General features: G+C 69.3%; 42 protein-coding genes and 7 pseudogenes (1 of these 49 cut by a window edge). 24 read left to right on the plus strand and 25 right to left on the minus strand.

Going from position 1 to position 55,668, the window contains the following annotated elements; translation table 11 throughout:
• Positions 1 to 1,086: the final stretch of an alpha-L-arabinofuranosidase C-terminal domain-containing protein gene (locus ACFYZQ_RS32445; protein ID WP_389155555.1), read on the plus strand. The gene continues 1,533 nt to the left of window position 1, outside the view; only the last 1,086 of its 2,619 coding nucleotides appear in the window; the start codon falls outside the window, past its left edge; the stop codon is at positions 1,084 to 1,086.
• Positions 1,087 to 1,185: 99 nt separating this feature from the next.
• Here the strand turns inward: ACFYZQ_RS32445 and ACFYZQ_RS32450 are convergent, their stop codons facing one another.
• The 5 genes from ACFYZQ_RS32450 to ACFYZQ_RS32470 form a co-directional block, all read right to left on the minus strand.
• Complete coding sequence (locus ACFYZQ_RS32450) at positions 1,186 to 1,734, minus strand: hypothetical protein (protein WP_389155557.1); 549 nt, start codon at positions 1,732 to 1,734, stop codon at positions 1,186 to 1,188.
• A 262-nt stretch (positions 1,735 to 1,996) separates the two neighbouring features.
• Entirely contained in the window at positions 1,997 to 2,188 is a 192-nt protein-coding gene (locus ACFYZQ_RS32455; RefSeq protein WP_389155560.1) for a hypothetical protein, read from the minus strand.
• Positions 2,189 to 2,279: 91 nt separating this feature from the next.
• Positions 2,280 to 3,257, minus strand: a complete 978-nt coding sequence (locus ACFYZQ_RS32460; protein WP_389155563.1) for a zinc-binding alcohol dehydrogenase family protein — start codon at positions 3,255 to 3,257, stop codon at positions 2,280 to 2,282.
• 226 nt (positions 3,258 to 3,483) lie between these two features.
• Positions 3,484 to 3,858 (minus strand): ArsR/SmtB family transcription factor, encoded by a 375-nt coding sequence (locus tag ACFYZQ_RS32465; RefSeq protein WP_389155566.1) that lies wholly within the window; start codon positions 3,856 to 3,858, stop codon positions 3,484 to 3,486.
• 175 nt (positions 3,859 to 4,033) lie between these two features.
• The gene (locus tag ACFYZQ_RS32470) at positions 4,034 to 5,056 is read right to left on the minus strand and encodes a LysR family transcriptional regulator (RefSeq protein WP_389155569.1); all 1,023 of its coding nucleotides are present in this window, start codon (positions 5,054 to 5,056) and stop codon (positions 4,034 to 4,036) included.
• 72 nt (positions 5,057 to 5,128) lie between these two features.
• Here ACFYZQ_RS32470 and ACFYZQ_RS32475 point away from each other — a divergent pair.
• Together ACFYZQ_RS32475 and ACFYZQ_RS32480 are read left to right on the plus strand one after the other, a co-directional pair.
• Positions 5,129 to 5,506 (plus strand): annotated as a pseudogene (locus tag ACFYZQ_RS32475) (RidA family protein); the annotation flags it as partial.
• 51 nt (positions 5,507 to 5,557) lie between these two features.
• Positions 5,558 to 5,899: an antibiotic biosynthesis monooxygenase family protein gene (locus ACFYZQ_RS32480; protein ID WP_389155678.1), complete on the plus strand. Its 342-nt coding sequence runs from the start codon at positions 5,558 to 5,560 to the stop codon at positions 5,897 to 5,899.
• 34 nt (positions 5,900 to 5,933) lie between these two features.
• On the opposite strand, the gene ACFYZQ_RS32485 is transcribed toward ACFYZQ_RS32480, so the two are convergent.
• The 3 genes from ACFYZQ_RS32485 to ACFYZQ_RS32495 all read right to left on the minus strand — a co-directional run bounded on the left by ACFYZQ_RS32485 (position 5,934) and on the right by ACFYZQ_RS32495 (position 9,282).
• Complete coding sequence (locus ACFYZQ_RS32485) at positions 5,934 to 6,920, minus strand: HpcH/HpaI aldolase/citrate lyase family protein (RefSeq protein ID WP_389155572.1); 987 nt, start codon at positions 6,918 to 6,920, stop codon at positions 5,934 to 5,936.
• Complete coding sequence (locus tag ACFYZQ_RS32490) at positions 6,910 to 8,127, minus strand: CaiB/BaiF CoA transferase family protein (protein WP_389155575.1); 1,218 nt, start codon at positions 8,125 to 8,127, stop codon at positions 6,910 to 6,912. The genes ACFYZQ_RS32485 and ACFYZQ_RS32490 overlap by 11 nt, the downstream gene beginning before the upstream one ends.
• Before the next feature lie 228 nt (positions 8,128 to 8,355).
• The gene (locus ACFYZQ_RS32495; RefSeq protein WP_389155578.1) at positions 8,356 to 9,282 is read right to left on the minus strand and encodes a LysR family transcriptional regulator; all 927 of its coding nucleotides are present in this window, start codon (positions 9,280 to 9,282) and stop codon (positions 8,356 to 8,358) included.
• 181 nt (positions 9,283 to 9,463) lie between these two features.
• On the opposite strand from ACFYZQ_RS32495, the gene ACFYZQ_RS32500 reads away from it, so the two are divergent.
• The 8 genes from ACFYZQ_RS32500 (at position 9,464) to ACFYZQ_RS32535 (ending at position 21,533) form a co-directional block, all read left to right on the plus strand.
• A complete protein-coding gene (locus ACFYZQ_RS32500; protein ID WP_389155581.1) occupies positions 9,464 to 10,864 on the plus strand; it encodes a CitMHS family transporter in 1,401 nt (466 codons plus the stop codon).
• Positions 10,865 to 10,980: 116 nt separating this feature from the next.
• Complete coding sequence (locus ACFYZQ_RS32505) at positions 10,981 to 12,375, plus strand: prolyl oligopeptidase family serine peptidase (RefSeq protein WP_389155584.1); 1,395 nt, start codon at positions 10,981 to 10,983, stop codon at positions 12,373 to 12,375.
• A 101-nt stretch (positions 12,376 to 12,476) separates the two neighbouring features.
• Positions 12,477 to 14,930 carry a glycoside hydrolase family 3 C-terminal domain-containing protein gene (locus tag ACFYZQ_RS32510; protein ID WP_389155587.1) on the plus strand — a complete coding sequence of 818 codons (2,454 nt, stop codon included), beginning with the start codon at positions 12,477 to 12,479 and terminating at the stop codon, positions 14,928 to 14,930.
• Positions 14,931 to 15,048: 118 nt separating this feature from the next.
• Entirely contained in the window at positions 15,049 to 16,608 is a 1,560-nt protein-coding gene (locus tag ACFYZQ_RS32515; protein WP_389155589.1) for a carboxylesterase/lipase family protein, read from the plus strand.
• Between the two features lie 319 nt (positions 16,609 to 16,927).
• Entirely contained in the window at positions 16,928 to 17,017 is a 90-nt protein-coding gene (gene kdpF / locus ACFYZQ_RS32520) for a K(+)-transporting ATPase subunit F (protein ID WP_009326374.1), read from the plus strand.
• Between the two features lie 8 nt (positions 17,018 to 17,025).
• Positions 17,026 to 18,687: a potassium-transporting ATPase subunit KdpA gene (kdpA, locus tag ACFYZQ_RS32525; protein ID WP_389155592.1), complete on the plus strand. Its 1,662-nt coding sequence runs from the start codon at positions 17,026 to 17,028 to the stop codon at positions 18,685 to 18,687.
• On the plus strand, positions 18,687 to 20,840 hold the full coding sequence (gene kdpB / locus ACFYZQ_RS32530; protein WP_389155595.1) for a potassium-transporting ATPase subunit KdpB: 2,154 nt from the start codon (positions 18,687 to 18,689) through the stop codon (positions 20,838 to 20,840). Before kdpA ends, kdpB begins: the two co-directional genes overlap by 1 nt.
• A 24-nt stretch (positions 20,841 to 20,864) precedes the next feature.
• Entirely contained in the window at positions 20,865 to 21,533 is a 669-nt protein-coding gene (locus ACFYZQ_RS32535; RefSeq protein WP_389155598.1) for a potassium-transporting ATPase subunit C, read from the plus strand.
• Positions 21,534 to 21,589: 56 nt separating this feature from the next.
• Here the strand turns inward: ACFYZQ_RS32535 and ACFYZQ_RS32540 are convergent, their stop codons facing one another.
• From ACFYZQ_RS32540 to ACFYZQ_RS32550, 3 genes are read right to left on the minus strand one after another with little or no spacing between them, the layout of a single operon-like run.
• Positions 21,590 to 21,829, minus strand: coding sequence for a non-oxidative hydroxyarylic acid decarboxylases subunit D (locus tag ACFYZQ_RS32540; protein ID WP_389155601.1), 240 nt, complete (start codon positions 21,827 to 21,829; stop codon positions 21,590 to 21,592).
• 33 nt (positions 21,830 to 21,862) lie between these two features.
• Complete coding sequence (locus ACFYZQ_RS32545) at positions 21,863 to 23,290, minus strand: non-oxidative hydroxyarylic acid decarboxylases subunit C (RefSeq protein ID WP_389155604.1); 1,428 nt, start codon at positions 23,288 to 23,290, stop codon at positions 21,863 to 21,865.
• Between the two features lie 31 nt (positions 23,291 to 23,321).
• The gene (locus ACFYZQ_RS32550) at positions 23,322 to 23,915 is read right to left on the minus strand and encodes a non-oxidative hydroxyarylic acid decarboxylases subunit B (RefSeq protein WP_389155607.1); all 594 of its coding nucleotides are present in this window, start codon (positions 23,913 to 23,915) and stop codon (positions 23,322 to 23,324) included.
• 84 nt (positions 23,916 to 23,999) lie between these two features.
• Between ACFYZQ_RS32550 and ACFYZQ_RS32555 the strand changes: the two genes are divergently transcribed.
• Positions 24,000 to 24,896, plus strand: a complete 897-nt coding sequence (locus tag ACFYZQ_RS32555) for a helix-turn-helix transcriptional regulator (protein WP_389155610.1) — start codon at positions 24,000 to 24,002, stop codon at positions 24,894 to 24,896.
• On the opposite strand, the gene ACFYZQ_RS32560 is transcribed toward ACFYZQ_RS32555, so the two are convergent.
• Positions 24,897 to 27,128, minus strand: a complete 2,232-nt coding sequence (locus ACFYZQ_RS32560) for an NEW3 domain-containing protein (protein ID WP_389155613.1) — start codon at positions 27,126 to 27,128, stop codon at positions 24,897 to 24,899. It lies immediately after the preceding gene.
• A 307-nt stretch (positions 27,129 to 27,435) separates the two neighbouring features.
• On the opposite strand from ACFYZQ_RS32560, the gene ACFYZQ_RS32565 reads away from it, so the two are divergent.
• Positions 27,436 to 28,269, plus strand: coding sequence for a PIG-L family deacetylase (locus tag ACFYZQ_RS32565; RefSeq protein ID WP_389155616.1), 834 nt, complete (start codon positions 27,436 to 27,438; stop codon positions 28,267 to 28,269).
• Between the two features lie 53 nt (positions 28,270 to 28,322).
• On the opposite strand, the gene ACFYZQ_RS32570 is transcribed toward ACFYZQ_RS32565, so the two are convergent.
• Positions 28,323 to 29,558, minus strand: coding sequence for an Ig-like domain-containing protein (locus ACFYZQ_RS32570; RefSeq protein ID WP_389155619.1), 1,236 nt, complete (start codon positions 29,556 to 29,558; stop codon positions 28,323 to 28,325).
• A 696-nt stretch (positions 29,559 to 30,254) separates the two neighbouring features.
• Here ACFYZQ_RS32570 and ACFYZQ_RS32575 point away from each other — a divergent pair.
• From ACFYZQ_RS32575 to ACFYZQ_RS32585, 3 genes are all read left to right on the plus strand, one after another.
• Positions 30,255 to 32,696 carry a glycoside hydrolase family 3 protein gene (locus tag ACFYZQ_RS32575; protein WP_389155622.1) on the plus strand — a complete coding sequence of 814 codons (2,442 nt, stop codon included), beginning with the start codon at positions 30,255 to 30,257 and terminating at the stop codon, positions 32,694 to 32,696.
• 226 nt (positions 32,697 to 32,922) lie between these two features.
• Positions 32,923 to 33,279: a hypothetical protein gene (locus tag ACFYZQ_RS32580; protein ID WP_389155625.1), complete on the plus strand. Its 357-nt coding sequence runs from the start codon at positions 32,923 to 32,925 to the stop codon at positions 33,277 to 33,279.
• A 78-nt stretch (positions 33,280 to 33,357) separates the two neighbouring features.
• Positions 33,358 to 34,467 carry a hypothetical protein gene (locus tag ACFYZQ_RS32585; protein ID WP_389155629.1) on the plus strand — a complete coding sequence of 370 codons (1,110 nt, stop codon included), beginning with the start codon at positions 33,358 to 33,360 and terminating at the stop codon, positions 34,465 to 34,467.
• 588 nt (positions 34,468 to 35,055) lie between these two features.
• Here ACFYZQ_RS32585 and ACFYZQ_RS32590 read toward each other — a convergent pair.
• Complete coding sequence (locus ACFYZQ_RS32590; protein ID WP_389155632.1) at positions 35,056 to 36,174, minus strand: serine hydrolase domain-containing protein; 1,119 nt, start codon at positions 36,172 to 36,174, stop codon at positions 35,056 to 35,058.
• Between the two features lie 185 nt (positions 36,175 to 36,359).
• Between ACFYZQ_RS32590 and ACFYZQ_RS32595 the strand changes: the two genes are divergently transcribed.
• Complete coding sequence (locus tag ACFYZQ_RS32595) at positions 36,360 to 37,019, plus strand: TetR/AcrR family transcriptional regulator (protein ID WP_389155635.1); 660 nt, start codon at positions 36,360 to 36,362, stop codon at positions 37,017 to 37,019.
• On the opposite strand, the pseudogene ACFYZQ_RS32600 reads toward ACFYZQ_RS32595, so the two are convergent.
• A pseudogene (locus tag ACFYZQ_RS32600) lies at positions 37,016 to 37,220 on the minus strand (hypothetical protein); the annotation flags it as partial. The gene ACFYZQ_RS32595 and the pseudogene ACFYZQ_RS32600 overlap by 4 nt on opposite strands.
• Positions 37,221 to 37,918: 698 nt before the next feature.
• On the opposite strand from ACFYZQ_RS32600, the gene ACFYZQ_RS32605 reads away from it, so the two are divergent.
• Positions 37,919 to 38,584: a hypothetical protein gene (locus tag ACFYZQ_RS32605; RefSeq protein ID WP_389155637.1), complete on the plus strand. Its 666-nt coding sequence runs from the start codon at positions 37,919 to 37,921 to the stop codon at positions 38,582 to 38,584.
• A 270-nt stretch (positions 38,585 to 38,854) separates the two neighbouring features.
• Here the strand turns inward: ACFYZQ_RS32605 and ACFYZQ_RS32610 are convergent, their stop codons facing one another.
• Complete coding sequence (locus tag ACFYZQ_RS32610) at positions 38,855 to 39,421, minus strand: dihydrofolate reductase family protein (protein WP_389155640.1); 567 nt, start codon at positions 39,419 to 39,421, stop codon at positions 38,855 to 38,857.
• Positions 39,422 to 39,892: 471 nt separating this feature from the next.
• Here ACFYZQ_RS32610 and ACFYZQ_RS32615 point away from each other — a divergent pair, with 471 nt between their 5' ends.
• A complete protein-coding gene (locus ACFYZQ_RS32615) occupies positions 39,893 to 40,063 on the plus strand; it encodes a hydrophobic protein (protein ID WP_190177074.1) in 171 nt (56 codons plus the stop codon).
• A 397-nt stretch (positions 40,064 to 40,460) separates the two neighbouring features.
• A pseudogene (locus ACFYZQ_RS32620) lies at positions 40,461 to 40,757 on the plus strand (MBL fold metallo-hydrolase); the annotation flags it as partial.
• Between the two features lies 1 nt (position 40,758).
• Here ACFYZQ_RS32620 and ACFYZQ_RS32625 read toward each other — a convergent pair.
• From ACFYZQ_RS32625 to ACFYZQ_RS32635, 3 genes are read right to left on the minus strand one after another with little or no spacing between them, the layout of a single operon-like run.
• Positions 40,759 to 42,246: an NUDIX domain-containing protein gene (locus ACFYZQ_RS32625; protein ID WP_389155643.1), complete on the minus strand. Its 1,488-nt coding sequence runs from the start codon at positions 42,244 to 42,246 to the stop codon at positions 40,759 to 40,761.
• A gap of 56 nt (positions 42,247 to 42,302) precedes the next feature.
• Complete coding sequence (locus ACFYZQ_RS32630) at positions 42,303 to 43,442, minus strand: NUDIX domain-containing protein (protein WP_389155646.1); 1,140 nt, start codon at positions 43,440 to 43,442, stop codon at positions 42,303 to 42,305.
• Between the two features lie 60 nt (positions 43,443 to 43,502).
• The gene (locus ACFYZQ_RS32635; protein WP_389155649.1) at positions 43,503 to 45,440 is read right to left on the minus strand and encodes an ATP-binding cassette domain-containing protein; all 1,938 of its coding nucleotides are present in this window, start codon (positions 45,438 to 45,440) and stop codon (positions 43,503 to 43,505) included.
• Between the two features lie 167 nt (positions 45,441 to 45,607).
• Between ACFYZQ_RS32635 and ACFYZQ_RS32640 the strand changes: the two are divergent.
• A pseudogene (locus ACFYZQ_RS32640) lies at positions 45,608 to 45,922 on the plus strand (hypothetical protein); the annotation flags it as partial.
• Positions 45,923 to 45,974: 52 nt separating this feature from the next.
• On the opposite strand, the gene ACFYZQ_RS32645 reads toward ACFYZQ_RS32640, so the two are convergent.
• The 3 genes and pseudogenes from ACFYZQ_RS32645 to ACFYZQ_RS32655 form a co-directional block, all read right to left on the minus strand.
• A complete protein-coding gene (locus ACFYZQ_RS32645) occupies positions 45,975 to 48,137 on the minus strand; it encodes a beta-galactosidase (RefSeq protein WP_389155652.1) in 2,163 nt (720 codons plus the stop codon).
• A gap of 87 nt (positions 48,138 to 48,224) precedes the next feature.
• Positions 48,225 to 48,419, minus strand: a pseudogene (locus ACFYZQ_RS32650) (sugar ABC transporter substrate-binding protein); the annotation flags it as partial.
• A 349-nt stretch (positions 48,420 to 48,768) separates the two neighbouring features.
• Positions 48,769 to 49,863 (minus strand): LacI family DNA-binding transcriptional regulator, encoded by a 1,095-nt coding sequence (locus ACFYZQ_RS32655; protein WP_389155655.1) that lies wholly within the window; start codon positions 49,861 to 49,863, stop codon positions 48,769 to 48,771.
• A gap of 245 nt (positions 49,864 to 50,108) precedes the next feature.
• Between ACFYZQ_RS32655 and ACFYZQ_RS32660 the strand changes: the two are divergent.
• Positions 50,109 to 50,450 (plus strand): annotated as a pseudogene (locus ACFYZQ_RS32660) (4'-phosphopantetheinyl transferase superfamily protein); the annotation flags it as partial.
• Positions 50,451 to 50,654: 204 nt separating this feature from the next.
• Positions 50,655 to 51,848 (plus strand): winged helix DNA-binding domain-containing protein, encoded by a 1,194-nt coding sequence (locus tag ACFYZQ_RS32665; RefSeq protein ID WP_389155681.1) that lies wholly within the window; start codon positions 50,655 to 50,657, stop codon positions 51,846 to 51,848.
• 422 nt (positions 51,849 to 52,270) lie between these two features.
• Here ACFYZQ_RS32665 and ACFYZQ_RS32670 read toward each other — a convergent pair.
• A pseudogene (locus tag ACFYZQ_RS32670) lies at positions 52,271 to 52,444 on the minus strand (pirin-like C-terminal cupin domain-containing protein); the annotation flags it as partial.
• Between the two features lie 112 nt (positions 52,445 to 52,556).
• On the opposite strand from ACFYZQ_RS32670, the gene ACFYZQ_RS32675 reads away from it, so the two are divergent.
• Positions 52,557 to 53,684, plus strand: coding sequence for a tyrosine-type recombinase/integrase (locus ACFYZQ_RS32675; RefSeq protein ID WP_389155658.1), 1,128 nt, complete (start codon positions 52,557 to 52,559; stop codon positions 53,682 to 53,684).
• A 315-nt stretch (positions 53,685 to 53,999) separates the two neighbouring features.
• On the opposite strand, the gene ACFYZQ_RS32680 is transcribed toward ACFYZQ_RS32675, so the two are convergent.
• Together ACFYZQ_RS32680 and ACFYZQ_RS32685 are read right to left on the minus strand one after the other, a co-directional pair.
• Positions 54,000 to 55,046 carry a tyrosine-type recombinase/integrase gene (locus tag ACFYZQ_RS32680; RefSeq protein WP_389155661.1) on the minus strand — a complete coding sequence of 349 codons (1,047 nt, stop codon included), beginning with the start codon at positions 55,044 to 55,046 and terminating at the stop codon, positions 54,000 to 54,002.
• A 193-nt stretch (positions 55,047 to 55,239) separates the two neighbouring features.
• Positions 55,240 to 55,425, minus strand: a complete 186-nt coding sequence (locus tag ACFYZQ_RS32685; RefSeq protein WP_389155664.1) for a helix-turn-helix domain-containing protein — start codon at positions 55,423 to 55,425, stop codon at positions 55,240 to 55,242.
• Between the last annotated feature and the right edge of the window lie 243 nt (positions 55,426 to 55,668).

A 55,668-nucleotide genomic window follows, 5' to 3' on the forward strand; every position in this document is an offset into this window, starting at 1 on the left:
GTCTGGGAACGCCCCGGCCACATGGACGACGCCTGGGGCTACTGGTCCACGGACGGCCTCGGACTCCTCGAATACCTGCAATGGGCCGAGGACATGCACGCCCAGCCGGTCCTGGCCGTCTACGCCGGCTACTCGCTCAAGGGTGAACACGTCACCGGCGACGCGCTCAAGCCGTTCGTCCAGGACGCACTCGACGAGATCGAGTACGTCACCGGTCCAGCCACCAGCACCTGGGGCGCACGACGCGCCGCCGACGGACACCCGGAGCCGTTCCCGCTGGAGTTCGTGGAGATCGGCAACGAGGACTGGTTCGACTCCTCGGGGTCGTACGACGAGCGGTTCGCGGCCTTCCACGACGCGATCAAGGCGAAGTACCCGCATCTGAAGCTGATCGCCACGACGTCCGTGACGAGCCGCACGCCGGACCTGATCGACGAGCACTACTACCTCGCGCCGTCCGCTGCCCAGGCCTCCACCCACAAGTACGACAACCGGGACCGCAGTTCGACGAAGGTGTTCGTCGGAGAGTGGGCCGCGCAGGAGGGCCGCCCCACACCCGACCTCAACGCCGCGCTGGGCGACGCCGCTTGGCTGGCCGGGCTGATCCGCAACTCGGACCAGGTCCTCATGGAGTGCTACGCGCCACTCTTCTCGCACGTGAAGAACAACGTCTGGGCCACCAACCTGATCGCCTACGACAACCTCACCAGCTATGTTTCGCCCAGCTACTGGGCGCAGCAGATGCTGACGAGCAGGCTCGGGAAAACGGTGCTGCCGGCCACCGCGCGTGCGCTGCCCGGCCTCGCCACCGTGGCGACCCGCTCCGGGAACCGCCTCTACCTCGCGGTCGTCAACTGCGGGACCGAGAAGCTGAACGTACCCGTCGAACTGAAGGGGCTGGCCAAGGGCGTCAAGAAACAGGCCACCGCGACGATCCTGACCGGTCCCTCACGCGCCGCCACCAACACGCTGACGGAACCCGACACGCTGGTGCCCAGGACGAGCCGCGTCACCGGCGCGGCAGCGTCCTTCACCAGCACGGTGCCGCCGCTCTCGGTCACCGTGCTGGAACTCGTCCTGACCTGATCGCCCACCGCCCGACGCCCCGCACGGGGCGTCGGGCAACGGCCGGCGTCCGGGTCGGGGCTCAGAGCCTCACGCCTCGCCGAGGGCGGGCAGGTGGGGTCAGCCGTCCTGGGCGTTCTGCGCGAGGGTGACGAACAGCGGCATCCTGTGCAGCGGCGGCGGCTCTCCCGGCAGGCCCAGTCGCTGCCAGGCAAGTCGGGCGGACAGCTTCAGCACTCGTCGTGCCCGCGCGATGAGCAGGGCGGCGAGGGGCAGTTCGACCAGCACGGCCGAGGCGACGCTCACCCACACGTCGTCCTGTCCCCAACTCAGGGATATGTCGAACCAGGCGTCGCAGACGAGGAGCGTGGCCGCCACGTACGACAGCGGGACCATGGCCTGCCGTCTCAGCCACACCGCCGCTCCCGCGGCGGCCAGTGACACGAGCAGCATCACGTCGAACCCCACCCAGACCATGGGCCAGTACCGGGCCTCGAACCGTTCCGGCAGCGACACCGCCAGGTACGCGGTCCAGGGCACGAGCGCGGCCACACACAGGCCGAGCTGCCAGAGCACCCGCCGTCGACGGCGGCGCAGCGTGGAGTGGTCCGGTGCGAACACGCCGGCCGTCGTATCGGTGGGGGCAGTGGGATCGCTTCGCTCACTCATCTCCGCCTGTTTCTGCCGGCAGCGGCCGGCGCAGCGAACCGCCGTCGACGGTGGTGAACCGCCCCTCCGGTCGCCCGCCCGGGGGCAAGCCCACTATGCATGGTACGGCGATGTCGCATGGCGACCGCGCGGGGACCATCCCCCGCCGAGGAGGGGACGCGCAGCTCGGCTCCCTCCGCCGGACGTCATTGGACAGACGCTTCGGCGGGGGCGCTCCCTGCCCGGGAGGGCCGCGTGCCGCGCGACGGTTCACTCGGCGCGCTCACTCGAGGAGGACGCATCCGAACAGGGCACCGGCGGCCGACTCCATGCTGGTCAGCACGCCGAACACCCGCGGCGGGATCCGGCGCAGCGCTTCCACGTTGAACGCGTACGGCAGTACGCTCGCCGTGACGGCCACGATCGCGGCCGCCGCCAGCACCCGGGGGTCGAGGAGCGCGCTCCCCACGGCCACGGCGATGACGAACGGGCCGAGTAACGCGATGGTGGCAGCACCCCCGCGATCAGCAAGCGGAGGAACACGACCCCCGGGGCGCCCCGCCGGCTCAGTCGGCCACTCGCAGCAGCAGCTTGCCCGTCGACGTACGCCCGCCCATCAGCCGATGGGCCTCCGCCGCGTCCGCGAGCGCGAACTCCGCGCTGACCGGAAGGGTCACGGTGCCGTCCGTGACCGTGCCGAAGGCGCGCTCGGCCAGTGAGCGCAGGGCCTCGGGTGACGACTGCGCGAGGGTCAGAATGGAGAAGCCGCCGACAGCACGGCCCTTGGCATAGAGCTCGGCCTGTCCCACATGCCAGGGCTCGGACCCGCTCGCGTTGCCGAAGGACACCAGGCGTCCGAAGACGGCCAGAACGTCGAGGCCGTGGCGAAGGGTCTCGCCGCCCACCGGGTCGAGCACCAGGTCGACGCCCCTGCCGTCGGTGGCACGGCGAACCTCGTCGGCGAAGGAGTCCGTGGTGAACACCTGGTCATAGCCGTGCTCGAGGGCGTGCCCGGCCTTGGCCGCGGTGGACACCACGCCGTACACCGCACCGGCACCGGCCGCCCGTGCCAGCTGTCCCGCCACGGTACCGATCCCTCCGGCAGCGCCGTGCACCAGCACGCTCTCCCCGGACCGAAGCCGTCCCACCTCGTGGACGAGGGCGTGCGCGGTCGGCAGCACGGTGGGAAGCGTGGCCGCCGTCCGCAGGTCCAGGCCCTCGGGCAGGGGGAACACGGTGGCGTGCTCGGCGACCACCACTTCCGCGTAGGCGCCGCCGTCGACGAGGGCGGCGACCTCCTGCCCCGGACGCAGCCCTTCGACTCCCTCGCCGACGGTCCGGATCCGGCCCGAGACCTCCAGGCCCGGACGGAAGGGCAGCGACTCCACCCGGTACCCCTCGGCGCGCGCCTTGAGATCGGCGAAGTTCACGCCGACGTAGGCCGCATCGATGGTCACCTGGCCCGGTCCGGGCTCGGGAGTTCCCACCTCCACGGCCTTCAGCACCTCGGGAGCGCCGTACTCCTGGAATTCGACTGCGCGCATGACGGAACGCACCCTTCCACGACCTGTTCAACGGAAAGCGAACACTGCGACTGTAAGGCGCCCATCGAACACTGAGCAAGTGGAGGGGGCGCTCCCTTCGCTCTCGGGGTGTGCCTTGCCTTGTCGGCCGGCCAGGCACCGGTGTTCTGATCCTTCGCATGTGGGCATGGCGCGTGGCCGACTGGACTGACCGCATGCCGTCGTCAGTCCCTGGGTGCGGGATCCCTCAGACGGCTGCCTTGTCGTCCTCTCCCGTGCACCCCGCCGAGTCGCCACTCAGCACCAGGTCCAGCAGACCGGGGAAGCGGGCGTCGAACTCCTCCCGACGCAGCCGGTTGAGCCGCTTGGGGCCCTCGTCCCGCTGCTCGACCAGGCCGGCGCCGCGCAGGACCGCGAAGTGGTGGCTCTTCGCGGCCTTGCCGACCGGTACGTCGAAGCTGCCGCAGCTGCGCGTCCAGTCCGGGGACCCTGCCAACTCCCGTATCAGCTGGATGCGCACGGGATCGGCGACCGCGGAGAGCGCGGTGAGCAGGGAGACGTCGTCGGGGTGTGTGTGGACCGGAGCCGACCGGTGACTTCCCCCCGCGGCCTGGTTCGCCATACCCCGCTCCTTGCTGTCCGTGCGTGCTGGGGCACTCCGTGAGGTCCCCTGTCGTCGGTTGAGTGTTCGATGAAGATTTTACACTCCCGGTGAAGCGGCCCGCTCGGGAAACCTGTGGTGGCGGACCTGGCCAGGGGCGGGAGGCGTCCCCGCTGTGCGGGCGCAACTTCGAGTACTACTCCGATGGACCCGCTGCTGTGCGGCGCCCTGGGGATCGCGTTCGTGCGCGGGCCGACACCTCGGTCGGACCCTGGTCACGAGACGTGGGACGAGCCGCAATCGGCGCCGGCTGGGTACTGTCCGGCAGATTTTGGCCGATGGTCGCCAGTAGGTGTGCGACAAGGGGGTTGTGGTCGTTCTCGCGCCAGGCGACGGCAACGCGTGTGCGAGCGGCGCCGGGTTCGATCCTGCGGAAGGCGACGCCTCTGAGGCGGATGCGTCGGATGCTCGCCGGGGCCAGGGAGACGCCCAGACCGGTTCCCACGAGGGCGCACACGGTTTGCCACTCCACCGCGTGCTGGACCACATGCGGTGTGAACCCTGCTGCGGTGCACAGGCCGATGATCTGGTCGTGCAGTGGCGGGCCGACGGTGCGGGGCAGCAGCACGAAGGGTGAGTCCGCCAACTGCGCTACTTGTACAATCCGTTGGGCGGCCAGAGGGCGGGTGGACGGCAGCACGGCCACGAAAGGCTCGCTGAGAATCGTCCTGAAGCCGAGCTCTGTGGTGTCGGTGGGGGGTTCGCGCAGCAGACCGATGTCGATGGTCTTGTCGTGCAGGGCGGCGATCTGTGGAGCCGTGGTCATCTCGTGGATGTCCAGGTGCACGCCAGGGAACCGGTGACGGAAGGTGCGCAGCAGGCCGGGCAGGACCGTCAGGGCGAGGGAGGCGGCGAAGCCGATCCTCAGCCGGCCGGCCCGGCCACTGCCGACGGCCCGGGCTGCGGCCAGGCCGTCGGCGAGGCCGGTGAGTGCCCGCCGGGCGGCGGGCAGCAGTTCCCGGCCGGACGGGGTCAAGGTGACACAGCCCGGGGTGCGGGTGAACAGCGCGTGGCCGACCTTGTCCTCCAGGCGGCGGATCTGTTGGCTCAGCGGTGGCTGGGCGATGCCCAGGCGGGCGGCCGCGTGGCCGAAGTGGAGTTCCTCTGCGAGCACGACGAAGGCGTGCAGCTGCGGTAGGGGAAGTTCGGGGCGCTCCATACGCCCAGGGATATCAGATCATGCATGCGGCCGTATTAGACGTATCAGTACTGGTCATTTAGCGTTCGGCGCATGACAGAGCGACGCGCGGTCCTCAGCGGCTCGGCCTTTGAGGAGCAGATCGGCTATGCCCGTGCCGTGGTCGACGGCGACTGGGTGCATGTGTCCGGGACGACCGGGTTCGACTACGCCACCATGACGATCTCCGACGACGTGGTGGAGCAGGCGGAGCAGTGCCTCCGCAACATCGAGGCCGCACTGGCCGGGGCGAAGTGCACCTTCGCCGACGTGGTGCGCGTGCGCTACCTACTGCCCGACCGTGAGGACTTCGAACCCTGCTGGCCGGTCCTGCGCTGCCACTTCGGCGACGTTCGGCCGGCCGCCACGATGCTCGTGTGCGGTCTCGCCGACCCACGTATGAAGATCGAAATAGAAGTGGACGCGCGGCGGCGCATCCCGCCTCACGGTGACGCCACGAGCCAACACTCAAAAGCGCCTGTCATGCCCGTCGAGGCCTATGAACCCCCCTACTACGTGGCCGTCTTCACTACGGTGCGGACCCAGGACCAGAGCGACTACAGCGAGACCAGCGCACACATGGAAGACCTGGTGAAGGACGTCCCCGGGTACCTGGGGATGGACCATGCGCAGACTCCTGGCGGGCTGGGCATCACCGTCGGCTACTTCCGTGACGCCGACGCTCTCACGGAGTGGCGGACCAACGCCGAGCACCGCGCGGCGCAGAAGCGCGGGCGGGCACAGTGGTACCAGACCTATACGCTGCATGTGGCGAAAGTGGAACGAAGCCATGGTTTCGTGCGCGCAGAGCCCGGGTCCCGGTAGCCCGCGAGCGCGCTGCCGCTGCGGTGTTCCGTGACTACCAGGCGGACGGCGGGAGTTCATCGGTCACCCGCATCCGCGCCCTGTGCCGTCCGAGAACAAGGCGTGCCGTAGCGGCCATGGCCTCGTCGACCATCTCGCCCTGGAAGGCCACAGCGCCTCTCCCGTCCTTCTGTGCCGCCTCGACCGCCGCTATCAGCGCTGCGCAGCGGTCCAGTTCACCGGGGCTGGGAGAGAACACCTGGTTGATCACGGGGACATGGGAAGGGTGGATGGCCATCATCCCCTCGTAGCCGAGGGAGCGGTTCTGTTCGGCGAAGGCGCGGAGCCCCGGCAGGTCGGTGACGCGCGTCCACAATCCGGTGACCGGGCACGGCACTTCGGCTGCCCTGACGTCCAGCAGAACGCGGGAGCGCAGTGCCATCGTTTCGGTTCCCTCCGGGCTCCAGCGGTAGCCGACGGCGCGTTCCACATCGCCGCCGGGTGCGGTGAGAGCGCCCAAGTAGGCGATACGCGGGGCGGCTCGGGCGATGTCGTAGGCCTCGCGCAGGGCACGGGCCGACTCCAGCAGGGGCATCAGGGCGACCCGTCCCGGAGGCAGGCCCTGTTCCTGTTCGCACCAGCCCAGCAGCCGGTCGGCGAGCTTCACTTCCTGGGCGGAGCGGACTTTGGGGAGCACGACTCCGGAGAGCCCGGGCCGTACGACCGCACGCAGTTCCTCGGCCCCCGCCCAACCGTCCAGCGGGTTGACACGGACGAACAGCGCCATCCGTCCCGCCTGTTCGCCCGGCTCGGCGGCGGCCCGCGCGATGGCATCGGCCACTTGCGCGCGCGCCGCGGGCTTGCCCGCGGCCGGCACCGCGTCCTCCAGATCGAGGATGGCCGCGTCGGCGCCCGCCGCTCGGGCCTTGGGCAGCCAGTCGGTTCTGGTGCCGGGGACGAAGAGCAGGGAGCGCAGCGGGGGCCGGCCGGCCGTGCCCGCGTCCGCCTCGGCAATCCGCACTGAAGACGCTTCAGATGACATCGCTCTTCTCCAGGTCGGCCAGCTCGCTCTCGCTGAGCCCGAGCCACTGCCCGTAGACGAGGTGGTTGTCCTGCCCGAGGGCGGGACCCGTCCGCCAGACCCGGCCGGGCCGTTGCCTGAAGTGCGGGATCACCGCCTGCATGCGCACGGGACCGAGGTCGGGGTCGTCGACGGTGATGATGTCCTCGCGTTCGGCATACACGGGGTCCGCGGCGATGTCCGCGGCGTCGAACACCCGTGAGGCCACGACTTCGGCGCGGGAGAACTCTTCGAGGCACTCGGCGGTGCCCCGCTCCGCCACCCAGTTCCGCAGGCCCTCGTCCAGTTGTCCGCGCCGGTCGTGCTGTTGCCGCGCCGTGGCGAACTCCTTCTCGGGGAGCCCCAGCAGGCCGGCGATGTTGCGGACCGAGCGCAGTGTCGCGGAGGTCACCGTGATCCACTCGCCGTCGCGGGAGCGGTAGGTGTTGATCACGGCCGCGGGGGCGACCGCCAGTTGGTTGCCGGCGCGCTCGGGCACTCGTCCCAACTGGTCGTGGACGATGACCTGCCACTCGACCAGACGGAACAGGGACTCGAAGAGAGCGAGGTCGATCCACTCACCGTCGAACCCGGGATCGTGGTCACGCCGGTGCAGGGCGGCGAGGACGGCGTAGGCGCCCATCAGACCGGTCACGGCGTCGCCGTGCGAGAAGCCGGTGTGGACGGGCGGACCGTCGGGAAAGCCGGTCAGGTGGACGACTCCGCTGCGCGCCTCACCCATCTTGCCGAAGCCCGGGGCGTCCGCCTGTGAGGAGGTGGCGCCGAAGCCGGAGATCTGCAGCAGTACGGCCCTGGGGTTGATCCGGTGCACGGAGTCCCAGTCGAGTCCCCAGCTGCGCAGGCGCCCGGCGCGCAGGGTGACGATGACGACGTCGGCCCAGGCGACGAGCCGGCGGGCGACGGCCCGGCCGGCCTCGCGGCGCAGATCGAGGGTGACCGAGCGTTTGTTACGGCCGGCGACCTTGAACCACAGGGGGACGCCGTCTCGTTGTGGCCCCATGGCGCGGGCCGCGTCCCCGGTGCCGGGCGGTTCCACGTGTACGACGTCGGCCCCTTGGTCGGCGAGCATCGAGCCCGCCAGCGGTCCGGCCACCACATGGGCGAACTCGACCACTTTCAGCCCGTGCAACTGCCCGCGTGCGGTGGTGTTCCGCTCGTCGTCCGACACCGATGTGCTCCCTCGCCCCTGCGGTTCACCTTGGTTCCCGACCACGTCGTCGGCAGTGGCGCAACACGTCGTCGCGGTCCGGGTCTTCAGACTGCAGGAGCAGAGAAATGCATGTCGAGCAACAGAAGGCCATCAATCAATGCGAAGAACGCATGGATCGGGAAGCGGTGGGTGCCCCGTGCGACCCGGGTGGCGCGGAGCCCCGGGGCCCCGGCACCCCGGGCGGCCTCATACCCAGGAGACCCCGGGCGGAAGGGCGCGGCGCTGGCGGCGGAACTCCTCGAGCGTCTGAAGGAACCGCTCCGTCACGGTGGGGAGCGTCCGCCGGACGCGCACCGCGATGTCCAGTCGCCGGTACACCACGGGGTCCACCAGAGGACGGCAGACGACGGGTCCGGCACCCATCAGCGGGAGCACGAGGGCCGGCATCGCCGACACCCCGAGTCCGGCGGCCACCAGTCCGCCCACGGTCGCGATACTGCCCGCCTCGGCCGCCGGTACCGCGTGCGCGTCGATCTGGGCGAACGCCGCATCGGTGAGCCGGCGTACGCTCGAGTCGCGCCCGACGGCCAGGAAAGGCTGACGAGCCAGGTCGTCCCAGGCGATCTCGTGGCGATCGGCGAGCGGGTGGTCTTCCGGCAGCACCGCGACGAAGCGGTCCGTGACCAGGGGGCGGTGCTCCAACTGCTCGGGCGGGTCCCCGACGGTGGTGATCGCGAAGTCGGCGTCACCGGACAGGACCCGGTCCAGTACCAGCCGCTCCAGGCCGTCGAGGAGGCGTACCGTCACCTGGGGTCGCCGCTCGCGGAAGTCGGAGATCACTTGGGGCAGGAGTACCGCGGCAACCGAGGGGAGGGTGGCCACGGCGACCGTCCCCGACTCGCCGAGCAGGAATCGCCTGAGCTCCTTCATGCCCGCCCGGTGAGCGGTGACGATCTGCTCGGCGATACGCAGGGCCTCGACGCCCGCCGCGGTCAACTGCACGTTGCGCGTGTCCCGTTCGAGGAGCTGGGCGCCGACCAGTCGCTCCAGGTCCGCGACCGCGCGGCTGAGCGAGGACTGGGACACGTGCATCTCCGCGGCGGCCGCGGTGAAGCTCGCGGCCCGGGCGACGGCCGTGTACGCCGCCAGTTGGCGCAAGGTGGTGGCCTCCATGGCGCACGAGCATAGGGCGCAACCACTTGAATTGATGCGCTTGTCGCATGAACAGATCTCGGTTTGATGCTGGACACCGATCCGTCGGTGCTTCGAAACTCTCGCGTAACACCTCGGTCCGTCCCCGCCCAGCCTCCGCCCACCGCCGCCGAGGGCCGTCCCCGAGAAAGCGAGCGCCGTCATGCTGGCAGCCCTGGGCTTCGCCACGATCGCCGCCATACTGCTGCTCACCATGACCAAGCGCGCCTCGGTGCTGGTCGCCCTGATCCTGCTTCCGGTGCTGGCGGCACTCGTCGGCGGCTTCGCGGGCGATCTGGGCGAGCTGATTCTCGGCGGGCTGTCCAAGGTGGCCCCGACCGGCATCATGATCGCCTTCGCGGTCCTGTACTTCAGCCTGATGGTGGATGCCGGGCTCTTCGATCCCCTGATCCGCGGCCTGTTGCGTGTGGCGCGTGGCGACCCGTTGCGCATCACCGTCGCCACGGCCGTCCTGACGCTGTGCGTGGCCCTGGACGGTGACGGCGCCTCCACCTTCCTCATCACCGTTTCCGCGCTGCTGCCGGTCTACAAGAGACTCGGTATGAATCCCCTGGTGCTGTCCGGAGTGGTCTGCCTCGGCGCGGGCGTGATGAACATGATCCCCTGGGGCGGCCCGACCGTACGCGCCATGGCGGCGCTGAAACTGGACAGTTCCGAGGTCTTCAACCCCGTGCTGCCCGCGATGGGCTTCGGCATCGCCTGGGTGCTGGTGGCCTCCTACCTGCTCGGCCGCAAGGAGCGCAACCGTCTCGGCGCGCTGCCCCCGCGGGGGCCGGCCACGGACGACCGCGAGGACGGGGGCGATCGCGACGACCATGAACCCGCCGCCTCGACAACTGCCACGACGGCCGACGGGCAGGAGCGGCAGGTCCTCCGGTCTCCCGGGGACGGGCCCGGCACCGTCCGGGTCCCGCCGCTGCCGCGTACCTGGCTGAACATCTTCAACCTGCTGCTCACGATCGCCCTCGTGGTCTGTCTGATCCAGGAAGTGCTCCCGCTTCCGGTGCTGTTCGTCCTCGGGTTCGCGATCGCGGCGCTTGCCAACCACCCCACCTGGGAACAGCAACAGGCGCTGCTCGACAAGCACGCCAAGAGCGTGGTGCTGGTCACCACGATGATCTTCGCGGCCGGTGCCCTCACCGGCATCCTCAGCGGCACCAAGATGCTCGACGAGATGGCCGAGGCGCTCGTCTCCGTCGTCCCCGACTCATTCGGGTCGCACCTGCCCGTCGCGGTGGCGGTCACCGGCATGCCGTTGAGCCTGCTCTTCACCCCGGACGCCTACTACTTCGGGGTGCTGCCGGTACTCGCCGAGACCGCGCACGGGTTCGGCACGGACCCGGCCGAGGTCGCCCGGGCCGCCGTCCTCGGCCAGATGACCACGGGGTTCCCGCTCAGCCCGCTCACCGCGTCCACGTTCATCCTGGTCGGCATGAGCGGTGTGTCCCTCGGCGAACACCAGCGCTTCATCTTCCGCTGGGCCTTCGCCACCACCCTCGTCATGACCGCCGGCGCCCTGGTGACCGGCGCCTTCTCCCTGTGACCGCACACGCCGCTCAGCCCACAGCGCGCCGTCCGCTTCGGGGAGTCCGGAGCGAGGCGACCGGATCCACCCAGAGGCACCCGGTCCGGGTGCTCCGCCGACTGAGACGAGGACCCATGAGAGGGATCACCAGACGCACGGTGCTCACCGTCACGGCAGGTGCGGTCACGGCGCCGGCCGTGAGCACGGCGACCGCCGCGGCCGCCGACGCCACGACGGCCGCATCCGAAGGACCACAGGCGGCCTGGAGACCCGATCCGGTCCTGCGAACGGACCTCGTCACGCGGGTGACACCGAGGAACAACTGGCTGGTGACAGCCGTCGCCATCCAGTACGCGCACCACATCGACTTACGCGGCGGAGCGGTCCCGGCCGCCGCCTTCCAGGTGCAGGCCACCGTGGGCGGGCGGACAGCGCCTCGCACGGTGACCCGGGTCTACTCCAACACCACCGCCGCGGTGGACGACCGGCCCGATCCCGGGCGGCCGGGGGACCACCTGATCGTCGAGCTCGACCCGAACGACTCCGATGCGCGGGCCGCCGGCACCGATCCCTTCCCGCTCGACCGCGCCTACTCCGTCAGACAGGTCGCGGACGTGCGCGCCCCGGGAGGTGGACCGGTGCTCAGGAGTGGTCCCTTCGCGAGCCGGAACAACGGCATCATCACTCCCGTGGTCGACGACTTCGCCGCCGGTTCCTTCACCGACTCCGCGGGTTTCGACCTGAACTTCCGGCTGTACCAGCCGGAGGGATTCGTACGCGATTCCCGAACCCGCGCCCGGTACCCGCTCGTCCTCACCCTCCACGGCGGTGGCGAAGTCGCGGACAACAACATGACCCAGCTCACCGCCAACCGGATCGCGGTCACCTTCGCCAAACCCGAACGACAGCGTCGCAACCCCGCGTTCGTCCTCTCTCCGCAGATCCCCCTGCCGCGCCCCATGGACGGACCCGACGGCACCGACTGGACCGACGCCAAGGTCCAGTCCGCACTGATCGAACTCGTCGACACCTTCGTGAGCGAGCACTCCCGCAACGTGGACACGGACCGGCTCTACGTCGTCGGCCTCTCCTCGGGCGGGCGCGGCATCTACAGCCTGCTGGCGAAGCGACCCGAGATGTTCGCGGCTGCCCTGCCCACGGCCGGCTGGGGCGACGTGGCCGCCATGGAGAGGATCACGCACATTCCGATGTGGGCCGACCACTCCGTCGACGACCCGGTCGTCCCTTACCGGGAGGGCCGGTTCGGCAAACCCGGCACCTGGACACTGATGAGCGCGCTGGAGAGCGCCGGTGCACGGGTCAGCCGCGGAGAGTGGGGCAACGATCTGCCGAAGGCGCAGTTCGAGGCCCGGTCGCGAGAGCTCCTACGGCAGGCCCGGGCCGCGCGCAGTCATGTCCTGTTCACGAGCTACACGCCCGGAACGACACCGGTGAGCCCGCACTTCGCATGGGCCCAGACGTACGAGAACGACGTGGTCATCGACTGGCTCTTCGAACAGTCCCGGTAGCCGGGGCATGGTGCGGAGTCCGGCGAGGAAAAGTTCCGTCCAGCAGAGACATGGATCGTCCAGGCACAAGTCGTCGAATGCTTTCGTTGTGAGGAGCCCGCATGGAGCTCGATCGGACATCGGTACGACGTCACAGGAGAGGCCGGCCCTGCCGCACGGCCCTGATCGCGGCAGCGAGCGCGCTGCTCCTTGCCGCGGGCACGGCCGTGGCCCCCGGCGCCTCGGGCGCGGACGGCACCCGGCTCACCGTCAGCGTGTCCCCCCGCGTCGCTGCTCTCATCGCCCGGATGTCGCTGGACGAGAAGTTGTCCTTCGTCCACGGCGGCACCGATCCCCGTAAGCTCGGCCAGGCCGGATACATCCCCGGGGTGCCCCGCCTCGGCATTCCCGAACTGCGGCTCACCGACGGCCCGGCGGGCGTCCGGGTCAACGCGCACGCCACCGCGATGCCGGCGCCGGTCGCGCTCGCCTCGTCCTTCGACGACCGACTGGCCCGTACGTACGGCCGGACCATCGGACGCGACGGCCGTGCGCTCGGCCAGGACGTCCTGCTCTCACCGATGACGAACATCATCCGGGTGCCGTACGCGGGACGGAACTTCGAGACCTTCAGCGAGGACCCGCTGCTCAGCTCCCGCATGGTGTCCGGCGAGATCGGGGGCATCCAGAGCCAGGGCCTGATCGCCACCGTCAAGCACTACGCGGAGAACAACCAGGAGGACAACCGCATGGGGGTGAACGTCAACGTCGACGAGCAGACCCTGCGTCAGATCGAACTGCCCGCCTTCAAGGCCGCCGTCAAAGCCGGTGCCGGCGCGGTGATGTGCTCGTACAACTCGGTGAACGGCAGTCACGGCTGCGGCAGCGAAGAACTGCTCGACTCGATCCTCAAGGAGCAGTGGGGGTTCCAGGGCTGGGTCATGTCGGACTGGGGCGCGGCCCACGCGACGACCGACATCGTGGCCGGCCTCGACCAGGAGATGCCGAGCGGAGTCTTCATGGGCGACGAACTGAAGACCGCGATAACGAACGGCACCATCCCGGTCTCGGAGCTGAACGACTCGGTAGCCCGCATCCTGGGCCAGATGCAGAGATTCGGTCTCCTCGACGGCGCCGCGGGCCGGCGGCCCACCCGGGACCCGAAGGGCGGCGCCCAGATCGCGCAGAAGGTCGCCGAGTCCGGCTCGGTCCTGCTGAAGAACACCGGCAGGGCGCTTCCGTTGACCGGCAAGAACACCAGCATCGGACTCATCGGCCCGACGGCGAGGACGCCGAAGGTCACCGGCGGTGGCAGCTCCTACGTCGTACCGGACTCCGCGGCCTCGCCGCTGGCCACCATCACGCGCCGGGCCGGCCGGAACGCCACGGTGCGCTACGCGACCGGCGTCGACAACACCGGCGCCGCCATTCCCGCGACGGCCCTCAGCCCCGCCCTGCCGGCCGGCCCGGACGGCACGATCACCGTCACACCGGACGCCGGCTTCGACTACAGCGGCACCCTCACGGTGCCGGCCGCCGGCGACTACTCCTTCGTCTACGACCTTCCCGCGGCGTACGGCACGCTGAAGATCGACGGCAAGAGCGTCATCACCGGCTTCCTGGGCTCCAGCAGCGCCACGGTGCGCCTCACGGCGGGAACGCACAGCTTCACGGCCGGCGCCCTCGCGATCCAGAGCGCACCGACCAGGGTCCGGCTCAACTGGGTCACCCCGCAGGCCGCGCAGGCCGCCCGGAAGCAGGCCGTGTCCCTGGCCCGCCAGGTGAAGACCCCCATCGTCTTCGCCTACGACGACGGCACCGAGGGCTTCGACCGGAAGAACCTCTCCTTGCCGGCCGGCCAGAACGGGCTCATCTCCGCCGTCGCCGACGCCAACCCGAACACGATCGTCGTCCTCAACACGGGATCGTCGATCACCATGCCGTGGCTGCCCAAGGTCAAGGCGGTGCTCGACACGTACTACCCCGGGGAGAACGGGGCCGAGGCCACCGCCCGACTGCTCTACGGCGACGTGAACCCGTCGGGCAAGACCACCCAGACGTTCCCGGCGAGCGAGTCCGTCACACCGGTCGCCGGCGACCCGCTCAGGTACCCGGGAGCGGACAACCAGGAGAACTACTCCGAGGGCGTCTACGTGGGCTACCGCTGGTACGACAAGGAGAAGGCCGCCCCGCTCTTCCCCTTCGGCCACGGCCTGTCGTACACCTCCTTCGACTACCGCGACCTCAGGGTTCGGCAGAGCCACGGCGGGCTGACCGTCTCGTTCACCCTGAAGAACACCGGCACCCGCGACGGCGACGAGGTCGCCCAGGTCTACGTCGGTGCGAGCCCGAAGACCACCGCGCCCCAGGCGGTGCGCTCGCTCGGCGGCTATCAGAAGGTACGTCTGCGCGCCGGTCAGTCGAAGAGCGTACACATCCGCATCGACGCGCAGCAGTTGAAGTACTGGAACACCTCCGCCCACGCCTGGGTGCTCGGCACCGGGCACCGCGAGGTGTGGGTCGGCTCCTCGTCGCGCACGCTCCCCCTGCACGGCGGCGTCGACGTCACCCGCTGACCGCCTTGCTCCCACCAACGAGGGTGCCGACCGCACCACCGTGTCCGGCACCCGGCCAGAGAGGTTTCCATCCATGACCGTCAGCAGAATCCGTAGTGTCCTGGGCGGCGCGTTAGCCATGTCCCTCGCCGTCGTCGGGCTGCTGCCCGCGACGGCGTCAGCGAATACGCCGTCCGTGGTGTCCACCGACCGGGGCGCCGTGCGCGGCGCCACCTCGAAGGGCGTCGAGAGGTTCCTCGGCATCCCCTACGCGGCGGCGCCCACCGGCTCCCTGCGCTGGAAACCACCGCGGCCCGCTGCGCCGTGGACCGGCGTCAGGGAAGCGGCCGACTTCGGGCATCCTTGCCCCGTACTGCCCAGCGGCAACGGACCACGCAGCGAGACCGAGGACTGCCTCGACGTCAACGTGTGGCGGCCGTCGGGCGTGCGGGCCGGCGCCCGCCTACCTGTGCACGTCTTCATCCACGGCGGTGGCCTGACCAACGGCAGCGGCTCGCAGAACGACGAGTCCGAGCTCGTCAAGGAGACGGGTGTCATCGGCGTCTCGCTCAACTACCGGCTCGGCGTGTTCGGCTTCCTCGGCCTGCCCGTCCTCACCGCGGAGGGCGGCGAGTCCGGCAACTACGGCTTCATGGACCAGCAGGCCGCGCTGCGCTGGGTGCAACGCAACATCGCCGCCTTCGGCGGGAACCCCCGTGAGGTCACCATCGACGGCGAGTCCGCGGGCGGCTGGTCCGTCTGTGGACATCTGGTGTCACCCGGCTCGCGCGGGCTGTTCGCCCGCGCCATGATCCAGAGTGGCTCCTGCCCCAGCGGGCCACAGACGCGGGCGGAGGCCGCCGGGACGGCGTTCGCCCGGCAGGCGGGCTGCGACGGCACTGACCAGACGGCCGTCCTCGGCTGTCTGCGGTCGGCTCCGGTGGGTACGCTTCTCGACGCGAGCCGGACCTTCTCGGCCGGCTTCGTGGACGGGACCCCGACGTTCCCGACCAACGCAGGCGAGGCGCTGGACAGCGGGAAGTTCGCCCGCGTGCCCGTGGTCGTCGGTGCCAACCGCGACGAGGGCCGCACCTTCGCCGCGGGCTACATAGGCGCCGGCAAGGAGGCCTACCTCGCCTTCGTCCAGGGCGTCGCCGGCGCCCGCGCCGACGAGGTCCTCGCCCGTTACCCCTGGCCCGACACGTCCGACCGGTACACCGCGGCCTACCTCGTCGGCGCGATCATGACCGACTCGGGGATGATCTCGGGGATCGGCGGGTGCGGGCTCCGCTCACTCGCCCGGACCCTGGAGCGGTACACCCCCACCTATGCCTACGAGTTCGACCACCGGACCGGCCCCGGCCTCACGCAGATCCCCGGCTACGTCTGGGGGGCCGGCCACGCCGCGGAACTCGCCTACATCTGGCCCAGCTTCGACAACGGCACCCCCATCGCCCCGCTGTTCAACGCCGGCGAGCGCCGGCTCGCCCACGAGATGACGCGGTACTGGGGAGCGTTCACGAAGACCGGCCGGCCGGCCGTCGCCCGGCAGACGGCCTGGCCCCGCTATCACCGGGGCAAGGGCCTGACGCTGTCGCTGCGGGCGAGGGGCAGGAGTGCCCTGATCGACGACCACCGGTACTCGGCGGAACACCAGTGCGCGTTCTGGGACACGATGCCGGGCACACGGCACTCCTGAGGAGGCCGGGGGCCGGCAACGGGCATCAGCCACCGTGCCGGTCCCCGACCCTGCTCAGCGAGCGTCAGGGAGGATCGGGGACCACAGAGGGACCGGCGGCAAGACCTCAGGCGTCGTAAGAGACCCGTCAAAGGCGTAGGGGCCGCCGTAAGAGAGGCGTCAACGGACGACCGGATCCGGCCGGCAAGGGGGTTTCCTCTAATCGTCCGATGCACCGAGCCTCACTCCAGGAGTTCGCGATGGCCGATCTGGCCTTCGTCGTCATCACCCTCGCGGGATTCGCGCTGGTGGCCCTTGTCGCCAAGGGGGTGACGAAGCTGTGACCGCCGAGAACGTCGTCGGTCTGGTCGTGGCCGTCGCCCTGCTGGGCTATCTCGTCCTCGCCCTGATCTTCCCGGAGAGGTTCTGAGGGCAGACATGAGTCCCGTACTCGCCGGCGCGCTCCAACTGCTCGCGCTGATGGGCGCACTGGCGCTCGCCTACATCCCTCTCGGCACCTACATGGCCGGGGTCTACTCCTCGAAGAAGCACCTGCGGCCGGAGAAGTGGATCTACCGGGCCATCGGTGCCGACCCCGACACCGAGATGACCTGGCCGGCGTACCTGCGCGGTGTCCTCGCCTTCTCGGCCGTCAGCGTCATCTTCCTGTACCTGCTGCAGCGGCTCCAGGGCGTCCTGCCCGGCTCGATGGGCTTCTCCTCGGTGAACCCGGCGCAGTCGTTCAACACGGCCGTGTCCTTCGTGACGAACACCAACTGGCAGTCGTACTACGGCGAGCAGACCATGGGCCACATGGTGCAGACCGCCGGTCTGGCCGTGCAGAACTTCGTCTCCGCGGCCGTCGGCATCGCCGTCGCCGTGGCGCTGGTGCGCGGATTCGCGCGCTCGCGCACCGGTGAACTGGGCAACTTCTGGTCCGACCTGGTCCGCGGCACGATCCGCATCCTGGTGCCGGGCGCGGCGATCGCCGCCGTCGTGCTGGTCGCCTGCGGGGTGATCCAGAACTTCTCCGGCATCCATGAGGTCGGACAGTTCTTGGGCGGATCGCAGCAGTGGAACGGCGGCGCGGTCGCCTCCCAGGAGGCCATCAAGGAGTTCGGCACGAACGGCGGCGGCTACTTCAACGCCAACTCCGCCCACCCGTTCGAGAACCCCACCCCGTTCACCAACCTCTTCGAGATCTTCCTGATGCTGGTGATCCCGTTCTCGCTGACCCGCACCTTCGGCGTGATGGTCGGCAGCGTGCGGCAGGGTTACGCGATCCTCGCCACCATGGTCACCATCTGGCTGGGCTTCGTGGTCCTGATGATGTGGACGGAGTTCGCCCACCACGGCCCGGCGCTGCAGGCCGCGGGCGGGGCGATGGAGGGCAAGGAGGTCCGCTTCGGCGTCGGCTCCTCGTCGATCTTCGCGGTGTCCACGACCCTGACCTCGACCGGTGCGGTGGACTCCTTCCACTCCTCCTTCACCGGTCTCGGCGGCGGCATCGCCATGCTCGGCATGATGCTCGGCGAGATCGCGCCGGGCGGTACCGGTTCCGGCCTGTACGGCATGCTGATCATGGCCGTGATCGCGGTGTTCATCGCCGGTCTGATGGTCGGCCGTACGCCCGAGTACCTGGGCAAGAAGATCGGCGGCCGCGAGATGAAGCTCGCCGCCGCCTACATCCTGATCACGCCGGCGCTGGTACTGGTCTTCACGGCCGCCTCCATGGCGCTGCCGACCCCGCCGCACTCGATGCTGAACTCCGGGGCGCACGGCTTCTCCGAGGTGCTGTACGCCTTCACTTCGGCGTCGAACAACAACGGCTCGGCCTTCGCCGGCCTGAACGCGAACACCGACTGGTTCAACACCATGACCGGACTCGCGATGCTGCTCGGCCGTTTCCTGCCGATGGTGTTCGTCCTGGCGCTGGCGGGCTCGCTCGCCGAGCAGCAGCCGGTGCCGGTCACCGCGGGCACCCTGCGCACCGAGAAGCCCCTGTTCACCGGGCTGCTGGTGGGCGCGATCCTGATCATCACCGGTCTCACCTACTTCCCGGCCCTCGCGCTCGGGCCGCTCGCCGAGGGGCTGGCGTGATGACCACCCGTACAGAGAAGCAAGAGAAGTCAGGGAAGTCAGAGGACTCGATGTCCACAGTCACCCCGGCCCGGCCGCCGCACAGCGATGTTCCCGCCGGTCACCGGCCCGCCGAGGGCCGTGTCGGCGCGGGCCTGTTCGACCCCAAGCAGCTCGTCAAGTCGCTGCCGGGCGCCTTCCGCAAGCTCGATCCGCGGGTGATGGTCAAGTCGCCCGTGATGTTCGTGGTGTGGATCGGGTCCGTGCTGACCACGGTGTTCTCCCTGCAGGACCCCGGCGACTGGTTCGGCTGGACCATCAGCGTCTGGCTGTGGCTGACCGTGGTCTTCGCCAACCTTGCGGAGGCGGTCGCCGAGGGCCGCGGCAAGGCGCAGGCCGACACCCTGCGCAAGGCCAAGACCGACACGGTCGCCCGACGGGTGCTCGCGGACGGCAGGTCCGAGGAGCGTGTCCCGGGCACCGACCTGAAGATCGGTGACCGGGTGGTCTGCGAGGCCGGCGATGTCATCCCCGGTGACGGCGACGTCATCGAGGGTGTCGCGTCCGTCGACGAGTCGGCGATCACTGGCGAGTCGGCGCCCGTCATCCGCGAGTCCGGTGGTGACCGCAGCGCAGTCACGGGCGGCACCAAAGTGCTGTCCGACCAGATCGTCATCAAGATCACGACCAGGCCCGGCGAGACGTTCATCGACCGGATGATCAACCTGGTCGAGGGTGCCGCGCGGCAGAAGACGCCGAACGAGATCGCCCTGAACATCCTGCTGGCCTCGCTGACCATCGTGTTCCTGCTGGCGGTGGCGACCCTGCCGCCGTTCGCGGACTACGCGGGCACCCATCTGACGATGGTCGTGCTGGTCGCCCTGCTGGTCTGCCTGATCCCGACCACCATCGGCGCGCTGCTGTCCGCGATCGGCATCGCGGGTATGGACCGCCTGGTCCAGCGCAACGTCCTCGCCATGTCGGGGCGGGCGGTGGAGGCCGCCGGTGACGTCTCCACGCTGCTGCTCGACAAGACCGGCACCATCACCCTCGGCAACCGGCAGGCCGCCGAGTTCCTGCCGGTGCGCGGCACCACCGAGGCCGAGGTCGCCGACGCCGCCCAGCTCTCCTCACTGGCCGACGAGACCCCCGAGGGCCGCTCCGTCGTAGTCCTGGCGAAGGAGAGGTACGGGCTGCGCGAACGCCACCAGGGCGAGCCGGCCCACGCCGAGTGGATCGCCTTCACCGCCCAGACCCGCATGTCGGGAGTGGACGCCGACGGAAGGAAGATCCGCAAGGGAGCCACGGCCTCGGTGATCGCCTGGGTGGAGGAGCAGGGCGGCGACGTCGCCGCGGACGCCCAGGAACTCACCGATCGGATCTCCGAGGCGGGCGGCACTCCGCTCCTGGTCGCGATCGACGACGAGCGGGGCGCCCGGGTCCTGGGCGTCATCCACCTGAAGGACGTCGTCAAGGACGGCATGCGCGAGCGGTTCGAGGAACTGCGCCGCATGGGCATCAAGACCGTCATGATCACCGGTGACAACCCGCTCACCGCCAAGGCCATCGCCGAGGAGGCGGGCGTCGACGACTTCCTCGCCGAGGCCACCCCCGAGGACAAGATGGCCCTGATCAAGCGGGAGCAGGCGGGCGGCAAGCTGGTCGCGATGACCGGTGACGGCACCAACGACGCGCCCGCCCTGGCCCAGGCGGACGTCGGCGTGGCGATGAACACCGGGACGTCGGCCGCCAAGGAGGCCGGCAACATGGTCGACCTCGACTCCAACCCGACCAAGCTCATCGAGATCGTCGAGATCGGCAAGCAACTCCTCATCACCCGGGGCGCGTTGACGACGTTCTCCATCGCCAACGACGTCGCCAAGTACTTCGCGATCATCCCGGCGCTGTTCGCGGCGGTCTATCCGGGCCTGGACAAGCTGAACATCATGCACCTGTCCTCGCCCGACTCCGCCATCCTGTCCGCCGTCGTGTTCAACGCGCTGATCATCATCGCGCTCGTGCCGCTGTCCCTGAAGGGCGTGCGGTACCGGCCGCTGAGCGCGGACAAGATGCTGCGCCGCAACCTCGGGATCTACGGCATCGGCGGCCTGATCGCCCCGTTCATCGGCATCAAGGTCATCGACCTGCTCATCTCCCTGATCCCCGGGCTGTGACTTCCTTAAGGCGTGATGAAGGACATGAACAACTCCGCTGTGAACACTGCCCGGTTGCTCGGAGCGGGCCTGCGCGCCCTGCTCGTGCTGACCCTGGTGACCGGCGTCATCTACCCGCTGGTCGTCGCCGGCATCGCCCAGGGCCTGTTCCATGACAAGGCCAACGGCTCCGAGATCAAGTCGGACGGCAAGGTCGTCGGCTCCTCCCTGATCGGGCAGCAGTACGACCTGCCGCTGAAGAAGGGCAAGGAGACCCCGGACCCGGATCTGAAGTGGTTCCAGGGCCGCCCGGCGGGCGGGCTCGGCGCCAACAGCGTCAACACGCAGTTCAGGCTGATCCTGTCCGGCGCCACCAACCTCTCCGCCGACAACAAGAATCTGATCAAGCAGGTCGAGGACGCCAAGGCCGCTGTCGTCAAGGACGACTCGGTGCCCGGATACACGGTCAAGCCGTCCCAGGTCCCCGCCGACGCGGTCACCTCCTCCGGCTCCGGCCTGGACCCGGACATCTCCCCGGCCTACGCCGAACTCCAGGTCCACCGCGTCGCCGAGAAGAACGGTCTGCCCGCCGCCCAGGTGGAGAAGCTGGTCAAGGACCACACCGAGGGCCGGACCCTGGGCTTCGTGGGTGAGCCGCGGGTGAACGTCCTGGAACTCAACATCGCGCTCAAGGGTCTCGTGGCCAAGCGGTGAGGGCCTTGCTCGAAGCACACGGACGGCTGGCGTCGTACGACGACACACTCGCCGCGCTACTTGAGAAGTGGCGGTACCTCCGGCACCTCGATCGCGTTCGCGATGTCGGCCTGCGTCAGCCTGAAGTTCTCGGGATAGGCGTCGCGCCGGATACGACGGGCGGGCTCGGTCGTACGCCAGGTGTAGAGGCAGCGGCCGCACTGGAGCACGTCCCACACTCCGGGGACGGGTGAGGTGGCGAGCCGGGCGACTGTCTCGAAGGCGCAGCGGGGGCACTCGGCAGGCAGATTGCTCATGGGGTCGTCCTTGTCAGAGAGCGGGGAGGGCGTTCAGGCACGGTCCGCGAGCATGCGCCGCAGCCGGGCCGCCCACTGCGCGGTCTCCGGCAGGTCCTTGGCGGGCGTGGAGAAATTGCCGCGGACGTCCGGGGAGACCGGTGTCGTCGCGTCGGTGATCATCTTGCTGGTGATACCGGCGGGCTGGGCCGCCGGAGCCAGCTCCAGGACGGACAGGTTGGGGATGACGACGACGTCGTCCTTCGGGTTGACCTTGGCCGACATCGCCCACATGACCTGCGGCAGGTTGAAGGGGTCCACGTCCTCGTCGACGAGGATCACCTGGGACACGTAGCCGAGTCCGTGCGGTGTCGTCATGGCGCGCATGCCGACGGCCTTGGCGAAGCCGCCGTACCGTTTGGCCGTGGAGATGATCACCATCAGCCCGTGCGTGTACATGGCGTTGACGGCCTTCACCTCGGGGAACTCGGCGCGCAGCTGCTTGAGCAGAGGCACGCACGTGTTGGGGCCGACGAGGTAGTCGCACTCCGTCCACGGCATTCCGAGGTACAGCGATTCGAAGACCGGGTTCGTCCGGTACGACACGCGGTCGACGCGGATGACGGGCATGCGGCGCCCGCCCGAGTAGTGGCCGGTGAACTCGCCGAAGGGACCCTCGATCTGCCGCTTGCGCGACTCGATGACGCCTTCGATGACGACCTCGCTGCCCCACGGCACGTCGAAGCCGGTGAGCGGCGCGGTGGCGATCGGGGCGGGCTGCCCGCGCAGTGCGCCTGCCATCTCGTACTCGCTCTGGTCGTAGGCCATCGGCATCCCGGCGACGATCGCCATCACCGGGTCGTTGCCGAGGGTGATGGCGATGGGCAGGTCCTCGCCCTTCTCCTCGGCCTTGCGCAGGTGCTGCGCGACGTCGTGCATGGGGACCGGCTGGAAGGCGAGACGGTCGGTGCCGATCACCTGGATGCGGTACGTGCCGACGTTCTGCTTGCCGAAGTGGCCGGGATCCTCGGGGTCGCGGGAGACGACTGCGGCCTTGTCGAGGTAGAAGCCGCCGTCTCCGTCGTTGAGACGGAACAACGGGAGCACCGAGAAGAGGTCGACCTCGTCGCCCTCCCTGGTGTTCTCGCGCCAGGGCGCGTCCTCGCGGCGCTCGGGCGCGACGGGGAACGCGTCCCAGCGATGTGCGAACTCCTCCACCTGCTCCTTGACCGGGGTGTTCCTCGGCAGCCCGAGCGCGAGTGCGTGGTTGGCCCAGGAGCCGTGGACGTTCATCGCGATCCGGGCGTCGGTGAAGCCCTTGACGTTGTCGAAGTAGAGGGCGGGGGCGTTCTCGCCGATGCGGCCCGTCGCGTTTGCCGCGGCCGCGAGATCGGGTTCGGGCAGCACCTCGTCGGTGATGCGCAGCAACTGCCCCTGCTCGTCCAGGGTGTCGAGGAAGCCGCGCAGATCGTCGTAGGCCATGGGGAACTCCTTCGCTGTGGGCCGGGGGACTTCAGGCGGCGTCGCGGGAAGCGGTGCGGGCCGCGCGCATTCCGGCCCAGCGCCTGGCGGCGGGCGCGGGCAGCTCGAACTGGTCGAGAACGCGGGCCACCACGTGGTCGACGATGTCGTCGACGGTGCGCGGGTGGTTGTAGAAGGCGGGCATGGGAGGAACCAACCGCACGCCCATACGGGCGAGTTCGAGCATGTTCTGCAGATGGATCTCGCTCAGCGGGGTCTCTCGCGGGACCAGTACGAGCCTGCGCCGCTCCTTCAGAACGACATCGGCGGCGCGCGCGACCAAGCCCTCCGCGTACCCCGTCCTGATTCCGGCGAGGGTCTTCATGGAACACGGCACGATCACCATGCCGTCGGTGCGGAAGGAGCCGGAGGAGATGGTGGCGCCCTGGTCGTCGGGGCGGTGGGTGACGTCCGCGAGCGCGGACACCTCCGCCACGGACAGGCCGGTCTCCAGCTCGATCGTCGTGCGCGCCCACCGGGAGAGGACGAGATGCGTCTCCACGTCCGGCAGCTCGCGCAGGTTCTCCAGGAGCCGGACACCGAACGGAGCGCCCGTCGCCCCGGTCATTCCCACGACCAACCGCACTGGACCACTCCTCACACGTTGCTGACCTGTGCTTTCACGCTAAGAGCCGGTACGGTCGCGGCGGCGGTACCCTCGGGACTCGCGATGGGGAAAAACGGACACGATCGACAGGATCGGCATCCCGACGTCAGGGACCTGGCCTACACCCCGAACGTCGGCGCACCGGCCGGGGTCGAGGTGATGGAGCTCGCCGCCCTGTACGAGCGGGCCCGCCGCCACGGCAACGACCCGTACGCGCCGCTGCGCCCGTCCTTCCACCAGCTGATCAACGCCCGCGACCGGCCGCTGCTGATCGGAGTGGACTTCGTCGAGTACGCACTGCGGCCGGGGTCATGGCTGTGGATCCGGCCGGGGCAGGTGCAGCGGTTCGGCCCCGACCTGAGGGCGGCGGACGGGGTGATCGTGCTGTTCGAGGCGGGGTTCCTGCCGCCCGCGACCGTGGCGGCGGCGCACATGGATCCACCGTACGAGCAGCGACCGCTCACCCCCGAGGGCCCGGACGCGGAGGGCGTGCGCCGCGCCCTCGACCATCTCGCCTACGAGAACGGACAGTTGGCCTCGCTGGAGCTGGGGACACACACCGAGGTACTGCGCGCCCTGCTGTCCGTCCTGGTGATGCGGCTCGCACAGGCCCGCGGTCCGGCTCCCCGGCCCGCCGTCTCGTCCGAGGCGTTCCGCCGCTTCCACGCGGCCGTCGAGCGGGACCACGCGGTGACGCGACGCGTCGAGGACTACGCGGCGGCACTCGGCTACAGCCCGCGCACGCTGACTCGGGCCGCGTCCGCCGCGACGGGCCGCACGGCCAAGCAGTACATCGACGACCGGGTGCTGTTGGAGGCCAAGCGGCTGCTGCGGCACAGCCGCCTGACGGCGAAAGAGGTCGCGGACCGCCTCGGCTTCGTCGACGCCAGCGACTTCACCAAGTTCTTCCGGCTGCGGACGGGCGTGACGCCGGGGACGTTCCGTGGCGTCCAGAGATGATCAGTGGCCGGTGGTGGTGAAGTCGGCGAAGTCGTCCTCGCTCGGGTAGCCCGGGTTGTGGGCGGTGCCGAAGAGGCCGACGTCCTGGGCGGTCGCAGCGGAGGGGATGTTCGCGGTGCTCAGCGGCGTCCAGGCGGTGCCGTCGGTGGAGTAGTAGCCGGTGTAGGCGGTGCCGGAGCGGACCAGCCGGATCCAGCTGGGCAGCACGGGCTTGCCGACCCCGGAGCCGTTGGCGACGGTGCCGGAGTCGAGCCGGCCGTCGCCGTCGGCGTCCCACTGCATGAAGTAGCCCTTCTTCGCACTCACCCCCACGGTCACGTAGCCGGGTGAGCTGTTCGCGGCCGTGATGTCGTTGCGCACCATGATGCCGGTCTTCGCCCCGGAGTTCTGGTACTGCTGCCCGGTGACGCGAACCGTGGTGCTGGAGCCGTCCTGTTCCGCGCCGGGGAGGTAGAGCGCCCCGTACCCATTGCTCGGTCCGTAGACGTCGGCGCCGGCCGCGCGGATGCCCACAGCGGTACCGACCTGCGAGAACTGCGCGGGCTCCGGGGTGGAGGCGAAGGTGCGGAACGGGGCCCGGACCGGCGCGCCGAGCAGAACGGAGGTGTGCCCTGCGGCGGAGCCGATGCCGGGGACACGGGTGCCGGTGTTCCACCGGAAGCCGGCGGTGGCGTCGAGCCGGGCGGTCGGGAAGAGCTGGGCGATGGACGCCGGCGCGGTGACACGGTAGGTGGCGCGGACGGTCGCGCCGGGGGCCACGGAGACGAAGGAGGTGCGGGAGAGCGGGGTGGCCCGCCAGCCCTTCGGGACCGGCAGGGTCACGTGGACACCGGTCGCGGCGGTGGTGCCCCAGTTGGTGAAGTCCGCGGTCACAGTGGCCTGCTGACCGGTCTTCAGGGTGTCGGGAGCGGTGACGGTCAGACCGGTCTGCGGGCCGGCCGGGGCCGTGCCGGTGGCCCAGGGGCGGACTCGGAACAGGGCCACGCCGTGGGCGGGGACGGAGGCGGCGATGACGCTGCCGGCGGCTCGGGTGACCCGGTGCGTCCACAGGTTGTCGAGGCGGTACGAAGAGGACGCGGGCAGGCCGGCCGCCCCCGGGGCGACAGAGACGGTCTGTGCGGCGGGCCCGGTGTTGAACAGCCCGATGATCACGTCGCCGTTCGACTCCGTCTTCGCGAAGACTTGAGCGGTCGCGCTCTTGCTCACCCGGGAGGCGTCGATGGCGTCCTGGTCGACGGCGATCACGGCACGGTTCGCCAGCAGCTCGAGGTCCGGGCCGTAGAGCTTGGTGAGGTCCGTGCCGAGGAGCAGCGGGGAGGCCGCCAGCGACCACAGGCTCAGCTGGGTCCGCCGTTCGTCGGGGGTCAGCCCGCCGTCGCCGCCGTTGCCGACCTCGATCGAGTCGTAGTCGTTGAACGCGCCGGGGCCGCCGTACGGTTGCCAGTCGGCGACCTGGTCGAAGCGGGCCGACATCCGCTGCCAACTGGTCAGTGGGGTGCTGGAGCCGTTGACGCCGCAGTAGCACTCGACGTCACCGCCGGTGCGCCAGCCGTTGCTGGTGGCCTGCCAGGTGGCGGCGTCGGCGATGCTGAGCGAGTTGGACAGCTCCAGGTGCATCGGCCGGCCGGTGGCGGCGATGGCTTGATGCCATGCCTTCATGTCGGGGCGGTTGTCGGTGGGGACGAGGCCGCCGCCGGGGCCGACGAAGTCCATCTTGATGTAGTCGACGCCCCAGGAGGCGAACAGATCGGCGTAGCTCTGGACGTACTCCTGCGCCCCGGGCTTGCCGAAGTCGATGCGGTAGGAGTCGTTGTGGGTGTTGCCGGGCCGCGTCGGGTCCGCTATGTCCTGCATGTGGTACGGGGTGCCGTAGACCGGCAGGTTCTTCTGGTACGCCTCGATCGGCACACCCGGCGTGAGGTAGATGCCGAACTTGAGGCCCAGACCGTGCAGATACGCCGCCAGCGCGGGCAGGCCGTCGGGGAAGCGGGTGGTGTCCCAGGCGTCGCGTCCGTACGCGTCCAGGTGGTCGGACCATCCGGCGTCGATGTTGATGTACCGGTAGCCGTACCGCTGCAACTTGTCGTGCATGACCCGCGCCTGGGCCTTGATCCCGTCCTGGGTGAGGCTGCCGCCTTCACGCAGAGCGCTCCAACTGCTCCAGCCCATGGGCGGTGTGGACGAGAGGGAGGCGGTGCTGTCCGCCGGCGCCTCGGATGCGGGGGCGGCCACTGCGGACGACGTTCCTGTGACCAGCCCCAGGGAGAGCACTACCGGTAGCAGACGTCTGATCAATCTCGTATGCATTGAACGGCTCCTCAGGATGGTCAAGGGCAATGTGCCGTGTCCCTACCGGTCAAACCTCACACGTTCTACGTGCGATCTACCGCCGCGTCAACACATTCATCCGATGAATCTTGAAGGGTGCGCTTGGAGTCACCTCGGGTCCGTGGTGTGCCGGACACCCGATATCCGGGCGATCGCTCGCATGCCTGTTGCAGACTCGGACCGAGCCCCTTTCACACTGGAGGACAGTTACATGAACGACCGGCCCCTGACGCTCATGGCGGTGCACGCCCACCCCGACGACGAGGCCACCGGAACGGGAGGTGTCCTCGCGCGGTACGCGGCGGAGGGCATCCGCACAGTGCTGGTGACGTGTACGGACGGCAGTTGCGGTGACGGGCCGGGGGGTGTCAAGCCGGGGGAGCCCGGTCATGATCCGGCAGCCGTCGCCTTGATGCGGCGGCAGGAGCTCGAGGCGAGTTGCGAGATCCTGAAGATCAGTCATCTGGAGATGCTGGACTACGCCGACTCCGGGATGATGGGCTGGCCGAGCAACGATGCCCCCGGATCGTTCTGGCAGACCCCCGTGGAGGAGGGCGCTGCCCGACTCGCGGAGCTCCTGCGCCGCTACCAGCCCGATGTGGTCGTCACCTACGACGAGAACGGCTTCTACGGCCACCCCGACCACATCCAGGCGAACCGCATCACGATGGCGGCGCTGGCGATGACAGCGCCGACGCCGAAGGTGTACTGGACGACGGCTCCCCGCTCGATGTTCCAGAGGTTCGGGGAGGTCATGCGCGAGTTGGGTGCGGACTGGCAGGAGCCCGATCCCGCCGAGGCCGCCGCGATGGCAGAGATCGGGCTCCCCGAGGAGGAGATCACCACCTGGGTGGACACCGTCGCGTTCGGTGGTCAGAAGTTCGATGCGCTGGCCGCGCACGCCAGCCAGGGCGAGAACATCTTCTTCCTCAAGATGGGCCAGAAGAGGTTCACCGAGCTGATGGGCGTCGAGACGTTCGTACGCGTCCAGGACACCACCGGCGCGGCCGTGCCCGAGAACGACCTCTTCGCCGGACTACGCTGATCCACCCGGCTTCCGCGAGCCGCGGGAGCGGGGATCCGCTCCCGCGGTCGGCCTCAGTGGAGCGCGCTGCCGGCGACCCACTCGCTCCACGGCATGTTCCAGTCGCTGAGGCCGTTGTCCGGCGCCAACGCGGTCTTGTCCTCGGAGTTCTTGACGATCACGACGTCACCGATCAGCGAGTGTGCGAAGAACCACGCGGCGGGCTGCGTGTCGTCGCCGCCGCCCTTGACGTCCTTCAGCCCCACGCAGCCGTGACTGGTGTTGACATTGCCGAAGACCGAGTCGGCGGCCCAGTAGTTGCCGTGGATGAAGGTGCCCGAGGCGGTCAGGCGCATCGCGTGCGGTACGTCCTTGATGTCGTACGCGGGCTTGCCGTCCTTCATGAGGCCGACGGTCGAACCGTTCATGTCGATGTGCCGGTACTTCTCGGCGATGACCATCTGACCGTTGTACGTCGGGTGCTCCGGGCTGCCGGACGAGATCGGGACGGTCCTGATCGCCTTGCCGTCCCGTACGACGGTCATCGTCTTCGTCCTGGCGTCGACCGTGCTGATCTGGCTCCGGCCGATCTTGAACGTGACCGTCTTCCGGACGCCCTGGACGTCGAGTCCGACGGTGACGGTGGAGCCGGGCTTCCAATAGTTCCTGGGGCGGAAGTCCAGACGTTCGTCGTTGAACCAGTGACCGACGGCCTGCTGGCCGCCGCTGGAGCTGACCCGGATGCTCGACTCCACGGCGGCCTTGTCGCCGATCGCCCTGTCGAAGGTGACCGTCACGGGCATGCCCACGCCGACGGTCGAGCCGTCCTGGGGGGAGAGGTGCCCGATGAAGCCGCCGGCCGGAGAGGCCGTGGTGAGGGCGGCGTTCCCGGTGGCGGCGCGGCCCTTGGCGTCCTCGGCCTCCGCAGCGATCTGGTACGCGGTGCCCTCTTCCAGGGGGCCGTTCGGCTTCCAGGACGTGCCGTCCGCGGACAGGGTGCCCGGAATCTCGTCACCGGTGGCGACGGCGGTCATGGTCACCTGGGTGAGCGTGCCGTTGCTGACGGTGACCTGGACCGGGTAGTTGATCCCGACGTCGTAGGCACCTTGCCGGGGGCTGATGTCTATTCGGGCGTCGGAAACGTCCTGGGCCGCCGTCTGATTCGTGGTCGCCTGCGGCGTCGGGGGATCGCCTGCGGTGTTGCCGCCGTCGGCCGCGTGACCGGTGCCGCCGACCGTGACGGCGAGCACCCCGCCGAGTACGCCGGCCGCAGCCGCCAGTCCGGTGCGTCGTTTACGTACCGTGATCAAACGCTTCTCCCATGCCGCTGGTCTTCTGAGTCCCTGGAGCAGGCCACTGAAGTGGGTGCGACCAGCCCTTAGATCTACTTATCCATATATCGGGCGAGAAATGGACAGATTATGGTGAAGCTCACGTTCCGTTCTGTCCCGAACCGGTTCCCGGACGAGGCGGAAGCCGGTGTTGCCACTGGCGCTGTCGGGGCTGTCACCGGTGCGGGCGGCCACTCGGCAGCGGTTGCGGTAGGAGTCGTGGTCGATGATCTCCCGGCTGCTGTCCGGACACCTGCTGATCACCGTCTTCGGCATCCAGTGCCCGGGTCTTCTTCGCCGCCGTGGCCTGGGCCCTCACGGGCTTCGGCCAGAAAGTCAACACCTCGATCAAGCGGCCGGTGGTCACCGCGGTGGTCCTGCCCGGGCTCCGCGGCCAGGCCTTCGCCGTCCGGCTGTCCGTCTTCGAGACCATGGCCCGGGCACTCTTCGCCCTCGCCGCCGGACAGCCCGCCCAGAGCTTCGGCCTCCAGGAGGTCTTCCTGTGGGGCATGGTCGTCTTCATGCTCGTCGACGCCGCGTTCCTCACCGCGCTGCGCACCACCTACCCGAAGGACGCCCGGCGCGTGCGCAACGTACTCGTAACGCGCCGCGCGCCCGTTCTTCCGCCGGTTGATCCCGCCCCCCTCCTGTCCTGTTCGCAGAAAGGCAGCATCCGTGACCACCACCTCGGGCCCCGACCTCACCGAACTCCTGCACCGCCTCTCCCTCGCCGAGAAGATCCGGCTGCTGACAGGACGCGACTTCTGGTCCACCTGGCCCATGGAGAAGATCGGTCTGCGCAGCATGGTTCTCTCCGACGGTCCGTCAGGCATCCGGGGATCGTCCTGGGACGAGCGCTCACCCTCGCTGAACCTGCCCAGCGCCACCGCTCTGTCGGCCTCCTGGGATCCCGCCCTCGCCTACCGCTACGGTGCGGCCATCGCCCGGGAGGCCCGCGCCAAGGGCGTGGACGTGGCCCTCGGCCCCACCATCAATCTGCACCGCTCGCCGCTGGGCGGCCGGCACTTCGAGGCGTTCAGCGAGGACCCCCTGCTCACCGGCGACCTGGCAGCCGCATACGTGAAGGGTCTGCAGGACAACGGGGTGGCCGCCACCCCGAAGCACTACGTCGCCAACGACTACGAGACCGACCGGTTCACCGCCTCGAGCGAGGTGTCCGAGCGCGCGCTGCGCGAGGTGTACCTGCTGCCGTTCGAGAAGGCCGTGACCGAGGCACGGGCCTGGGCCGTGATGAGCGCGTACAACGCCGTCAACGGCGTCACCGCCACCGAGAACGACCTCCTCGAGACACCACTGAACTCGGAGTGGGGTTTCGACGGAGTGGTCGTCAGTGACTGGACGGCGGTCCGCTCGACGAACGCCGCCAAAGCCGCCCAGGACCTCGAGATGCCCGGCCCCGAGGGAGCCTGGGGCGACGCCCTGCTGGCCGCCGTGAGGTCGGGGGCCGTCGACGAGGCGGACATCGACCGCAAGGTCCTGCGCATCCTCACCCTCGCGGCGCGCGTCGGAGCGCTGGAAGGCACCAAGGCCGTGGAACCGGCGGCGGCACCCGTGCCCGGCCCGGTGTTCGCACGCGAGGCAGCCGCGGACGGCATGGTGCTGGTGCGCAACACCGGGGTGCTGCCGCTCGACCCGAGCGCGGTGACGCGGATCGCCGTCATCGGGCACAACGCGGAGCATGCCCGCACCCAGGGAGGCGGCAGCGCCACCGTCGTGCCGGAGGCGGTCGTCAGCCCCCTCGACGGCGTCGTCGCCGCCTTCCCGGGCGCCGACGTCGAATACGCGCTCGGCGCCGTCGTCCAGCAGGGCCTCGCCGAACTGCCGCTGGACACCCTCACCAACCCGGCCACGGGCGAGCCCGGTGTCCGCGTACGCTTCCTGAGCGAAGGCCGGGAACTGTTCACCGAGGACCGCCGTGCCACCCGGCTCGTCTGGTTCGGCGGCGACGCCCCCGTCGGCCGCTCCGACACACTGGAGATCACCACCCGCTACGCCTCTCCCCGCACCGAGACGCTGCGCCTCGGCGTCACCGCCCCCGGGGTCTCCCGCGTGTGGAAGGACGCGGAACTCGTCCTGGACGCCGGTGCCGCGCCCGCCGGCGACCGGTTGGGTGCCTCGTTCCTGCGTCCGCCGACCACGTCCGTGCCGGTGGACATGGTGGCGGGGCAGGCGGTGGAGATCCGCGTCGAGCACGAGATCGCGCAGGACGGCCCGCTGGCCGGCGCCCTGTGGTTCATGCTGGGGGTGGAAGCGGACGACTCCGACCCCGAGGGCCTGATCGAGCAGGCAGCAGCCGCGGCGGCGCGCGCCGACGTGGCCATCGTCGTCGTCGGCACCAACAGCGAGGTCGAATCAGAGGGCTTCGACCGGAGTTCCCTCGCGTTGCCCGGCCGCCAGGACACACTCGTGCGCGCCGTCGCCCGGGCGAACCCCACCACTGTGGTGGCCGTCAACTCCGGCTCGCCGGTCGAACTGCCCTGGCGCGACGACGTCGCCGCGGTCCTGCTGACGTGGTTCGGCGGCCAGGAGTACGGCAACGCCCTCGCCGACGTGCTCACCGGCGCCCGCGAACCCGGCGGCCGGCTGCCCACCACCTGGCCGGCCCGGCAGAGCGACGTGCCCGTGCTCGACGTCACGCCGGTGAACGGCAAGGTGCACTACGACGAAGGCATCCACGTCGGCCACCGGGCCTGGCTGCGCTCCGGCACCACCCCCGCCTACCACTTCGGACACGGTCTCGGCTACACCACTTGGTCCGTGGGGGAGGCCACCGCCACCCCGGAACTCGCATCCGACGGGGTGGTGGAGATCCGCGCCGAGGTGACGAACACCGGCCCACGTGCCGGCAAGCACGTCGTCCAGGTCTACGCGTCGCGCGCGCACACGGCGGTCGACCGTCCGGTGCGCTGGCTGGTCGGCCACACGGTGGTGCACGGCGCCCCAGGCACCACGCAGGCGGTCACCGTCAACGTCCCGGCCCGCGCCTTCGCGCACTGGGACACGGACAAGTGGGCCTACGAACCCGGGGATTTCGTCCTCCACCTGGGCTCCGACGTCGATGACCTGCCGGTCGCCCTGCCGGTGCGCATGCGCTGACCACCTGCTGTTCAGGCGAGTTCGGCGAGGTCTTTGCGGTGGGTACCATTCCGGCGTCGGCCATAGTGGAGGTGACCTCGGGGGGCCCGACGAGGACGGACAGGTTCGAGAGCTGGGTCTACCCGGAACGGGCTGATCGAATCCGTCGGCGAGGACCTGGCCGCTGGCCTCACCGGCCACGCCCCGTACCAGGAGCACCGTGAGAGGCCGGCACTGGAGGATGTCCATGACCGCTACTGACAGCCTTTCGATCTGGCTGCGCGTGCGCCACGAGGCCGACTGGCAAAGTGCACCGGCCCTACAGCGGGTCCCCCGGCCGCGATGGGTTTTGGATTTCGCCCTACCTGCCGGTTGGCAGCGTGAATTCCTCGCTGCGACAAGGGCACCGTTTCGCGTGAGCGACGCCTACGCGAAGGCCGGCCGCGAGCGCTACGGCCTGACCCCTCACGCGCAGGCCGATCTCGATTCCTGCCTGCGCGAGACGACCGACCCGGACATCACGCTGGCGGCTCGCGCGGCCGCGTATACCTCGACGTGGCGTTCTTTCACCCCTTCACCGATGGCGATGCCCGCGCCGCGCTGATGACCTTGGTGCACGTTCTGGCCCGGGAAGGCATCGTCCTTCCTGAGGTCGATCCTCTCCAGACCACCCGCTACGCGGATGACCTGGCCGGTGCCGCCGACCTTGCCGTTCTCATCGGGCTGCAACCGTCGTCGATGCTGCAGCATCCAGCCTGAGACCACCGACAAGCTTCCGCCGGGTCAACGAACCGTGGTTTCGTCGAAGCTCGTCCATCGCAAACTTGCGGGCCGCCACCGGATCGGGGCCGATATCGTCGCGGGCGTGATCTACGAGGGAACGATGGGCATGGATGAGGGCGCCCCGACAACAGCGCACCTCCACGACGTGCTGAACCGTGCTGGGCGCGTCGTAATCGCTGAAGCGCCTCCTGACGAGGCGGACTCCGCCGGCGTGGCGCGGATCGTGGTGACCGGCGCTGAGATTGCAGAGCTGGCCCGAGTGCTGGCCATCGTGGACGGCGGCACCGGTGACCGGTGCCGGTGCAAGGGCTGGCCGACGCTCATGGTGCACGACGTCAAGGGCGAGCTGATCGCCTGCTGGACGCTGCACCACCAATCCAGTCTTCGAGGAATCGGTGACTGCGATGCCGACCTGCGCGATGGTCCGGCACTCACCGAATGGCTGGCGGAGCGAGGCCTGACCGGATCTCGGGAGGTTCAGGCGGGGTTGGCGGTGCAAGAGGCCGAGGAAGACCGGCGTCGGCTGCGTTGGCTCCAGGCCGCGCCCGCCGGGCTGCGCGAATCGGCCATGGAGGTCTCCAACCCGCCGGGGCGTGACCTGGAAGCCTGGTCGGATCGGCTTCGCGACGCCAAGGCCCAGCTCGCCACGCTCGGCCAAGACGGCTGTCCCGAGGGGATCGAGCGGATCCGTGCCCTGCTGGCATGGGTCGGGGTTTCCGCCAGGGAGTCCACCGGCGGGCTGAAGTGGTACGACATGGTGGTCCAGCAGCTGCTACTCGCCGAAGACCCCGACCTCATCATCGCGGCGCTGGCCACTGGCACGCCGAGTCCGGGCCAGCTCGACGGCGCGGCCCAGCTCTTCAGTTCCTTGGAGTGGACCACCGCGCACGGCAAGGACCTGGCCGAGCCGCTGCGGTCGATGCTGATCGCGCACATCCAGGCAGACGGCACCGACCCCATGAAGTTCCGGATGCGCCACGGATACTACGGTGCCGAGCGATCTGCCTGACAGAAGGCTGCTGACCGTCGGACGGTTCTCCACCGACTCCTTCGTTGGCATCGCCCGCTGTTTCCGTGCTGCGGTCTCGCAGCCCAGTACCCGACCGTCGTCCAGGGCGACGGGTCCTGGGCTGACGACACCCCTACCGCCCGCTGTCGTCAAACGTCTCGAACGAAAGCCGGCGCATGGCCCGAGTCTAGGTACCCGATCGGTAACCAGGGGCCCGCCTAGCGTCGTGCGCATGATGAGGATTGTGATCTTCGGAGCGGGCGGCAGAACCGGCAGCATGGCTTGGCCGAGGCGAGCATCGCTTCTCACACGACAGATCGGTCCAGCGGTTCGGGTGTTCCTGCCCGACGGGCAGGAGTTCTCTGGGGCAAGCGGCGTGGCGCGAGGCGGAGTTCTACAACTCAGTGCAGCTCAGCGCCCCTCTGACCGACGCTACCGGACACAACAGATGTGGCGGCATCGCTGAATCGGGTGACGACGAGAAGGGGCCACCGGCCGCTGCGGACCGTGAGCGTGGACAAGCCGGGAGCCGGGCTGTAGACGGCGGCCGGCTCCGGTGTCGCCCCATGTCGGGCGACACCGGAAGGGTCAGCCGTACATCGCCACACGGTAAAGAGTCGCAAGCGCGTCGTCGATGGGATGGGGCTGCGGCTTACCGGAGGAGTCGAGACTGTTCCACCTCTGCAGGTTCACCGCGACGGCCATCTGTCGCTTGCCGTCGGCGCGGGTCATGGCCAGCGCCCCACCACCCCAGACTGTGCCTCCATGGCCCCAGAAGGTGCCCTGACCGGGATCCTCCATCGGGTGCAGGCCGAGGCCATAGTCGATCGTCTTTCCCTCTTGGGAGATGACCGGGACGGTGCGTTGCATCTGCGCCAGCGACGACTGGCTGACGATCTCTCCGGCCAGCAGCATGCCGTAGAAGCGGTTGAGGTCCGCGACGGTCGATATCAACGCGGCCGCCGGCCCCACCCATGACATGTCGTAGACGCTGTAGTCGCGCGGCGGGACGATCATGCCGAACCATGCCTCGTAGAGCTGCGAGTGCGGCCCGTCGACGTACGGTCCGGCGGGGAATTGGGTGTCCCGGAGCCCAGCGTGCTCGATGATGTTCCGGGCGATGTACTGCTCGGCCGTGGTGCCGGTCACCTGTTCCAGGAGTTGGCCGAGGAGCAGGTAGTTGGTGTTGGAGTACACCCCCGGTGCACCGCCCGGGGCACCGACGGCGGGTGCGGTGACCCCCATCTCGATCAGTTCAACGGGGTCGAACCGTGTGAACCGGTGGTCGTCCAGGCTCTGGGGCCCGGTGTCGGCGAGGGCGGGGAACGCCTTGAGGGACGGGTAGGCGTAAGGGAGGTACTCGGCGAGGCCGCTGGTGTGGTTGATAAGCATCCGGACCGTGATCGTGTCACCGCATTCTCCGGGAACCAGCTTCGGGAGGTACCGGCCGATCGGTGTGTCGAGACCGATCTGACCGCTCTCGACCTGCTGCAGAACGGCTGCGGCGGTGAACGTCTTGGTGATGCTGCCGACCCGGTGCCGCATGCCGGCGGTGACGGGGCGACCGGTGGCGACATCGGCGACCCCGGCGGCGCCGCGCCAGACCTGGTCGCCGTCACGCACTTCGGCGAACAGGCCCGGCATCCCGGCACGGTGGACGTTTTCAATGGCGGCATCCAGCGCCGCGGGATCGAGTGAGTTCCTCACGACATGCGTCCTTTCGCATTGCTCGGGGTGGGCTCCACATCGGTCACCCGAGCCGGGGGACCGGGCACGCGTGCACGTCGGCCCGCCTGCTGCCGGGTCGCTCGGCACGGTCATGCCCTCATTATGCACGCACTGCGTGCAACACCATGCGCATAGGTTAGACTGAGTCCGACGAGAGGGGTGAAATGGCAGGTCGAAAGCGTTGGTCGACCGAGGAAATCCTCAATGCGGCAGCGGAGTTGCTCCGCACGAGCGACACAGAGTCGTTCAGCGTGCGCAAGCTCGCCGCGGCTCTTGGGACCGATTCCTCCAGCCTCTACCGGCACTTCCGCAGCAAGACCGAACTGCTACGCGCGGTCGCCGACCGGATCCTCCTGGCTTCCATGGACGGCTACCGCGCCGAGGGCGACTGGAAGCAGCGCATCACCGCCCTGGCCCTGCGCGTGAGGGACGCGTTCGGCCAGCAGCCCCAGCTCGCTGCGATCTGGGGGCGGTACGCGTCAGGCGGCGCCGGTTCCCGGCTGGTCATGGAAGAGGTACTGCAAGCCCTGCGCGCGTCGGGACTGCCCGACGAGGAGATCCCGGCGCGCTACCACCGGCTCGCGGTCCTCATCGCCGCGCTGATCGCCTCCGAGGCCGGAGTCAGTACCATCACCCCGGAAGAGTACGAACAGGGCATGGAGCTGTTCCGCGTCGCGGTACTCGGCGCCGACCCCGAACGTTTCCCCGCCCTGGCCCACTTCGCCCGCGACGTCCGTCCTCTCGGGACGGATCGCCGCGCGGCATTCGAAGAGATCCTCGCCGCCCAACTGGCCCACATCGAAGCCGCAACCTCACCGAGCTAGGTGACCGGCTCGGGAGTTTCGGCAAGCGAGGTCGTCCGTACGCGCCTGGTGGTGTGCTGCGCGGGCCAGTCCCACCATGGCGAGGAGCCGGGTGATGTCCGCGGCGGCGTAGTGAGTGCGGATGAGCCGGGCGGGGTTGCCACCGACGATGCCGTAGTCGGGGACGTGTCCGGTGACCACGGCGCCGGGCGGCTGCACGGCTTTTACCTGCGGTTTCCCGCTGACCTCCCTGTGGCGGGACGGCGGGCGGTGCTGCGGCTTCGCGTCGGCGCCTCACGTGCGAAGACGTTTCCTGCGGGCGGCGGACTACCGTCGAGCCGGTCGCGGGCCCGACCCGGCGGTACAGCCGACGGACCGAACGAATGCGGTCGGTGCTGGCCGAGGCCGGTCTCGCCCTGGCCGGTCGCGCCGGTGCCCGGCCGGGGTCGGCCAGTCGCCCTCGCGCACTGGCCCGCACCGTGTGCCCTCGCGGTGCTGCGCCAGAGGTCCGCAACTGCGGACAGGCGGCACTGACCACCGCGGCGAGCACCGCACGAGGACCGGTGCGGAGTGGAACAAGCCGCGCCGCGTCCGCCGGCCTGTCGAAATCCCGGCGCCTCAGGGATCCGCTCTTGGCTCGCCGGCCGAGAAGGCGTCGGGACTCGGGTCGGCTCCATACCTCCGCAATTTGGCGCGTTACCGTGCAGGCACACACTTCCACCGCCCCCCATACTCAACCTGGATCCGCCGAGGCATATGCCGCACCTCTCGCCCTGATAGTCCGGACACGACGTGCCACGCGACACCCGCACCACTGCTGTGCAGACAACCGCGTGCGCCACCCGGGGCAGCGGTTCAGCACCTCCACCGCGCACGCCCGGGCCTGCCGCGGCCCAGGACCACCTAGGAGGGGACACCGTATGACCAGACTGCAACGGACCAGACGCCTGGCCTGCACCCTGGCCGCCACCGCCCTGGCCACAGCCGGCCTGTCCGGCACCGCCGCACACGCCACGCAAGCAGCACCGCAATCCGCCGCTCCGGAGATTGGCGTCCAGTTCAATCCCGACGGCGACGGCGGCCAGTGCACCGGGGCGACAGGGCAGCAGTGGGCCGCCTCACCGGACTGGACCCCCGCCATCCGCATCGACACCGACAACCGCCCCGGAGGGTGCCAGCTGGCCTTCGGCATCTACGACCCGGACCGCACCCTCGCCGGCGCATCCATCAGCTACACCTTCCTGCCCAGCAGTGACGACGCCTCGGGCCAGTGCGGCAACTATCAGGGCACCTACCCGGTCCCGATCAAGCGGTTCCGCACGTTCGGCCAGACCGTCAGGATCGACTCCGACAACCGCCCGGGCTTCTGCAACCTCACCTTCAACGTGTCAGGCCGTGATGACGTCGGCCTTGACGTGCAGTTCTACGCTGACGGCGACGCCGGCCAGTGCGGGTCGGCAGACCACCCGCCCCTGCCCAAGGACCAGTACCAAACGGCGTACGACGGCAACCCGGTGACGATCAGCATCGACACCGATGGCCGCGGCGGCGGCTGCCAGTTGATGCTCCGCGTGCAGCGTTTCTAGCGAAAATCACTTCGCTCATCGTCCACGCTCCACCACGCCTCGGCCTCGTCGCGCAACGTGCCCGCACGCGCTGGGTGACTGATGATCGTTCGGCTGCGGCCCTGCTGTGCCTTCTGCTGCGTAGGCGACCGCCCTTCACGGCCGCGCCCTTCGTGGGCGGTCCCGACCAGGCGCTGGTCGGGACCGCTTGCGTCTCGCTGTGGCCGGCCGAACGTGTCGGACGTGCCCTATGGCGGAGCCGGTCCTCGAAAGCGTGCTGGGTGCTACTGCTCAGCGCCTCGTCTCGTACCTGGTCAGGACCACGCCGCCGGGAAACGTCCGCGTCTCCACCAGGTTCAGGTTCATCCAGCTGTCCAGCGCGGTGAAGAACGGTGTGCCGCCGCCGACAAGGACCGGATGGGTGGCGATCGCGTACTCGTCGATCAGCCCGGCGCGCATGGCCGCCCCGGCGAGCGTTGCGCCGCCGATGTTCATCGGGGCGCCGTCCTCGGCCTTGAGTCGGGTAATCTCGGCGATCGCATCGCCGGTGACCAGGCGGGTGTTCCAGTCGACCTTGTCGATCGTCGAGGAGAACACCACCTTCGGCGTGTCCCGCCAGTTCCGCGCGAACTCGATCTCCGCCAGGGTGGCGCCCGGCTGCTGGTCGCCGGTCGGCCAGTAGGAGCTCATCGTCTCCCACAGCTTGCGCCCATACAGCGACAGGCCACTCTCCTGCTCGTGGTCGAGCCACCACTGGAACAGCTCGTGGCTCGGCGGTCCGCTCCAGCTGATGTCGTCGCCCGCTGCGGCGATGTAGCCGTCCATGGTCAGGTTCATGCCGTAGATCAGTTTCCGCATGGCCAAGCCTTCCGTCCGTGGGGGTCCGGCGTATAGACCCGCGCGGCGCGAGAAACTCATCGGAGCGCGATCTGGGGCTCGCCGGCAGTCCTCGTGCTCGGCGCTCAGCGTGGTGCACTCGGCCGACTCGGGCAAGCCGCCTGATCTCGCCCTCGCCCTCGCGAGGGGATGCCACGGATATGAGACTGCTCATGGATGACAAGGGCTGTGAGACAGCCAAGAACGCCCAGGTCACGCGAGATCGGCGTATCACGAGCGGCGAGACCCACATGGCCCCTGACGGCGCTGACCAAACCCAAGGCCAGAGCAATGCGTTGAGTGATCGACGCTGCATCGCTGCGGTGCATCAGATACCCGAGAGGGGGAATTGGGCATGGCGCGTACATGCCCTTCATTCCATGGAAGAAACTCCTCTTTTGCGTGCTTGTAGGGGCGAAGTAAGGGCATCCGATGGTCAGGAGGTTGATAACGATGGTTCCCCTGCTTCTGGTTCTTCTTCTGGCCCTGATCCTCTTCGGTGCGGGCTTCGCACTGAAGGCGCTGTGGTGGATCGCTGTGGTCGTGCTGATCGTGTGGCTGTTGGGCTTCGTGGTCCGGTCCGCGGACGGCGCAGGCGGCAAGGGCCGCTGGTACCGCTGGTAGACACAGTTCCTCAGCGTGAGGGAGCTTGCCTGTAGCGGAGATTGACGTGGGGCCCGGCCTGGCAGGCCGGGCCCCACGTCATGCAAGAGGGCGCATCCCGCTCAGGCGAGGGGATAGATCGGGCGTACCGGGCGCATCAGGGGGTACGTGGGGTGTGCACCGGCCCCGCAGAAGTAGCAGTGGAACCCTGCGCCTCCTGAATTCTGCGGGGCTGCTGCACAGCTCCCGCCCTCCGGGCCGAAGGTGCCCGCCCGGCGCCCGTCCGACTCACCGAATTCGCGGACTCCGAACGCCAGACCAGTCGGCCCATGTACGACATCGAGGCTCTTCTCGATGTCGCGCGCCATCTGCAGCGACAGCGCGCACGATCCTCCCATCCTGAGCGAGTCTCCGCAGGACGACCGACCTCATCCTGGAAGGCCACCGCTTCGAGCGCAAGGGCGGCCCGGCCGGCCTGCCCGACCGGCACTACCTGTGGCAGTCCGGGTCCCGTGCCCTGCTCGGCGGCGTCCTGCTCTTCCAGCGGGAACACGTCTGGGTCGCCGGCACCCCCACCCCCGTGGACCGCACCGCCTGGATCGGCCTGCTCGACGAGATGGCCGCCCTGCAGCCGGAGCTGGTCGTGCCCGGCCACCGCCTGCCCGGCACGCCCGCCGACGCGTCCGCCATCACCGATACCCGTGAGTATCTGGTGCTCATGACCATCCCGTTTCGGAGTAGAGGCGGCCGGCACGGATGCCCTCGAAGACCACCCGGGTGTAGGCGACGAGATTGTCGGGGAGTGCGCTCGGATTCCAGAATTTCCACTGGGTGCACTTGTCCGGCTCGCGCAACTCGGGCTCACCGGTCCAGGTCCGGGCACGGAAGAAGAGGCCCATACGGGGCTGGTCCCCGGCCCGGTCGATGTGGTGGACGACGTGGACGAGTTCGACGTCCTGCGGCCGGATCCGCAGACCCGCCTCCTCTTGTGCCTCCCTGATCAGGCACGTGATCGCGCTCTCCTGCTCGCAGTGGCCGGCCAGGACGTGCCAGGTGGAGGGTGCGAAGGCGGAGTCGGGGTGGCGCAGCCCGAGCAGCACCGTTGCGTCGGGCCGCTCCAGGTAGAGGTGGACTCCGATGACGTTGGGGACCGTGCCGTGCGGGGACGCCGGTCGGCGCTCATCGCTCGTTGCTGCCCCGCCCTGCGGCGTGGTGCGGGTGCCGACCGGGCGGCTGGCGGCGTGGCGCCGTACGAGGTCGCTGGTGGTGGGCGCGAGGCGTAGGCGGTGGAGGTCGTCGGGGGTGAACCAGGCCAGCATCACTCCTTCGGTCAGGTGGAGGTCTCGGGGATCGCCGTTCCAGCGGCCGGCGTAGATGGCGATGGGCACGGTCGCACCGGCGTCGTCGGTCGCTTCCTCGATCCCGAAAGGGGTCAGGTCGGCGATGTGGAGGCCGGCTTCTTCGGCCAGTTCGCGTCGCACGGTGTGTTCCAGGGTGGTGTCCTGGGGCTCTCGGCCGCCGCCCAGCAGTGACCACATGCCCGGCTCCCAGATCTGGCCGGGGAAGTAGTCGCGCAGGTGGAGCAGGTACTCGCCGCGGTCGTTGTGGACCAGGGCGGAGGCGTTGACGGTCTCCGGTTCCACGGCGGGCGTGAGCTTGAGCAGCTTGTCGCGCAGGGAGGGGGAGGTCACCCTGTGCACGGGCCGCCACTCGATGCCGCCGACTTCCTCTTCCTGCAGCACCAACGGCACCTCTACGGCGGTGCGCAGGCGGAAGAGGAAGCGGAGGTCGTAGTGTTGGTGGCCGGGTTCCCCCTTGCCCGGGTGGGCGTCGATGTCGTGGATGTCGATGTCGAACGGCACGGCCTCGTAGCCGGACCACGGCACCACGGCGTGGGGTGGGATCCCGGTCTCCTCGTGCAGCTCCCTCAGAGCCGCCCCGGCCAGGGACTCGTCTTCGGGCTCGGTGTGTCCGCCTGGCGTGAGGACCTTCCCGCTCGCCAGGTGTAGCACGTGCAGGACGCGGCCGAGGGGGTCGACGACGATGGCGCCACAGGTGACGTGTCCGGAGAAGGTGAAGCGGCCGGCGATGTCGGTGGGCCGGTCGAGGGCATCGAGGAGGCCGCCGAGTTGCGAGCGCTCATGAGGGTGGCGAGCGAGGTAACTCTCGACGGTGGTGCGGATGTGGTCGTGCGACAGCGGCATAGGTGTACCTCAGAGGGGCGTGGAACGGGGCGAGTCGAAAGAGGCGGTCGTTCGTGTCAGCTCAGTCGCATCCCCTCCGAGGGGACTTCCTCGATTGCGGTGGGCCGAGCGGCGGGCACGTCCCAGCGCTCCCGGGCTGTCTCAGCGGCGAGTCGGGCTTGCCGCGCTCCTGGCGGGCCCCATCCCAGAAGGGCGGCTGCCTGGGCGGGGGTGGTGAGCAGGCGTGCGAACGGGCGGCCGGTTGCGGGATCGACGGCCGCCGGCTCGATGTCGGTGACTCGGGCGGCCAGGCGGAGCCGGGCGCCCGGCCCCACTCCGCCGTAGACCTCGCCGGTCTCGTCCAGCACCCAGCCCAGTCGCACCGGGTCGGTCAGGGTGAGCTGTGCTTCCTCGGCTGCTTCGCGGTGGAGGGTGTCCTCGGGCGTCGTGTCGCTCCTCTCCACGGTGCCGCCGGGCAGCATCGGCAGGGCGCCCCGGGGACCGGGGTCGGCGACGAGGACGACCCGGCCGTCGGGAACGAAGCACCACGCCCACGCTTGCCGCACGGGGAGCCGCTCGGGCACAGGGGCGAGGTTGAGGGGGCTGTCCCACAGGGGCCGGTAGCGGACGTGGACGTCATGGCGGTCCAGCGGCGGGACGTCGAGGATGTGCCGGCCGTCGGCGAGGTGGGCGGTGGCCGTGTTCCCGAGCCGTGCCCGGTAGGCGGCGAGCATGATCTGCCCGTCCACGGACAGCAGCCGCCGCACCGCCTCCCGGGTTTCGAGGAAGGCGTACTCGGACAGCTCCTCGCGAGGCAGGCGGATCGCCTTCGCCTGGTCGGCGGTGAGGGATCCGCCGTCGAAGACGTACCGGATCTCTCCGGGGCAGGGCATGCCGGGCCTGATGTCGGGATGATCCGGCGATAGGGAGTGGACGGCGAGCACATCCGTCAGGGGCAGGCCCGGCAGGCCCAGTTCCTCGGTGATCTCGCGTCGGCAGGCGACTTGCGGGTGTTCACCGGCTTCGACGGCTCCTCCGGGCAGCAGCCACCGGTCGTCCTCGTGGTAGGTGGGGTGCACCAGCAGGACGCGACCCACCTGGTCGGTGACGATCGCGGCGGCGCTGAGCCACACCGCGTGCCGGGATGCGGCGTACTGCGCTGCCGGGAGGGCAGGGTGGGGCGTGTCGTGATTCGGAGGGGAAGCGGGAGAGGCCACGTGGCACTGCCTTTCAGGACGGTGGGCGGGCGGATGGGCGGCACGGAGGGGGAGTGGTGGTCAGGCGGCGCCGCTCATCCGTCGCTGCAACTCCCACAAGGACCGGAAGAGCCCCGGCTCCCGGGTGAGGTGGTCGTAGGTGCCCTCCTGCACGATGCGTCCCTCGTCCAGGACCACGATCCGGTCGGCGACGGCCACATTGGTGAGCCGGTGGGTGATCAGCAGGATGGCGCGGTCCTTGGCCAGTTCCCGCAGACCGGAGAAGATCCGGTGCTCAGCACGTGCGTCGAGGGCGGCCGTGGGTTCATCCATCACCAGCAGTGCCGCCTGCCGGTGGAAGGCGCGGGTGAGGACCAGGCGCTGCCACTGGCCGCCGGAGAGCTGCTGCCCGCCGAACCACTCGCTGGTCAGAAGGGTGTTCAGACCTGAGCGGAGTCCCGGCAGCATCTCCGCGGCGCCGGACGCCTCGCACGCGGCGAGCAGGGCCGCGTCGCTGGTGTCGCCCTGCCCGAAGGTGACGTTGTCGCGCATCGTCAGCGGCAGGTAGGTGAATTTCTGCGGGACCAGCGCGACGTGCTCCCATGCCCTCCACGGATCCAGGTCCGCCGTGGAGGCGTGGTCCCAGGCCACTTCGCCCTCGGTGGGCAGCAGCAGCCCGCACAGCAGGCGGGAGAGGGTCGTCTTGCCGGAGCCGTTCTCCCCGACCAGCGCCACGATCTCGCCGCGCCGCACGTGGAGGGAGACGCCGCTCAGGCTGTCCTTCGGGGCGCCGTCGTAGCGGTAGGTGACGTCGCGGACCTCGAAGCGCTCGGGGACCGCGGGCACGGTAGCGGTTCCGCGGGAGTCGGTCATGGCCTGGCCGTGGGCGTTGTCGAGGAAGTTCTGCCAGTCCTGCACGTACCAGCCGGTGCGCACCAGACGGGCCCCGCCGTTGATGATGCCGCGCACCGAGCCGGTGGCCGTCTGCAGGGCGAAGACGGCGCCGCCCCCGGCAGCCAGGCTCATCCGGCCCGAGGCCAGGAGCCACAGCAGGGCCGCCCAAACGGCGGCTGAGGCGATCCCTCCGGCGACCGCTCCGGCCAGGCCCATCCAGGCGCCGGTGTTCGCGGCCGTGCGTTCGGCCGCGTTCACCGAGGCGGCCAGTTTCCGGTAGCGGCCGATGAGGAAGGGGCCGGCCAGGCAGGCGCGCATCTCCTCGCTGGATTCCATGTAGGCCATGTGCCAGCGCAGTTTGCCCAGCATCCGGCGCCGCCCGGAGGTCTCCAGGGCGGCGAGGTAGAGCACACGGGCGGAACGGATGTATGCGGCGGCCTGAGGCAGGCACGCGAGGAAGAGAAGGGGAAGGAGCAGCGGGTGCAGGACGGTCAGGACGGCGGCGCCGGCCGCGAGCGTCGCGGTCGCCGCGAGGACGTCCTGGGCCTCGTCCACGAGGTCGGGGGTGACCTGGGCGCCGCGGTCGGCGATGTCGTAGGCGTCGTTGTAGCCCGGCTTGTTGCCCGCGGCCAGTTCCGCGCCGAGCGCGGCCTCGATCATCGTCAGCTCCGCGGCCCGGCCGAGTACCGGGCGCAGACGGCCGGTCAGCCAGACGACGGTGATGCCCAGCAGCGCGCGCAGTCCGGTGGCGGCTGCGATGACGGCCAGCTGCGGGGCGGCGTCCCACAGCCGCTCGGTGATGCCGCCCGAGGATACCAGCGCGGTGATCGTACCCGTGACGGCCAGGAGGCCGAGGGCTGCTAGGATGCCCGTTCCGATCTGGCAGACCAGCAGTCCGACGGTCGCGCCGCGGTCCACCCGCCAGGCCATCCGCAGTGAGCGCCGTACGAGCGAGGGCAGGCGCCGTGCCATGGTGCGGGTGGTCAGCAGGGAGCCGGCCTGGAGCCGCGACGGGTCGCGGTAGAGGTACTCCTCCTCTCGAACACCGGCCTCCTGCGGTTCGCCTTCCGGCGAGGTGCCCTTGGGTGGTTGTGGCGGCTGATCCTGCGTGAACGCCGAGGTCATCGTTCCCCCTGGGACGGTCGCTGTGGCGGAGTCGCGAGGTCTAACGACCGGGCTGCGATTTCGAACACACGTCATTCGGTCGTGCCGAGGACCCCCCTGTTTCCTGGGCCAGGGGACCCTGCGAGCGCGGGACCCCTGGTCTGGCTTGGGGCGGCTCCGGGCCGCACATGGCCGAAACGCCGACACTTCGAGAAACAAGCCGCGGGGACGTATCGTCGTGGTCGGCTCGGGCGAAGCTGGCCAGTGACATGACGGCGACCGGTCTGGTCAGCCAAACCGGTTTCACCGGTACACCGCTGGTGGCGCCCGCGCTGAGCGCCACCCACCATGACGACACCGCGTACGCCCTGCTCCTCCAGCAGGAGTGCCCCTCGTGGTGGTACGCACTCGAGCACGACGCCACCACCATCTGGGAACGCTGGGACAGCATGCTGCCGGACGGCACGGTCGACCCGGGTGAGACGACCTCCTTCAACCACTGCGCCCTCGGTGTGCTGCACCCCGTTTGCCTGGGCTTGCGCGGGGAGAGTGGGGTCAGGGCGAGACGGATGCGTCGTCACCGTTGGCGACGAACACCCGGACGTCCCAGGCACCGAGGTCCACCGGGGCGCCGGCAGGAACGAAGGCGTCGTCCAGGACGTCGGTCAGCTCGTGGGGGGCCGTGACCCTCGCCGGCTCCCAGCTCCAGTTGTGAATCACATGGACATGGCGGCCGTCCGTGGCCGTCCCGGTGGTGGCGGTGACGGACGGCGGGAGGTTGTGCCAACCGCTGCGTGCGGCGGGAGCCAGCCATCGGGCCAGGGCTTGGGCGAGGTGGCGTCCGGGGACCGTGCCGACGCAGGTGACCCGGCCCGCGCCGTGGCGGCGGGTGGTGACGGCAGGCCATCGGCCGAAGTGCGGATGGTCGTACGCGGCGAGCACCTCGGCGTCCGTGACGGTCAGCCCGTCGAGCCAGTTGGTCGCGGTCATGTCCTCGGCGAACTCGAGCGGGCTCCCCTCCGCCGCACGGACCGGCAGCTCACGCAGCAGGTTGCTGTACTCCTCGTACGTGGCTCCCGCGGCCTCCGCGAGACGTCCGGGAGCGGGCTCGTGCCGGGCCCGGGCCTCGTGGTCGGCATAGCCGGTCCGGGGGCCGAGCACCAGGTGGCCGCCTGCGTGGGCGTAGGCCACGAGCCAGTCCACGGTGGTGTCATGGGCGAGGTAAAGGGCAGTGACGATCAGGACCGGGTGGCGGCGCGCGGCCTCCTCGGGCGCCATGCCCTCGCGTTCGCCGCTCGGGTCGTGCAGCTGGCGGGCGTGGACGATGCGCACCTGGCGGTCTGCGTCGAAGGCGCCACGGTAGAAGGGGTCGAAGATGCGGTGGTAGGCGGCGGGGTCCGGTGCGCCGTCCGGCTTCGACAGCGGCGGGTACTTCTGCATCAGCCACTTGCTGGGCGTCGAGTACACCATGGTGATGTCGGCGTCCGGTTCGAGCCCGGCGACGAGTGAGCCTGCCTTGTCGAACTCGGCGCCCAGGCGGGCGATCTCGGCGTAGGCGCGGCCCGGTCGGCCGGAGTGCGGCAGCACGCCGCCCCAGTAGGTCTCGGCCCCGAAGCGCAGGGTCTGCCACTGCCAGTACTCGATCATCCGCGCGCCACGCGCCACGTGTGCCCAGGCGGCCTGCCGCCACTGTCCGTCGTAGCCGGGCCGGTTGTCCCAGGCGAAGCCGATGCTCTGGGCATTGGTCTCGGTGACCAGGAACGGCTCCTGGCGTGAGGAGAACATCCAGTCGGCGGTCTGGTACATCGCCCACACGCCGGTGGTCTTCCACATCTGCTCGTGGTCGCCGGGGGTCGGATCGGGCAGCAGCAGGCCGTCCTGCATGTCGTAGTAGGGGTTGCCGGAGGTGATGTCGAGGCGGTCGGAGAGTTCGTCGTCCTCCACGCCTTGGCGCGTGTAGGAGATGCAGGTGGTGACGAACTGTCCGGGGCGGGCGTACTCGCGGACGATGTCGGCCTGCCAGCCGATGAACTCGGTGACCTGCCGGGCCTGGAACTCCCGCCAGGAGACGTCGTACTGGGGCTGCTCGTTGCCGTCGGGCGTCCACAGGTCGGCCCAGGTGGAAAGGCGGTGCGACCAGTAGACCAGGCCCCACTCGCGGTTGAGGGTCTCGACGTCGCCGTACTTCTCCCGCAGGTGGTCGACGAAGCGCTCGAAGACACCGCGGTTGTGCAGCAGGTGCAGTCCGGGCTCGTTGTCCACCTGCCAGCCGATGATCGCCGGGTGGTCGGCGTACCGGGCCACGATCTTGCGGATCACCCGCTCGGCGTGGAACCGGAACGCCGGGTGAGTGATGTCCACTTCCTGGCGGGCACCCCAGCCCAGGCGCCGTCCGGTGGCGTTCTCGCCGGTGATCTCCGGGTACTGGCGGGCCAGCCACGGCGGCACGGCGTAGGTGGGGGTGCCGAGTACCACGGAGATGCCGCGTTCGTGGGCGCCGTCGAGGACCGGCTGGAGCCAGCCGAGGTCGAACCGTCCGTTCTCCGGCTCCCAGGTCGACCAGACCGACTCACCGACCCGGATGACGGTGAAGTGCGCGTCGACCATGAGGTCGAGGTCGGCCTTGAGCTGTTCGTCGGGCCGTATGCCGCCGTAGGCGGGCGTGTACTCGTGGTAGTACGCGGCACCGAACAGGACACGGGCGGGCAGGACCGCCATGGAGGAACCTCCAGTCGTGGGGGTGGGACGTGAACGTGTGTGTGTGCCCTACTGCTTGACGCTGCCGGCGGACAGACTGCTCTGCCAGACGACCTTGACCTTGATGGCCGGGTACTTGCTCTCGAAGAGGGGGACCTCCTTGTCGATGTTCGGGACCCAGGTCCAGAACGTCAGTTGGGTCGGGGTCTTCATGGCCTTGTCGATGCCGGCCTGGCCGACCGGCTTGGCGGCGGTGAGGAACAGCCGACGGCTCAGGGGAGAGGAGGCGAAGGATCTGGGCATGGTGAGCTCCCGTCTGTAGGCGCGGTGAGGGCATGCCTGCGACGGCATGCAGGACAGGGGAATGGTGGGGGGAAGAGAGACGACGACCAGAGATCGATGTCGGCGTAAGGGGGGGAGCACGTCCTCGTGGGCTGCTCCCTGCCGGCGGAACGGTGGAGGACCGAACGCCGGGGACGGCGACGGAGCGGGCAGTGCCGGCTCGGCGAGAAGGGCGGCGCGGGCCTCCGGCACGCTGAGCGGTGGGGCGCGGCCGGGAAGGGGTGCAGAGGGCCGGCGGTCGGCAAGGCCGCTGGTCGCGGGATCACTTGGGTGGGCTACGAGGTGGTTCGCTCGGGCCGGCTCGTGCTGATCAGGGGTGGTCGGATAAACCTCCGTCCGCCGGCGCCCCGGTGCGCGGGACGTTGCGGGGACGGGTGGCGGTGCGGCGTCCGCGGCTCAGGGGCGTCCGGGACGGCGCGGGCGCGGTAGAGGCGCGCAGGACGAGGTCGACGGGTGGGTCGTGCGCCGGAGGCAGATCCACGTCGGGCTTCTCGATGGCGTGCACGAGCAGTCTGAGACCTTCCTGGGCCACCGGGTCGAAGGGCTGACGCATCGTGGTCAGGGGAGGGGTCACGTAGGCGGCGACCGGAGTGTCGTCGAAACCGATGACACTGACATCGTCCGGCACCCGGCGCCCGGCTTCCACGAGCGCACGCATCAGCCCGATGGCCATGTCGTCGTTCGCGGCGAACACCGCGGTCACGTCAGCGTCGGCGGCCAGTTCACGGCCCGCCGCGTAACCGGACGCGGCCGACCAGTCGCCCTCGACGACGGGCGGCTGGTCACAGCCTCGGTCGGCCAGAGCCGCGCGCCATCCCGCGAGGCGATCCCTGGCGGCATACCACCGCTGCGGACCGGCGAGGTGATGGACGGTCGCGTGTCCGAGATCCAGGAGATGCTCGGTGGCCGCCCGGGCCAGCAGGTCGGCGCCGACCCCCGCGCACAGGGTGCGTGCGGCTCCGAAGGGCGCGGGTGCGCCGAGGACGAGGACCGGCACGTCCACACCGGCCCAGACCGTTCCCTCGTCCGCTTCCTCGTCGATCGGCTCGGAGATGACGATGCCGTCCACTCCCTGATTGAGGAGGAAGTCGATGGCTCCGGCGATGCCGCCGGGATCGCCTTCGAGGGTGTAGACCACCCGGAGGGCGTAGCCCGTGTCCCGGGCGGCCCGCTCGATGCCGATGAGCAGTGACGCGGGCCCGTACAGAGCGGTCCCGAGCGACACCACACCGATCGAGCGGGTTCGTCCGGAGGCCAGCGCCCGGGCCGCGTGGTTCAGCCGGTAGCCCAGTTCCTCAGCCGCTTCGAGGACGCGCCTGCGCACCTCGGCGGAGACGTACGCCTCGTTGTTGAAGACCCTCGACACCGTCTTCTGCGACACCCCGGCCAGTCGTGCCACATCCACGCTCCGAGGCGCGCCGGAACTCCCGGCCCGTCCTTGTGTTGGCGTCATCGTGTCTCCCGGTGGCCAATGTCCTCGACAGGGGGATTTCCGTCTGACGGCGCAGCCATGTCTACGCAGTCAGACGGTGTCCGTCAAGAGCCTGGAACGTATTCGTGATGCCGCGCCGGCCAGGCCGGGAACACCTCTTCCGGTGAGGCGAGAAATGCGGGCGGAGCTCTTGACACTCCTTGCCTGACTGCGTAGACATGACTGCGCAGTCGGGCACACGGACGTCCGTCAGACGCCGGGCGCCGGTCACGGACCCGGGCGAGGCTTCGACCGAGCAGCCCGATCGCTGGCTGGGTGTCGACGCCGAGCCGAACGCACCGGTCGGCCCCGCCGTGCTGGACACGATCGCGAGCCCCGCCGAACTGATCCACCTCGCGGCTCTGGGCCGGTTGCCAGGAGCGCTCGTCCGCTGGGACCGGCTGCTGTGCAGCGCCAAGGAGTCGCTCTACAAAGCCTGGTTCCCGATGGCGGGCTGCCTGCTCGACTTCCTCGACGCGGAGGTGGAGTTGCGCGCCTGCGGCACCTTCACGGCACGCGTGCTCACCGCACCGCCGCTGTCCCCCGCCGCTATGAGGGCCGCTGGCTGCTTGCGGACGGCTTCCTGCGCACGTCGGTGGCGAAGTGAACAAACAGCCCCAACACTCCGCTCAGGCCGCCAAGTTGATCCTTGCGGACCATTTCGCCCGTACGCTTTCCCTCTCGTAGGCGAGCGGGACCGACCACGACACGAAGGAGTGACGGGCATGCGGCGTATCGACGTGGCGGAACGACGGGCCCGGCTCGGCATACGGCACCGGCTGGCGGTCGCCGCCCGCGCGAAGGGCCCGGTCGAGGTGGCAGGCGACCTCGTCGCGCTGCACAGCACCGACCCGTCCTCCGTGTACCTCGCCACCTGGGCGCGGACGAACGGCGGTTCTGTGCGGGACGTGGAACGCGCCCTCTACGAGGACCGCTCCCTCATCCGCCTGCTCGGCATGCGCCGCACCGTCTTCGTGACCACCCTCGACGTGGCCCCGGTGATGCAGGCCGCCTGCTCGAAGGCGGTGGCCGCGCGCGAACGCCGCAAGCTCCTGGGGTTCCTGGCCGCGTCCAAGGTCGCGCACGACGACGCGGGGGTCCGCGCATGGCTCGCCGAGACGGAGGACATCGCCGTACGCGCGCTCGCCGCGCGCGGCGAGGCGACGGCCGCCGAACTCGCCGGCGACGACCCCCACCTCAGTACGACGGTGGTCCTCGCGGCGGGCAAGAACTACGAGGGCACGCAGAAGGTCGCGAGCAGACTGCTGCTCCTACTCGCCGCCGAGGGCCGCGTAGTGCGAGGCCGGCCGCGCGGCTCCTGGACCTCACACCAGTACCGCTGGGCACCGCTGGCCGACTGGTCACCCGGCGGCCTCGCCGAGTTGGACACCCACGAAGCGGAGGAAGAACTGGCCCGGCGCTGGCTGCGCGCCTACGGTCCGGCCACGGCGGACGACCTGCGGTGGTGGGCGGGGTGGACCAAGACACAGGTCAAGCGCGTGCTGACGGCACTCGAGCCGATCGAAGTCGATCTCGGGGGCGGCACGACGGGTCTGCTCCTGCCCGACGACCTGGAGGAGACCGAGCCGCCGGAGCCGTGGGCCGCACTCCTGCCGGCGCTCGACTCCACACCCATGGGCTGGCACGAACGCGACTGGTTCCTCGGCGACCATGGCCCGCGCCTCTTCGACCGGGCCGGGAACATCGGCCCCTCGCTGTGGTGGGACGGCCGCATCGTCGGCGGTTGGGCCCAGGACAGCAAGGGTGAGATCGTGTGCCGCTTCCTGGAGGACGTCGGCGCGGACGCCGAGGCGGCGGTGCGCGCGGAGGCGGAACGCCTCGCGATCCCCCTGGGCGACGTCAGACTGAGCGCCCGCACTCGGGGGCGTACGTGGCTGGAGGATGAGCTGGCGGGGTAGCGCCAGGGAGGCGAGAACGAGGTGGGGTCCCGGCCGGCGCGGCCCCACCCGCTTCGAGTCGCGGCCGGAGCGGAGCGCTGAGCCTCGGGCGGCCGCAGGCATACCGGCAAGTGCCAGTGCTGCTCAGGGCAGGGAGCGGACGTAACTCCGTTACGGGGACGGCGAGCTCCATGGCGTCGTCTCACTGCATCCGTACCTGTCGGGTTCACGCGATCACCCGACTGGCCGTCCTGCGACGACCGTCCCCGTAAGCGAATCAGCTCCGGGGACCAGCATCGCCTGGGGGGCGCCCTGCAGTCGAGCCGGCGTGGCGCCGGGCTCCGCCTCGGCGACACACCGGTTCACCGCCCATGATGACCCGTCAGAGAAGTCAGCATCGGGTCAGCATTCGTCCGGCCGAAGCTGCCTTGCGTTTTACCAGTTCAGCGCACCCTTCCCCGTGGCTTCAGCGAAACCGCCGGCAGTGCCGGCGCGGGCAGCGGGGCCCCGTCGTAGCCCTTCACCTCGCCGAAACGTGCCCCCTCCATCCAGTCCTCGCGCGCCTGCTCGATCTCCGCCTGGGTACGCCCGACGAAGTTCCACCACATATCGAGCTTCGTCGGCCTTTCCGCAGGTCAATGACCTTCGAGACCACTCCCGGTCAGCAAACCGTCAGCATCAGTGGCGAGGGAGTGCTTGGCCGTGGTCCGAGGTTCGTTGGTTCGTGGGATGGGGTCGTTCTTCAAGGAGTGCGAGCATCCACGGTCGCGGTGGTCGAAGTGCCCCCACCCCTACAAGATCAGGTACCGCTCGGCGACCGGGAAACAGGGGGAGGAGTCGGGGTTCGCCGACCGGGACACGGCCATCGCTCGATTGACGGAGATCTACAACGAGAAGAAGGCGGCGCCGCAGTCTCAGTCGAAGACGGAACGCATCCAGAAGTACGGGACGATGCGGTTCGAGGAGTACGTCGAAGAGTGGAAGGCGGGACAGCGCCACCTTGCCGCCGCCTCGATACTTCACCTCGACTCCCTCCTGGAGCACCACCTCTACCCAGCGCTCGGCAGCCGACGGATGAACTCCTTCGACCACAAGGTGGTCGACGGCTTCATCCGCACGATGGAACGCAATGGTGTCGGCCTGGCCACCCAGTCCAACGCCTTCGACAAGCTGCGCTCGATCCTCCTCGATGCGCAGAGGCTCGGCATCTTCCCCGACAACCCCGTGGCGGGCGTCAAGCCGCCGCAGTACGACCCCGCGCGAGCCGTCATCCCGTCCCTCGAACAGTTGCGTGGGATACGCGACGCAGGCGATGACGCGTTCATGTTGATCATCGACCTGATGAGCGGCTGTGGACTGCGGAACGGCGAGGCGGCGGCCGTGAACATCAACAACATCGTTGCTGACGACGTGTACCGGGTAACCGAGCAGGCCGTCATGTCCACCCGCCAGTACGGACCGCTGAAGCACCGGAAGGCGGGAGAGTACCGGGATGTTCCGCTTCCGGCCCAGGTACGGGAGACGATCGAGTGGTACGCCGAGACGTACGGAACGATCGACGGCTACTTGCTGCGGCAGCAGAGCGACCCCAGCAAGCCGTATCCGCATTGGGGGATGGAGAACCAATGGCGGCGGATCAGGGCGGCCGGCGAGGTGGACGTTCCGGCGGGGATGGTGCTCTACGGGAACCGCCACTTCTTCGCGTCGAACTGCCTGAGCAACGGCATCCCGATCACAGACGTCGCAGAGTGGATGGGGCACAAGAGTCTCGACGTGACGTTCAAGATCTACCGGCACCTCATGCCCGGCTCGATCAGCGCAGCCGCCAAGGTGCTCAACCTCAACCTCGCTGCTTGAGCGAAGGTCCGCCGCACCCGTCCGGGGCCGCATCTTTCAGATGCGGCCCCCTCCCATGGGCAACGTCTGTCCGATTTCGGCGCGCCGATCAGTGCCACGGCAAGCGTTGAGGGCGGGCAGGCATGGTCACCACGGGCGCTCAATCCCACATCCACACGTCGATACCTCGGTAGCCGCATGCCACCGCCATGAAGCTTCTCCAGGGGGTTATGGCCCCACAGAAGTCCTCCCGACAACTCCTGCCGAGTGCGGGTCCAGCTCGGCGGATCCGCGCCTCCGTAACGCTCCACGGGGCGCCGCGGTCCTCGCCTGGGGCTACGCGGCGAGGTCCAAGTTGAGGACCTTCGCGGCAGTGGTGATCGAACCGGGCATGAGGTGACGGTAGATCTTGAAAGTGATGTCGATGTTCTTGTGTCCCATCCATTCGGCGACGTCAGTGATCGGAACGCCGTGGGTCAGGCAGTTTGAAGCGAAGAAGTGCCGGAAGCTGTAGATCACCATTCCCTGCGGGATGTCAACTCCCCTGTTTGCTTTAATGTGTCGCCATTGGTTGCTGAGACAGTAGTGAGGGAAGGGCCGGGACGGATCGCTCGGGTGGCGCAGCAGATAGCCGTCGACAGTTCCGTACTTTTCGGCGTACCGCGGAATGGTCTCCCTAACGTGGGTCGGCAGGGGCACGTCACGGTACTCATTCTGCTTGCGATGCTTGAGCTGTGCGTACTTTCCAGTCGTCTGGTTGACCTGTTCAGAGACCCGGTAGACATCGTCGGCCACGATGTTGCGGAGATTGACTGCGGCTGCCTCTCCATTACGCAGGCCACAGCCGCTCATCATGTCCGCGATCAGTTGGAAACGGTCGTCGCCGGCAACGCGTATTCGGCGCAACTGCTCCGGTGAGGGGATGACCGCACGCTTGGGATCGTACTGCGGCGCCTTTACGCCCCTGAGGGGCATGCCATCGAACACGCCCAATCGGTGGGCGTCGAGCAGAACTGCTTTGAGCTTGTCGAAGGCGTTGGACTGGGTGGCCAGCCCGATGCCACTGCGTTCCATGGCCTGGATGAAGCCCTCGACGACTTTGTGGTCGAATGTGTTCATCCGTCGGCTGCCGAGCGCCGGGTAGATGTGGTGCTGTAGCAGGGAGTCCAGATGACGTACTGAGGCTGGTCCGAGGTCTCGCTGGCTGTCCTTCCACTCGTTGGTGTAGTCCTCGAGGCGCATTGCACCGTAGGCGGCGATCCGATCCGCCTTGGCGCGGCTTCGCGAGCCCGAAGCTGTTTTTTCGTTGTAAATCTCCGTCAAACGCCCGATGGCTTTGTTCTGAGTTGCGAACCCCGACTCCTGTACCTGTTTTCCGGCCACAGACCGGTACCGGATCTTATAGAGGTGGGGGCACTTCGACCACTGTGATCGCGGATGCTCACAGTCCTTGAAGAGTGAACCCATCCCACGAACCAACGAACGAGACACAGAAAAAGACTTTCAATCATGGGGGTAACAAGGTCTTGGGTCGCAATGTGCCGACTCGTCGATGGAATCCGCACATGCCGTTTCGCTATGTGACGCGCTGCTGCCTGACCCATGCTTCGACTTCTGAAACCTTGAATCGGATTTTAGCGTTGCGGCCTGCTCCAAACCGATAAGCAGCGAGCCCTGAGTGCGTTGCATTCCTGTAGATCCAAGAAACGGATACGTGCAGATATTCAGCTATTTCTCGCACACTCATGAACTGCGCTGTCATAACCCCTCAAAGTGGCGGTGACACACTTTTGCGGCCGCACTGCGCTCTCGTAAGCGGCTGCGCGTTGAGGTTCAATCATCCGGCCGATCGCCGGTTTGGCTAATACTGCAGCCGCAGTTGCCGTGACCGGCGGTCCGGACTCTCGTTCGACTGTGCATGGGTGGGGACGTCACGATTGACGAGGTGCACCGCTGGGCGGCTGGTCTGGACGCGCTGCACGCTCGGATCGGTGGGTATTTCCGC

This window comes from Streptomyces sp. NPDC001843 (assembly GCF_042891955.1).
Taxonomy (GTDB): domain Bacteria; phylum Actinomycetota; class Actinomycetes; order Streptomycetales; family Streptomycetaceae; genus Streptomyces.

Bases quoted from the DNA above. Each gene is read 5' to 3' on its own strand.
- ACFYZQ_RS32450 (WP_389155557.1), bottom strand. From the start codon at position 1,734: ATGAGTGAGCGAAGCGATCCCACTGCCCCCACCGATACGACGGCCGGC.
- ACFYZQ_RS32460 (WP_389155563.1), bottom strand. From the start codon at position 3,257: ATGCGCGCAGTCGAATTCCAGGAGTACGGCGCTCCCGAGGTGCTGAAG.
- ACFYZQ_RS32465 (WP_389155566.1), bottom strand. From the start codon at position 3,858: ATGGCGAACCAGGCCGCGGGGGGAAGTCACCGGTCGGCTCCGGTCCAC.
- ACFYZQ_RS32470 (WP_389155569.1), bottom strand. From the start codon at position 5,056: ATGGAGCGCCCCGAACTTCCCCTACCGCAGCTGCACGCCTTCGTCGTG.
- ACFYZQ_RS32480 (WP_389155678.1), top strand. From the start codon at position 5,558: ATGCCCGTCGAGGCCTATGAACCCCCCTACTACGTGGCCGTCTTCACT.
- ACFYZQ_RS32485 (WP_389155572.1), bottom strand. From the start codon at position 6,920: ATGTCATCTGAAGCGTCTTCAGTGCGGATTGCCGAGGCGGACGCGGGC.
- ACFYZQ_RS32495 (WP_389155578.1), bottom strand. From the start codon at position 9,282: ATGGAGGCCACCACCTTGCGCCAACTGGCGGCGTACACGGCCGTCGCC.
- ACFYZQ_RS32500 (WP_389155581.1), top strand. From the start codon at position 9,464: ATGCTGGCAGCCCTGGGCTTCGCCACGATCGCCGCCATACTGCTGCTC.
- ACFYZQ_RS32505 (WP_389155584.1), top strand. From the start codon at position 10,981: ATGAGAGGGATCACCAGACGCACGGTGCTCACCGTCACGGCAGGTGCG.
- ACFYZQ_RS32510 (WP_389155587.1), top strand. From the start codon at position 12,477: ATGGAGCTCGATCGGACATCGGTACGACGTCACAGGAGAGGCCGGCCC.
- ACFYZQ_RS32515 (WP_389155589.1), top strand. From the start codon at position 15,049: ATGTCCCTCGCCGTCGTCGGGCTGCTGCCCGCGACGGCGTCAGCGAAT.
- kdpA (WP_389155592.1), top strand. From the start codon at position 17,026: ATGAGTCCCGTACTCGCCGGCGCGCTCCAACTGCTCGCGCTGATGGGC.
- kdpB (WP_389155595.1), top strand. From the start codon at position 18,687: ATGACCACCCGTACAGAGAAGCAAGAGAAGTCAGGGAAGTCAGAGGAC.
- ACFYZQ_RS32535 (WP_389155598.1), top strand. From the start codon at position 20,865: ATGAACAACTCCGCTGTGAACACTGCCCGGTTGCTCGGAGCGGGCCTG.
- ACFYZQ_RS32540 (WP_389155601.1), bottom strand. From the start codon at position 21,829: ATGAGCAATCTGCCTGCCGAGTGCCCCCGCTGCGCCTTCGAGACAGTC.
- ACFYZQ_RS32545 (WP_389155604.1), bottom strand. From the start codon at position 23,290: ATGGCCTACGACGATCTGCGCGGCTTCCTCGACACCCTGGACGAGCAG.
- ACFYZQ_RS32555 (WP_389155610.1), top strand. From the start codon at position 24,000: ATGGGGAAAAACGGACACGATCGACAGGATCGGCATCCCGACGTCAGG.
- ACFYZQ_RS32565 (WP_389155616.1), top strand. From the start codon at position 27,436: ATGAACGACCGGCCCCTGACGCTCATGGCGGTGCACGCCCACCCCGAC.
- ACFYZQ_RS32580 (WP_389155625.1), top strand. From the start codon at position 32,923: ATGACCGCTACTGACAGCCTTTCGATCTGGCTGCGCGTGCGCCACGAG.
- ACFYZQ_RS32585 (WP_389155629.1), top strand. From the start codon at position 33,358: ATGACCTGGCCGGTGCCGCCGACCTTGCCGTTCTCATCGGGCTGCAAC.
- ACFYZQ_RS32595 (WP_389155635.1), top strand. From the start codon at position 36,360: ATGGCAGGTCGAAAGCGTTGGTCGACCGAGGAAATCCTCAATGCGGCA.
- ACFYZQ_RS32605 (WP_389155637.1), top strand. From the start codon at position 37,919: ATGACCAGACTGCAACGGACCAGACGCCTGGCCTGCACCCTGGCCGCC.
- ACFYZQ_RS32610 (WP_389155640.1), bottom strand. From the start codon at position 39,421: ATGCGGAAACTGATCTACGGCATGAACCTGACCATGGACGGCTACATC.
- ACFYZQ_RS32615 (WP_190177074.1), top strand. From the start codon at position 39,893: ATGGTTCCCCTGCTTCTGGTTCTTCTTCTGGCCCTGATCCTCTTCGGT.
- ACFYZQ_RS32625 (WP_389155643.1), bottom strand. From the start codon at position 42,246: ATGCCGCTGTCGCACGACCACATCCGCACCACCGTCGAGAGTTACCTC.
- ACFYZQ_RS32635 (WP_389155649.1), bottom strand. From the start codon at position 45,440: ATGACCTCGGCGTTCACGCAGGATCAGCCGCCACAACCACCCAAGGGC.
- ACFYZQ_RS32645 (WP_389155652.1), bottom strand. From the start codon at position 48,137: ATGGCGGTCCTGCCCGCCCGTGTCCTGTTCGGTGCCGCGTACTACCAC.
- ACFYZQ_RS32665 (WP_389155681.1), top strand. From the start codon at position 50,655: ATGCGGCGTATCGACGTGGCGGAACGACGGGCCCGGCTCGGCATACGG.
- ACFYZQ_RS32675 (WP_389155658.1), top strand. From the start codon at position 52,557: ATGGGGTCGTTCTTCAAGGAGTGCGAGCATCCACGGTCGCGGTGGTCG.
- ACFYZQ_RS32685 (WP_389155664.1), bottom strand. From the start codon at position 55,425: ATGACAGCGCAGTTCATGAGTGTGCGAGAAATAGCTGAATATCTGCAC.